The 44,629-nt window shown below is 69.0% G+C and carries 40 protein-coding genes; 23 read left to right on the forward strand and 17 right to left on the reverse strand.

The window, feature by feature from the left end; translation table 11 throughout:
* Positions 1-255: 255 nt before the first annotated feature.
* The 3 genes from gyrB to dnaA form a co-directional block, all read right to left on the reverse strand.
* A complete protein-coding gene (gyrB, locus tag AC1Q7O_RS26830; protein ID WP_492662295.1) occupies positions 256-2,769 on the reverse strand; it encodes a DNA topoisomerase (ATP-hydrolyzing) subunit B in 2,514 nt (837 codons plus the stop codon).
* A gap of 109 nt (positions 2,770-2,878) precedes the next feature.
* Entirely contained in the window at positions 2,879-3,991 is a 1,113-nt protein-coding gene (dnaN, locus tag AC1Q7O_RS26835; protein WP_492662294.1) for a DNA polymerase III subunit beta, read from the reverse strand.
* Between the two features lie 160 nt (positions 3,992-4,151).
* A complete protein-coding gene (gene dnaA / locus AC1Q7O_RS26840) occupies positions 4,152-5,609 on the reverse strand; it encodes a chromosomal replication initiator protein DnaA (RefSeq protein ID WP_492662293.1) in 1,458 nt (485 codons plus the stop codon).
* A gap of 333 nt (positions 5,610-5,942) precedes the next feature.
* On the opposite strand from dnaA, the gene rpmH reads away from it, so the two are divergent.
* The 6 genes from rpmH (at position 5,943) to AC1Q7O_RS26870 (ending at position 11,431) form a co-directional block, all read left to right on the forward strand.
* Positions 5,943-6,077 carry a 50S ribosomal protein L34 gene (gene rpmH / locus AC1Q7O_RS26845; RefSeq protein WP_054021782.1) on the forward strand — a complete coding sequence of 45 codons (135 nt, stop codon included), beginning with the start codon at positions 5,943-5,945 and terminating at the stop codon, positions 6,075-6,077.
* A 51-nt stretch (positions 6,078-6,128) separates the two neighbouring features.
* On the forward strand, positions 6,129-6,620 hold the full coding sequence (locus AC1Q7O_RS26850) for a ribonuclease P protein component (RefSeq protein ID WP_492662292.1): 492 nt from the start codon (positions 6,129-6,131) through the stop codon (positions 6,618-6,620).
* Entirely contained in the window at positions 6,617-6,937 is a 321-nt protein-coding gene (gene yidD / locus AC1Q7O_RS26855; RefSeq protein WP_492662291.1) for a membrane protein insertion efficiency factor YidD, read from the forward strand. Before AC1Q7O_RS26850 ends, yidD begins: the two co-directional genes overlap by 4 nt.
* On the forward strand, positions 6,930-8,648 hold the full coding sequence (yidC, locus tag AC1Q7O_RS26860) for a membrane protein insertase YidC (protein WP_492662290.1): 1,719 nt from the start codon (positions 6,930-6,932) through the stop codon (positions 8,646-8,648). The genes yidD and yidC overlap by 8 nt, the downstream gene beginning before the upstream one ends.
* A 201-nt stretch (positions 8,649-8,849) precedes the next feature.
* Positions 8,850-10,214: a tRNA uridine-5-carboxymethylaminomethyl(34) synthesis GTPase MnmE gene (mnmE, locus tag AC1Q7O_RS26865; protein WP_492662289.1), complete on the forward strand. Its 1,365-nt coding sequence runs from the start codon at positions 8,850-8,852 to the stop codon at positions 10,212-10,214.
* 131 nt (positions 10,215-10,345) lie between these two features.
* Positions 10,346-11,431 (forward strand): PD-(D/E)XK nuclease family protein, encoded by a 1,086-nt coding sequence (locus AC1Q7O_RS26870; protein WP_492662775.1) that lies wholly within the window; start codon positions 10,346-10,348, stop codon positions 11,429-11,431.
* Between the two features lie 485 nt (positions 11,432-11,916).
* Here the strand turns inward: AC1Q7O_RS26870 and pelA are convergent, their stop codons facing one another.
* Positions 11,917-13,179 (reverse strand): pectate lyase, encoded by a 1,263-nt coding sequence (gene pelA / locus AC1Q7O_RS26875; protein WP_492662288.1) that lies wholly within the window; start codon positions 13,177-13,179, stop codon positions 11,917-11,919.
* Positions 13,176-15,332: a hypothetical protein gene (locus AC1Q7O_RS26880; protein WP_492662287.1), complete on the reverse strand. Its 2,157-nt coding sequence runs from the start codon at positions 15,330-15,332 to the stop codon at positions 13,176-13,178. The genes pelA and AC1Q7O_RS26880 overlap by 4 nt, the downstream gene beginning before the upstream one ends.
* Before the next feature lie 141 nt (positions 15,333-15,473).
* On the opposite strand from AC1Q7O_RS26880, the gene AC1Q7O_RS26885 reads away from it, so the two are divergent.
* Positions 15,474-16,787, forward strand: a complete 1,314-nt coding sequence (locus tag AC1Q7O_RS26885; RefSeq protein ID WP_492662286.1) for an alkaline phosphatase family protein — start codon at positions 15,474-15,476, stop codon at positions 16,785-16,787.
* Here the strand turns inward: AC1Q7O_RS26885 and AC1Q7O_RS26890 are convergent.
* From AC1Q7O_RS26890 to AC1Q7O_RS26905, 4 genes are read right to left on the reverse strand one after another with little or no spacing between them, the layout of a single operon-like run.
* Positions 16,774-17,694 (reverse strand): SMP-30/gluconolactonase/LRE family protein, encoded by a 921-nt coding sequence (locus AC1Q7O_RS26890; protein WP_492662285.1) that lies wholly within the window; start codon positions 17,692-17,694, stop codon positions 16,774-16,776. The genes AC1Q7O_RS26885 and AC1Q7O_RS26890 overlap by 14 nt on opposite strands.
* On the reverse strand, positions 17,691-18,167 hold the full coding sequence (locus AC1Q7O_RS26895; protein ID WP_268167467.1) for an acyl-CoA thioesterase: 477 nt from the start codon (positions 18,165-18,167) through the stop codon (positions 17,691-17,693). The genes AC1Q7O_RS26890 and AC1Q7O_RS26895 overlap by 4 nt, the downstream gene beginning before the upstream one ends.
* 8 nt (positions 18,168-18,175) lie before the next feature.
* Complete coding sequence (locus tag AC1Q7O_RS26900) at positions 18,176-19,237, reverse strand: aldose epimerase family protein (protein ID WP_492662284.1); 1,062 nt, start codon at positions 19,235-19,237, stop codon at positions 18,176-18,178.
* A gap of 2 nt (positions 19,238-19,239) precedes the next feature.
* Complete coding sequence (locus tag AC1Q7O_RS26905) at positions 19,240-20,004, reverse strand: SDR family NAD(P)-dependent oxidoreductase (protein WP_492662283.1); 765 nt, start codon at positions 20,002-20,004, stop codon at positions 19,240-19,242.
* 224 nt (positions 20,005-20,228) lie between these two features.
* On the opposite strand from AC1Q7O_RS26905, the gene AC1Q7O_RS26910 reads away from it, so the two are divergent.
* Genes AC1Q7O_RS26910 through AC1Q7O_RS26960 form a run of 11 tightly spaced genes read left to right on the forward strand, consistent with a single transcriptional unit; the run spans position 20,229 to position 32,379 of the window.
* Positions 20,229-21,158, forward strand: coding sequence for a dihydrodipicolinate synthase family protein (locus AC1Q7O_RS26910; protein ID WP_492662282.1), 930 nt, complete (start codon positions 20,229-20,231; stop codon positions 21,156-21,158).
* Positions 21,158-22,084: an arabinan endo-1,5-alpha-L-arabinosidase gene (locus AC1Q7O_RS26915; protein WP_492662281.1), complete on the forward strand. Its 927-nt coding sequence runs from the start codon at positions 21,158-21,160 to the stop codon at positions 22,082-22,084. The genes AC1Q7O_RS26910 and AC1Q7O_RS26915 overlap by 1 nt, the downstream gene beginning before the upstream one ends.
* Positions 22,085-22,100: 16 nt before the next feature.
* Entirely contained in the window at positions 22,101-23,195 is a 1,095-nt protein-coding gene (locus AC1Q7O_RS26920; protein WP_492662280.1) for an ABC transporter ATP-binding protein, read from the forward strand.
* On the forward strand, positions 23,192-24,082 hold the full coding sequence (locus AC1Q7O_RS26925; RefSeq protein WP_492662279.1) for a carbohydrate ABC transporter permease: 891 nt from the start codon (positions 23,192-23,194) through the stop codon (positions 24,080-24,082). The genes AC1Q7O_RS26920 and AC1Q7O_RS26925 overlap by 4 nt, the downstream gene beginning before the upstream one ends.
* Entirely contained in the window at positions 24,079-24,915 is an 837-nt protein-coding gene (locus AC1Q7O_RS26930; protein ID WP_492662278.1) for a carbohydrate ABC transporter permease, read from the forward strand. Before AC1Q7O_RS26925 ends, AC1Q7O_RS26930 begins: the two co-directional genes overlap by 4 nt.
* Complete coding sequence (locus tag AC1Q7O_RS26935) at positions 24,912-26,243, forward strand: ABC transporter substrate-binding protein (RefSeq protein WP_492662277.1); 1,332 nt, start codon at positions 24,912-24,914, stop codon at positions 26,241-26,243. Before AC1Q7O_RS26930 ends, AC1Q7O_RS26935 begins: the two co-directional genes overlap by 4 nt.
* The gene (gene arfA / locus AC1Q7O_RS26940; RefSeq protein WP_492662276.1) at positions 26,240-27,766 is read left to right on the forward strand and encodes an arabinosylfuranosidase ArfA; all 1,527 of its coding nucleotides are present in this window, start codon (positions 26,240-26,242) and stop codon (positions 27,764-27,766) included. Before AC1Q7O_RS26935 ends, arfA begins: the two co-directional genes overlap by 4 nt.
* Positions 27,763-28,704 carry a glycoside hydrolase family 43 protein gene (locus tag AC1Q7O_RS26945; protein ID WP_492662275.1) on the forward strand — a complete coding sequence of 314 codons (942 nt, stop codon included), beginning with the start codon at positions 27,763-27,765 and terminating at the stop codon, positions 28,702-28,704. Before arfA ends, AC1Q7O_RS26945 begins: the two co-directional genes overlap by 4 nt.
* Positions 28,705-28,713: 9 nt before the next feature.
* The gene (locus tag AC1Q7O_RS26950; protein ID WP_492662274.1) at positions 28,714-30,612 is read left to right on the forward strand and encodes a glycoside hydrolase family 97 protein; all 1,899 of its coding nucleotides are present in this window, start codon (positions 28,714-28,716) and stop codon (positions 30,610-30,612) included.
* A 29-nt stretch (positions 30,613-30,641) separates the two neighbouring features.
* Positions 30,642-31,394: a FadR/GntR family transcriptional regulator gene (locus tag AC1Q7O_RS26955; RefSeq protein WP_492662273.1), complete on the forward strand. Its 753-nt coding sequence runs from the start codon at positions 30,642-30,644 to the stop codon at positions 31,392-31,394.
* Position 31,395: 1 nt separating this feature from the next.
* The gene (locus tag AC1Q7O_RS26960) at positions 31,396-32,379 is read left to right on the forward strand and encodes a LysR family transcriptional regulator (RefSeq protein ID WP_492662272.1); all 984 of its coding nucleotides are present in this window, start codon (positions 31,396-31,398) and stop codon (positions 32,377-32,379) included.
* A 9-nt stretch (positions 32,380-32,388) separates the two neighbouring features.
* Here AC1Q7O_RS26960 and AC1Q7O_RS26965 read toward each other — a convergent pair whose 3' ends face one another.
* From AC1Q7O_RS26965 to AC1Q7O_RS26985, 5 genes are all read right to left on the reverse strand, one after another.
* Positions 32,389-32,757, reverse strand: coding sequence for a glyoxalase superfamily protein (locus AC1Q7O_RS26965; RefSeq protein WP_492662271.1), 369 nt, complete (start codon positions 32,755-32,757; stop codon positions 32,389-32,391).
* A gap of 92 nt (positions 32,758-32,849) precedes the next feature.
* Positions 32,850-33,644: a hypothetical protein gene (locus tag AC1Q7O_RS26970; RefSeq protein WP_492662270.1), complete on the reverse strand. Its 795-nt coding sequence runs from the start codon at positions 33,642-33,644 to the stop codon at positions 32,850-32,852.
* Between the two features lie 124 nt (positions 33,645-33,768).
* Positions 33,769-34,710, reverse strand: a complete 942-nt coding sequence (locus AC1Q7O_RS26975) for a dienelactone hydrolase family protein (protein ID WP_492662269.1) — start codon at positions 34,708-34,710, stop codon at positions 33,769-33,771.
* A 230-nt stretch (positions 34,711-34,940) separates the two neighbouring features.
* Entirely contained in the window at positions 34,941-35,243 is a 303-nt protein-coding gene (locus AC1Q7O_RS26980; protein ID WP_492662268.1) for a hypothetical protein, read from the reverse strand.
* Positions 35,244-35,281: 38 nt separating this feature from the next.
* Entirely contained in the window at positions 35,282-36,520 is a 1,239-nt protein-coding gene (locus AC1Q7O_RS26985) for a glycosyltransferase family 4 protein (RefSeq protein WP_492662267.1), read from the reverse strand.
* Between the two features lie 118 nt (positions 36,521-36,638).
* On the opposite strand from AC1Q7O_RS26985, the gene AC1Q7O_RS26990 reads away from it, so the two are divergent.
* The 3 genes from AC1Q7O_RS26990 (at position 36,639) to asd (ending at position 40,131) form a co-directional block, all read left to right on the forward strand.
* Positions 36,639-37,265, forward strand: a complete 627-nt coding sequence (locus AC1Q7O_RS26990) for a hypothetical protein (RefSeq protein WP_492662266.1) — start codon at positions 36,639-36,641, stop codon at positions 37,263-37,265.
* Positions 37,266-37,400: 135 nt separating this feature from the next.
* Positions 37,401-39,047 (forward strand): aminotransferase class III-fold pyridoxal phosphate-dependent enzyme, encoded by a 1,647-nt coding sequence (locus tag AC1Q7O_RS26995; RefSeq protein ID WP_492662265.1) that lies wholly within the window; start codon positions 37,401-37,403, stop codon positions 39,045-39,047.
* Positions 39,048-39,210: 163 nt separating this feature from the next.
* The gene (gene asd, locus AC1Q7O_RS27000; RefSeq protein ID WP_492662264.1) at positions 39,211-40,131 is read left to right on the forward strand and encodes an archaetidylserine decarboxylase; all 921 of its coding nucleotides are present in this window, start codon (positions 39,211-39,213) and stop codon (positions 40,129-40,131) included.
* On the opposite strand, the gene AC1Q7O_RS27005 is transcribed toward asd, so the two are convergent.
* From AC1Q7O_RS27005 to AC1Q7O_RS27015, 3 genes are read right to left on the reverse strand one after another with little or no spacing between them, the layout of a single operon-like run.
* Positions 40,115-40,711, reverse strand: coding sequence for a metal-dependent hydrolase (locus AC1Q7O_RS27005; RefSeq protein ID WP_492662263.1), 597 nt, complete (start codon positions 40,709-40,711; stop codon positions 40,115-40,117). The two genes, asd and AC1Q7O_RS27005, sit on opposite strands and share 17 nt — an antisense overlap.
* A 34-nt stretch (positions 40,712-40,745) precedes the next feature.
* Positions 40,746-41,621, reverse strand: a complete 876-nt coding sequence (locus AC1Q7O_RS27010; RefSeq protein WP_492662262.1) for a UDP-2,3-diacylglucosamine diphosphatase — start codon at positions 41,619-41,621, stop codon at positions 40,746-40,748.
* 56 nt (positions 41,622-41,677) lie between these two features.
* Positions 41,678-42,709 (reverse strand): alpha/beta hydrolase family protein, encoded by a 1,032-nt coding sequence (locus AC1Q7O_RS27015; RefSeq protein WP_492662261.1) that lies wholly within the window; start codon positions 42,707-42,709, stop codon positions 41,678-41,680.
* A 102-nt stretch (positions 42,710-42,811) separates the two neighbouring features.
* Here AC1Q7O_RS27015 and AC1Q7O_RS27020 point away from each other — a divergent pair, with 102 nt between their 5' ends.
* Together AC1Q7O_RS27020 and AC1Q7O_RS27025 are read left to right on the forward strand one after the other, a co-directional pair.
* Positions 42,812-43,792, forward strand: a complete 981-nt coding sequence (locus AC1Q7O_RS27020) for a LysR family transcriptional regulator (RefSeq protein ID WP_492662260.1) — start codon at positions 42,812-42,814, stop codon at positions 43,790-43,792.
* Positions 43,793-43,804: 12 nt separating this feature from the next.
* Positions 43,805-44,383: a 2'-5' RNA ligase family protein gene (locus AC1Q7O_RS27025; protein ID WP_492662259.1), complete on the forward strand. Its 579-nt coding sequence runs from the start codon at positions 43,805-43,807 to the stop codon at positions 44,381-44,383.
* Positions 44,384-44,629: the final 246 nt, after the last annotated feature.

Raw genomic sequence — 44,629 nt, forward strand, 5'->3', positions numbered from 1 at the left:
GGCAGTGTGTTTGCGTGGGTCAGTTTTGCGCGAGCATCACCCCGGTTGGCGGGTCAGTTTTCGGCGAGCGTCAACAGAATCGACGGCGAACCCGCGCTTTCATCCTGGCGTTGCAGGCGTCGATCAGCTCCCGCCAATCGCGATCGCGACGGGGCCCAAGAAGGGCCTGTCGGATGTTGGTTTCACCCCGATTGCGTCGGAGCGGCAGGACTTTGCCGTCGATTCGGCAAAACTTTGCTCACGGCCACACACAGATCAAACGTCGATATTGCCCGCACGCAGCGCGTTAGTCTCGATGAAGTCGCGTCGCGGCTCGACCTCGTCGCCCATCAGCATCGTGAACACCTTGTCCGCCTCGATGGCGTCGTCGATCTGCACGCGCAGCAGGCGGCGCACCGTGGGGTCCATCGTCGTTTCCCACAGCTGCTCGGGGTTCATCTCGCCCAGGCCCTTGTAGCGCTGGCGGCCGACGCTGCCTTCGGCCTGGCTCATCAGCCAAGCCATGGCGGCGCGGAAGTCGTCGACCTTGTGTTCCTTGGCCTTCTCGCCCTCGCCCTTGCGCACAATGGCGCCGGGCTGGATCAGCCCCTGGAAGCTCAGGCCGGCGTCAGCCAGCACTTCGTAGTCGGCGCCGTGCACGAAGTCGGCGGAGATGACGCTGGCGCGCACGTTGCCGTGGTGGGTGCGGGCGATCTTCAGGAAGAACTTGTCGGTGCGCGGGTCGGTCTCGACCGTCACCTCGGCGTGGTGCAACCGGCTCTTCAGCGCTGCGGCGCTGGCTTCGGCGTCTTCGCGGGTGTCGACCTTCAGCGCCAGGCCATTGGCCAGCACGTGCAGGGCCTCGCCGTCCATCCAGTTGGACAGGCGCTCGATGACGCTCTGCGCGGTGACGTACTTGCGGGCCAGCGTGTCCAGCGCGTCGCCGGTCAGCGTGGCACCGGCACCGGTGTCCAGGTGCGCGTCCTGCAGCGCGACCTTGAGCAGGAAGGCGTCGAACTCGTGGCCGTCCTTGAGGTACTGCTCGTGCTTGCCGACCTTGACCTTGTACAGCGGCGGCTGCGCGATGTAGATGTGGCCGCGCTCCACGAGCTCGGGCATCTGGCGGTAGAAGAAAGTCAGCAGCAGCGTGCGGATGTGGGCGCCGTCCACGTCCGCGTCGGTCATGATGATGATGCGGTGGTAGCGGAGCTTGTCGGGGTTGAAGTCGTCGCTGCCGGCGCCGCGGCCGATGCCGGTGCCCAACGCTGTGATCAGCGTGATGATTTCATTGCTGGTCAGCAGCTTCTCGTAGCGGGCCTTCTCGACGTTCAGGATCTTGCCGCGCAGCGGCAGGATGGCCTGGAACTTTCGGTCTCGGCCCTGCTTGGCGGAGCCACCGGCGGAGTCACCCTCCACGATGTAGATTTCGCAGAGCGACGGGTCCTTTTCCTGGCAATCGGCCAGCTTGCCGGGCAGGCCCAGGCCGTCGAGCACGCCCTTGCGGCGCGTCATCTCGCGGGCCTTGCGGGCGGCCTCGCGGGCGCGGGCGGCGTCAAGGATCTTGCTGCAGATCATCTTGGCGTCGAGCGGGTTCTCCAGCAGGTAGTCGGTCAGCAGGCGGCTGACGATGTCCTCCACCGGGCCGCGCACTTCCGACGAGACCAGCTTGTCCTTGGTCTGCGAGCTGAACTTGGGCTCGGGCACCTTGACGGACACGACGCAGGCGAGGCCTTCGCGCATGTCGTCACCGGCAACTTCGACCTTGGCCTTCTTGGCCAGCTCGTTGTCGTCGATGTACTTGTTGATGACGCGGGTCATCGCGGCGCGCAGGCCGGTCAGGTGGGTGCCGCCGTCACGCTGCGGGATGTTGTTGGTGAAGCAGAGGACGTTCTCGTTGAAGCCGTCGTTCCACTGCATGGCCACTTCGACGCCGACGTTGGTGCCCTGGTCGCTGATCTTGTCGCCCTGCGCGTGGAAGATGTTCGGGTGCAGCGTCGTCTTGCCCTTGTTGATGAACTCGACGAAGCCCTTCACGCCGCCCGCGTAGGCGAAGTTGTCTTCCTTGTTGTTGCGCTCGTCGACGAGGCGGATCTTGACGCCGTTGTTCAGGAACGAGAGCTCGCGCAGGCGCTTGGCAAGGATGTCGTAGTGGTAGTCGTTGTTCTCTTTGAAGATCTCGGTGTCGGGCAGGAAGTGGACTTCCGTGCCGCGCTTGTCGGTCTCGCCGATGATCTTCATCGGGCGGGTCTCGAAGCCGTCGACCATGACGCTTTCGCCGTCCTGCGGGATGCCCTTGGCGAACTCCAGGAAGTGCACCTTGCCGTTCTGGCGCACGGTCAGGCGCAGGAACTTGGAGAGGCCGTTCACGCAGGACACGCCCACGCCGTGCAGGCCGCCGGAGACCTTGTACGAGTTCTGGTTGAACTTGCCGCCGGCGTGCAGTTCGGTCAGCGCGATCTCGGCGGCCGAGCGCTTGGGCTCGTGCTTGTCGTCCATCTTGACGCCGGTGGGGATGCCGCGGCCGTTGTCGATGACGGAGATGGAGTTGTCGGTGTGGATGGTGACGACGATGTCGTCGCAGTGGCCGGCCAGCGCCTCGTCGATGGAGTTGTCGACCACCTCGAACACGAGGTGGTGCAGGCCCGTGCCGTCCGACGTGTCGCCGATGTACATACCCGGGCGCTTGCGCACCGCTTCCAGGCCTTCCAGGATCTGGATGGAGCTGGCGTCGTAGGCCGCAGGTTGCGGAGCCGGTGCGGGAGTGTTCTCGGGGGTGACGCTATCGCTCATCGGGGACTTTCAGGGCCGCAACGCGGCCGGTACAACTCTCAAACCAGAACCCCCCGCTTGGCGGGGGGCAGGGGGTGCGGAACATTCGGCAGGATGCTGAAGCGGATCGCTAGATCCGCATCGGCATGACGACGTACTTGAACCCGGTCGTGTCGGGGATGGTCAGCAGCGCGCTGGAGGCGCTGTCGTTGAGGTCGATGCAGACCATGTCCTGGCTCATGTTGGACAGCGCGTCCATCAGGTAGGTCACGTTGAAGCCGGTCTCGATCTTGTCGCCGCCGTAGTCGATCTCGATCTCTTCCTTGGCCTCTTCCTGCTCGGCGTTGCTGGACGCGATGGACAGCAGGCCCGGCTCGAAGGTCAGGCGCACGGCCTTGAACTTCTCGCTGGTCAGGATGGCGGCGCGCTGCAGGCTGGCCAGCAGCGGCGCGCGGCCCAGCGTCAGGCGGAACTTATGGTTCTTGGGGATGACGCGGTTGTAGTCGGGGAACTTGCCCTCGACCAGTTTGGTCACGAACTCCATGCCCGAGAAGCTGAACTTGGCCTGGTTGCCGGCAAAGCGCATCTCGATGGCATCGTCGTCCTTGCCGTCCTTCAGCAGGCGCTGCAGCTCCAGCACCGTCTTGCGCGGCAGGATGACTTCCTGCTTGGGGATGTCGGTGTCCAGCTCGGCCTGGGCCAGCGCCAGGCGGTGGCCGTCGGTGGCCACGAGCGTCAGGTTCTTGCCTTCGGCGACGAACAGGATGCCGTTGAGGTAGTAGCGAATGTCATGCACCGCCATCGCGAAGTGCACCTGGTTGATCAGGCCCTTCAGTGCCTTCTGCGGCACGCTGAACGCGGGGCCGAAGTCGGCGGCTTCCTGCACCAGCGGGAAGTCGTCGGCCGGCAGCGTCTGCAGCGTGAAGCGGCTCTTGCCGCCCTGCAGCGTCATCTTGTTCTGGTTGCTCGTCAGGCTGACGGTCGCGTCACTGGGCAGCGCGCGCAGGATGTCGATCAGCTTGCGGGCGCCGACGGTGGTGTTCAGGTTGCCGGCGTCGCCGTCGAACTGCACCGTCGTGCGCACCTGGATCTCGAGGTCGCTCGTCGTCAGCTCCACCTGGTTGCCGGTCTTGCGGATCAGCACGTTGGCCAGGATGGGCAGCGTGTGGCGCCGCTCGACGATGCCGGACACCGCCTGCAGCGCGCCGAGCACCTGGTCCTGGGGAGCTTTCAAAACGATCATGAGGGCCTCTTTGGAGGATCTTTGGGAGGATTTCTTGCTGGGCGCAGACCCAGAAAACGCGCGCGCGCGTAAAGCTGCGATTGTCGCCCGGAAAGGGTGCGCCGCCGGCCAAGGCGGCAGTTCTGGAGGCTACGGGACAACCCGTAGCCCGCCACCACGCTCAGCCCTTGAGCGTCTGCTCCAGCACGTGCAGCTGCTGGTTCAGCTCGGTGTTCTTCTGGCGCTCGCCGCCGATCTTGCGCACCGCGTGCAGCACGGTCGTGTGGTCACGCCCGCCGAACAGCTCGCCGATCTCGGGCAGGCTCTTCTGCGTGAGCTCCTTGGCCAGGTACATCGCGATCTGGCGCGGCCGGGCGATGCTGGCCGGGCGCTTCTTGGAGTACATGTCGGCGACCTTGATCTTGTAGAAGTCGGCCACCGTCTTCTGGATGTTCTCCACACCGATCTGGCGGTTCTGGATGGACAGGAGGTCCTTCAGCGCCTCGCGGGCCAGCGTGATGCTGATCTCCTTGTGCGAGAACTTGGCGTAGGCCAGCACCTTGCGCAGCGCGCCCTCCAGCTCGCGCACGTTGGCGCGCACGTTCTTGGCGACGAAGAAGGCCACGTCCTCGGGCATGGGTGCGCCCTCGGCAATCGCCTTCTTGATCAGGATGGCGACACGCATCTCCAGCTCGGGCGGCTCGATGGCCACCGTCAGGCCGGCGTCGAAGCGGCTGGTCAGGCGCTCGTCGATGTCCACCAGCCCCTTGGGGTAGGTGTCCGACGTCATGATGATGTGCGCCTTCTTGGCCAGCAGCGCCTCGAAGGCGTTGAAGAACTCCTCCTGGGTGCGGTCCTTGCCGGCGAAGAACTGCACGTCGTCGATCAGCAGCAGGTCCAGCGAGTGGTACTTGGCCTTGAGCTCGTCAAAGGTCTTGCGCTGGTAGTTCTTGACGACGTCCGAGATGAACTGCTCGGCGTGCAGGTACAGCACGCGGGCGTCGGGGCGGTCCTTCAGCAGCGCGTTGCCGACGGCGTGGATCAGGTGGGTCTTGCCCAGGCCCACGCCGCCGTAGATGAACAGCGGGTTGTAGGTGACGCCAGGCGCGCCAGCCACATGCAGCGCGGCGGTGCGCGCCATCTGGTTGGCGCGGCCGGGCACCAGCGTGTCGAAGGTCAGCTGCGGATTGATGCGGTGCTTGGCCGAGGCCGGCGCCTGCGAAGGCAGCATGACGGGCGCTGCGGGCGGCTGCACGACGGGCCGCAGGGCCGCGCTGGGCTCGGGCGGCAGCAGGGATGGCTGCTGCGGCACCACGGCCGCGGGGGCCGGCACGGCAATCGCCGCCGCCGACGCATCGCGCGCGGCCAGCGCCAGCTCCAGCCGCGTCGGGCGGCCGGCCAGCTCGGTCAGGATGGCCTCGATGCGGGCCGCGTACTGGCGACGGATCCAGTCGCGCTTGAAATGGTTGGGCACCTTCAACGTGGCCACCAGCGCGCTGGCCGCATCGGCACCCTCGCCGGCCACGGTGGCGGGCGGCAGCGGGCGAATCCAGGTGTTGAATTGCTGCTCGGGCAGTTCGGTGGCCAGGCGCTCGCAACCGCGCCGCCAGAGGTCCGAAGCCCATTCCGCCGTGTTCATGCCCGCTGTCACCTGCATCCCATCCGCCCTGTTGTGTTCTTCTAGGCTCATTGTGGAAAACTTGTTTTCGAGCAGCCGGATTGTACGGAGTCGGCGCCCGCCAGACCGGGGGTTATCCACAGAATTTCGAAGGGGGTCAATCCCTGGCAAACCCGCCTTGAGACCGGCAACTTATTGACCGACGCCGCGTCATCTGCTGTAATGCCGGGTTTTCGCGCATTGGCGAGTCATTGCCGTGCGCCCGTCGGCCGGGGTCTCTCAGGGGGCGTCGGCGCCATTGCCGGGTGCCAACCGCTGCGCCCAGCCTGAACAAACCCTCCAAAGAGGTTCCCCATGAAGCGTACTTACCAAGCCTCCAAGACCCGCCGCGCCCGCACCCACGGCTTCCTCGTGCGCATGAAGACGCGTGGCGGCCGTGCCGTCATCGCCGCTCGCCGCGCCAAGGGCCGCAAGCGCCTGGCCGTCTAAGGTCTTGTCGCACAAGGCGGTGCTCCGCGCCGCCTGCCTGCCGGGCACCTGATGATCGGTCGCATCCAACGCCCGGTGGATTTCGAGCGGGTGCTCGCCCGCCCGAGCCGCTCCCGCAGCGCGCATTTCGCGTTGCACCACCTCTCGGCCGATCCGGCGCCCAGCGCCTGGCATGCGGCCAAGTTGCGCACAGCCCAAGCTGAGTTATCAACAGATGACTCACAGGATGCGCACACCCCTGTGGAGCAAGCGCCACCCATCGAGTCCCTGATTGCTGTCGAGGGCTGCTGGGTGGGCATGGTCGTGCCCAAGCGGCACGCCAAGCGCTCGGTGACGCGTCAGCTCTTGAAGCGCCAGATTCGCGCCGCATTTGCCGAACGCCCCGGCATGCCGCCGGGTTTGTGGGTCGTGCGCTTGCGTTCACCGTTTGACCGCCAGAAGTTCCCCAGCGCCGCGTCCGACGCGCTGCGCGCGGCTGCGCGCGCCGAGCTGGCCCAGCTGCTGGACCGTGTGCTCGCGCCCAAGGCGGGGAAGCCGGCATGACGCCCAGCTGGCCCGCCCGCGCGTTGATGGCCGTCGTTCGCGGCTACCGCCTCATGCTCAGCCCGTGGCTGGGCAACGCCTGCCGGTTCGAGCCGACCTGCTCGCGCTACTCGCTGGCCGCGCTGGAAAAACACGGCGCGCTGGCCGGCAGCTACCTGACCGTGCACCGCATCCTGCGCTGCGCGCCGTGGTGCGACGGCGGGCACGACCCCGTGCCTGACAATCCGCCGCGGTTGTTCAGCCGCCTCCTCTCCTCCACCTCCACGGTGCGCGCCTGCGCGTCGTCCTCTTCCTCGTCCGAGTCTCCCCATGACTGATATTCGCCGCACCGTGCTGTGGGTGGTGTTCACCATGTCCCTCGTCCTGCTGTGGGACGGCTGGCAAAAGCACAACGGGCATCCCTCGATGTTCAGCCCGGCCCCGAAGGCCGCCGCCACCGCGCCCACCGGCGCCGCCGCCAGCGGCGTGCCGGCCGCGACGTCGGCCACCGGCGGCGCCCAGGCTGCGGCCAACACCGCCGCCCCGGCTGCTGCGCCGTCCGAGAAGGTCACGATCCGCACCGACGTGCTGACGGTCACCGTCGACACGCTGGGCGGCGACATCGTCCGCGCCGAGCTGCCCAAGTACCTCACTTCACCCGACCCGACGGTGACGGACCAGCTGCTGCAGATGGTGCATCTGCAGAAGAAGCCCGAGTTCACGCCCGAGCCGGTCGTGCTGTTCAACGCGGCGCAGCACTACCGCGCCCAGACCGGCCTGGTGGGCGGCAGCGGCCCGCTGCCGACGCACAACACGCCGATGACGGCCGTCGAAGGTCCGCGCGAGCTGGAAGCCGGCAAGGACGAGGTCAAGTTGCGGCTGGAATCGGCCGAGGTCGGCGGCGTCAAGCTGGTCAAGACCTACACGTTCAAGCGCGGCGCCTACACGGTGGGCGTTTCGCACGAGGTCATCAATGCCGGCGCCGCACCGGTCACGCCGCAGGTCTACCTGCAGCTCGTGCGCGACGGCTCCACCGTCACCGGCGGCGCGGCCTTCACGCCCAGCTTCACCGGCCCGGCCGTCTACAACGACAAGGCCAAGTTCAAGACCATCAAGTTCGAGGACATCGACAAGAACAAGGTCGACATCGAGAAGCATGCCAACGACGGCTGGGTCTCGATGGTGCAGCACTACTTCGCCAGCGCCTGGCTGGTGAACGAGCCGGGCAACCGCGAGTTCTTCGTGCAGAAGCGTCCGGGCACCGTTGGCGTCTCGCCTGACACCTACGCCACCGGCATGGTGTTCACGCTGCCCACGCTGGCGCCCGGCGCCAGCACGACGCAGAACGCCACGCTGTTCGCCGGCCCGCAGGAGGAGAACAACCTCGCCAAGCTGGCCACCGGCCTGGAGCGCGTCAAGGACTACGGCATGCTGACCATCCTGGCCGAGCCGCTGTTCTGGCTGCTGGACAAGCTGCACGGCTTCATCGGCAACTGGGGCTGGACCATCGTCGCGCTGGTGCTGCTGCTGAAGATCGCGCTGTACGGCCTGAACGCCAGCGCCTACAAGTCCATGGCCCGCATGAAGGCCGTGGCGCCCCGCATCAACGACATGAAGGAGCGCCTGAAGGACAAGCCGCAGGAAATGCAGCAGGAGATGATGAAGATCTACCGCGAGGAGAAGATCAACCCCATCGGCGGCTGCCTGCCCATCTTCCTGCAGATGCCCATCTTCATGGCGCTGTACTGGGTGCTGCTGTCCACGGTCGAGATGCGCCAGGCGCCGTGGATGCTGTGGATCACCGACCTGTCGGTGCGCGACCCCTACTTCATCCTGCCGCTGCTGATGATGCTGTCCAGCCTGTTCCAGGTCTGGCTCAACCCGCCGGCAGCCGACCCGATGCAGCAAAAGATGATGTGGATCATGCCCGTCGCCTTCGGCATCATGTTCTTCGTCTTCCCGGCCGGCCTGGTGCTGTACTGGCTGACGAACAACATCCTGTCGATCGCGCAGCAGTGGATGATCAACAGACAATTGGGCGTGAACTGAATCACGTGAATCTGCACAGCCCCCGCGCCCGGGGGCTTTTTTGTGCCCGCGCGTAGCAGTTCAATGGCGACGCGGGGCAGAGAACACCGGCCCGGACGAGCCTCACGAGAGCGCTCGAACCTGGCCTCCCCCGCGCCAACACCTGAAACAGCCGCTCACCCGAGCGGCTGTTTCTTTTTCGGCGCCGCGACAATCGCGCTCATGCTCGCCCGACACGCCGACCCCATCGCCGCCATCGCCACCGCCCCCGGGCGCGGCGCCGTGGGCATCGTGCGGGTGTCGTCGCCGCAGGCCCTGACACCGCTGATCGAGGCCGTCTGCGGCCGCGCGCTGAAGGCCCGCGAGGCGACCTACCTGCCGTTCCGCGACGCGGCCGGCATGGCCATCGACCAGGGGCTGGCGCTGCACTTCCCGGCGCCGCATTCCTACACCGGCGAGCACGTGCTTGAGCTCCAGGCCCACGGCGGCGCGGTTGTCATGCAACTGCTGCTGGCGCGCGTCATCGAGGCTGGCCTGAATGTGCGGCTGGCCGAGCCGGGCGAGTTCACGCAGCGCGCCTTCATGAACGGCAAGCTGGACCTGGCGCAGGCCGAGGCCGTGGCCGACCTCATCGACGCCAGCACCGAAGCCGCAGCGCGCAGCGCCAGCCGCGCTTTAGGCGGGGCGCTCAGCCACGAGGTTGGCGTGCTGCGAGACCAGCTCATCCAGCTGCGCATGCTGGTGGAGGCAACGCTGGACTTCCCCGAGGAGGAGATCGACTTCCTGGAGAAGGCCGACGCGTTCGGGCGGCTGGACCGCCTGACGGCGCAACTGAGCGCCGTCCAGGCCCGCACGCGCCAGGGCGCGCTGCTGCGCGACGGCCTCAAAGTCGTGCTCGCCGGCCAGCCCAACGTGGGCAAGAGCTCGCTGCTGAACGCGCTGGCCGGCGCCGAGCTGGCCATCGTCACGCCCATCCCCGGCACGACACGCGACAAGGTCAGCCAGACCATCCAGATCGAAGGCGTGCCGCTGCACATCACCGACACGGCCGGCCTGCGCGACGAGACGGCCGACGAGGTCGAGCGCATCGGCGTGTCGCGCTCGTGGGATGCCATTGCGGACGCCGACGTCGTGCTGTTCCTGCACGACCTGGGCCGCGTGGGCCAGCCCGACTACGAGGCCGAGGACGAGCGCATCCGCGCGCGGCTGGCTGCTGTCGACTCAAGCCGCATCGTGCAGGTGTTCAACAAGGCCGACCTCGCGGCAGCACCCGAGGGCGAGATCGCACTGAGCCTGAAGACCGGCGACGGCCTGGAGGCGCTGCGCCAGCGCCTGCTGAAGACGGCCGGCTGGCAGGCCGTGCCGGAAGGCCTGTTCATCGCCCGCGAGCGCCATGTGCAGGCACTCGCGCGCACGGCGGAGCACCTCGAACTGGCCCGCGCCATCGCCGAGCAGCGCGACGCAGCGCTGGACCTGCTGGCCGAGGAGCTGCGCCTGGCCCACGACGCGCTGGGAGAGATCACCGGCGCGTTCTCGGCGGACGAACTGCTGGGGGTGATCTTCAGCAGCTTCTGCATTGGCAAATAGACGCTCTGCCGATGGCACAAGACACCGCCGCCACGCTCCGGACGCCCAGCGCCGCACAGGTCAGAGCCTTCTTGAACGACAAGGCTGTGCAGCAGTTTCAGGCTGGCTACACGGGCCGTTAGCTGCTGGAGATCGCCTATCCCACCGAAGTCCCGCAGGCGCGCATCCTGCAATGGCTGTTCGACCCGTCGAGCGAGCATGGGCTAGGCGACCAGGCGCTCAAGGCACTGCTCAAGGCGGCGCGAACCCGGGCCCCGCTCCTCGCCGATGTGGCGCGTCTGGCGCGCCTGAGTTGGAAGTCTGCGGTGGTGTGCCAGGAATTCAGCATCGGCATGCGGCGCTGCGATCTCGTGGTGGTGAACCCCAAGGCTAAGGCGATCATCGCCATCGAACTCAAGACGGGCGCCAAGCTCAGTGACCAGCAGTTGCCGGACTACAAGAACGGGCTCGACCGGGATTTCAAGGGTTGGGCGGTGGTCCACGTCCTGCTGGATTCGGAGTCACGCAACCACGCCCAGGCACGCAAGGACGGATGGATTCCGCTGGACTTCGAGTGGCTTCGCGGCTTCCTGACCGGGTTGCACCTGGACCGACGCCGCCAGAGTGCCGGCCTGCAGGCGCTCAGGTCCTACGCGAGCTACCTCGTTCGCCGCGATCACGAGGCCGGCGAGCAGGCGATACGCATTGCCCACGCCCACCCGGCCGTGCTGCGCTGGATGCGGCGGCTGGAGGACCAAAGCTGGGCCCACGCCTTCACGCATGTCGCCAACGACGGCCTGCTGCGCATCGACGCGATGTATCTGCGCGACTGGCAGCGCTGGAGCGAAGTGATAGGGTACCTCTGGTGTGCCCCGCTTTGCGCCGCGGCGCTGGACCGGGGGCTGCGCATCGAGTACGGCCGCAAGCACCTGTATTTCAACCATCCCCGATGGGACTCGCTCAGCAACACGCCCGGCTCAGGCTTGTGGCCCTTCTGCATCCAGGTGAGGCCCGGCGCGGACGCCGATGACATCGAAGTACTGAGCTACGCCCGACCCAGCCAATTCCAAACGAAGGCTGCACGGCGATTCGTCGAAGCGCTCCATCTCACCAAGCTGCCGGCGCAGTCCCGGCGCCTAGGCGGCGTGGTCAAGACGTCGCGCCAGCAATGGCCCAAGGCTCTGGACGCACAACTGGAAAAGCTGAACGACTGGCACGCTTCGCTGTCCGAGGGGTGACGCTGAACGGCGCGGCTACTTGTCGGCGCTGGTGAAGTTCATCTTGCCTCTGGCCTCGACGTCGTCGCGCAGGAAGGCATCGAAGAAGGAGTTCCTGACTATAGGCCTCGCGTTCGGCGGCGGGGCTCAGCTGAAGCTTCTCGCCGGGCAGCTCCACCGCCCACACAGGCCCGCCCAGGCGGCGCACGCTGTCGGCAGAGACGGCTGAGTCCTCGTCAGCATAGACCGCGAAGACCAGCGCCTTCACAGCGGCCAGGCCCTCGAACTCACGGCCCAGATGCCAGGCCGCGGTCTGGCAAGGCCAGACACCGAAGGTCTTGCCCATGAAGGGCACCAGGCCGAAGCCGGCCTTGATGCGCGGGTCGCGCGGGGTACCTCGGGCCCACGCCGCCCGGCAGGGCCAGCACGGTCAGGTCGCCGTCGATGGCGGAGCCGAAGACGAGGTCCTGCAGCACGTGGTCCAGCGCGGCGCGCACGCCCGGCTGCTAGGGGTTGGCCTGCTTCCAGGCCGGGTAGGCCTCCAGCGCCCGCTGCGGCCAAATTCCCCACCAGGCATAGCCGTTGCGGCGGCCCTTGGAGATCTCGTTGACGTCGTCGTGGATGGTCTTGCCCCAGTCGCCGAAGATGGGGCGGCCGGTGGAGATGTCGTACAGCCGCGCCCACAGCGGGCCGGCGCCGGGTTGCGGCACGAGCTGGCGGCCGTCGGGCGTCATCGTGAAGGCGTGGTCGCGCAGCGCGTGGGCCTGCAGCCAGGCGATGCCGGCCTCGACGGCCGCCTTGATCGCGGGCGTGGGGCGCGGCTGCTGCATCAGGAACAGCAGCACGCCGGCGCTCTCGGCGCTGGCCAGGCCGCGCGGCTCGTAGTTGCGGGCGGAGATGGGCGCCAGCGTCAGGGCGTCCACCTGCTGCGGCCACAGCGTCAAGCGGCCGTCCACCTTGACCTGCGCGACGAGCAGCACGTCGACTGCCCGCGCTGCCGCCGCGCGCGCCTGGCGGCGCAGCGGCTCGGGCACGAAGGCGAAGCCGGGCGCGCCGTCGGCCACGTCCTGCAGCAGCCGCGCGGCCTCGGCCACGGCGTCGTCGTTGAAGGTGATGCCGTCGTGGAAGCCGCCTTCCAGCGGGTAGTTCTGCGGCCAGCCGCCGTTGGGGTATTGGGCCATCAGCAGGTAGCCGATGCCCCGCAGGATGGCCGCACGGTAGGCGTCGCCGGGGCGCTGCTGGTTCACGCGGGCGAGGAAGCGGATCTCGCTGTGCGTGGCGTCGTTGTCCAGCGTGCCGACGAAGGTCCAGAAGCGGTCGCGCGGCTCGTCGAAGCTGCCGGTGCCGACGGTCATGGTCTCGGCATCGTTGGCGTAGCGCTGGCCCGGACGGCGCGGCGGGCCGCGGCGGTCCTGGTTCTTGCTCCAGCCGCCGCTGGGGGTCTGGAAGCTGAGGATGGTTGCGGCGATGCGGGCCGCGTCGTCGGCGGCGTACCAGGCCGGTTCGCGGTCCAGCGGCGCGTTCATCTTGCCGGCGGTGGGCGGGGGCGGCACGGCATCGCCGGCCTTCAGCTCGCGGGCCAACGTGGCGCGGTCAAGCGCCATCTGGCGGTCGGAGCGGTCGAGGTAGGCCTGCCAGGCCGGGCGCTGCGCGGCGGGCAGCTCGGCCAGGCGGGCGGCGCTCATCTCGGGCGCGGGCGTGTTGTGGCCGATGACGGCGGCGACCACGGCGCCGGGCAGCAGCGCGAGGAGGAGGACGAAACGCTTCATGGCAGGGGCAGTAGGCCTTCGGCGCGCAGGTCCCAGGCGCCGTCCTTGGGGAAGCCGGGGGCGGGTCCGGCCGGGGCGCCGTCCCAGCCGCCGGCCATCAGGCCCAGCGCCATCAGGTAGGCAGCGTTGGTGGGCAGGTAGGCCACGGCACCCTCGGGGTCGCGCGGGCGGCGGCTGTAGCCGCTGGGCATGAAGCGGGCCGACGGCGCGGTGTTGGCGAGGATGGCCACGGCACGCTCGGGCTCGCCAAGCCGCGCCGCCGTCAGCGCGCCCTGCCCCATCTGCCAGCTGACCCAGCCGCCGTCGGCGCCACGCTGCTCGTGCACGGCATGGAAAGTGCGGCGCGCGGTCTCGGTGTCGATGACCGGTGAGGCCGGCAGGTAACCCAGGGCCAGCAGCATGGACGACGGCGCGCCCTGCTTGCCGGGCCGGAAGATGTCGCGGATGCCAGCGATTTCCAGGTACTTGCCGTCTTGCTGAGGCGGCGGCGCGAGGTGCTGGAGCACGTCGTCCCAGTGCGGCTCGGGGGCCAGGCCCTGGCGCTGGCGCCACTGCTGCGCCACACGCAGGCCGTAGTGCCAGAAGGCCAGCTCGAAGGTCGGATCGCGCACCAGCTCGACGGAGGTGCTCTCGCTGACGTTCTTCAGCGGAGGCCCCAGGTGGTAGGTGCCGGTGGCCGGGTCGCGCTGCGCGAACGAGGCCAGGAACTTGGCGGACTGGGCCACCAGCTCGCCGTAGCGCTGCAGCGTGGCCTTGGTCGGCCTGGCGCGGTAGACCAGCTCGGCCAGGTAGATGGGGTTGGGCTGGTTCCAGATGATGTAGGGGTTGATGGCGCCCGGCGTGGGGCGGCCGTCCAGGCCCGACATCTTGGGCCAGCGCACGCCGTCAAAGCCTTCGCTCTTCGCCTGCGCGATGCCCTTGGGCAACTGCGCCAGGTACCAGGCCAGGCCCTTCTCCAGCAGGTCCACATGGCCCCATTGGTAGAACTGCGCGGCGTGGAAGACGTAGACCTCGGAGTTGTGCTTGCCGAACCAGCTCAGGTGCTGCAGCCCGGTCTCGGCGGGCGGGAAGCTGCCAGCGTAGTTGACCCGCATCAGGTACAGCGACTGGATGGCGCGGCGCTCGATCTCCCTGGCGCGCCGGTCGGCGGCGGTGCCGAGGTCCACCATGCCGCCCTTCGTCCAGTAGTCGTGCCAGGCCTGCCTCGACGACGCCAGCGTGCTGTCGACGGTCTCCTCGGGCGCCGGATGCTCGGCGTCGACAAACGCAGCCGTGAAGGCGAGCGTGTCGCCGCCTGTCGCACGCAGGCGGAAGTCGTGCGGCGCGGCCAGCTGCGGCGTGGAGGCGCTCACCAGCTCGGCCGGCGTGTGCCAGCGCAGTTCGGTGTCGTAGCGCGTGCCGTCGGCCTCGCGGGCGATGCGGGCGTGGCCGGGGCCGACCTGAGTCAGCGTGCTGCGGTGGCGCTCGGGCTGCTCCCAGATGAAGGGCGGCTTGTGCGCTATTGAACTGCGGTAGGCATACGGGAAGCGCACGCGCACCTGAAGGTCTCCGCTGGCGATCAGCGGGGAGCGCGCCTGCACGGCCAGCACGGCGGCCTGGCCGTGGGCGGCCGTCGTCACTTCCAGCGGTTGGCCGCGCACCAGCAGCCGGCTGATGACGATGCCGGTCCACAGGTCCAGCGTCTGGTGGATACCGGCGATGTCCTCGCTGCGCAGCACCTCGCCGAACAGCGTGAACTGGAACTGGCCCAGCGGCATGGGCTGGGGGTTCTCGCGGAAGTAGCGACCGGCGGGCGTGTTCTGCTGCGTGGGATAGAGGATCTGCCGGCCGTGGAAGGGCACCGGCGCCAATGTGTCCTCGAAGCGCAGGCCGTCGGGGTTGGGGAAGCTGTGCCAGCTCCACGTGTTGCGCGTCTCCAGCGGCAGGCCGTTGTCGTAGTAGAGGCGCTCCAGCGTCTGCAGGCCGGTCACGTCGACGGTGACGGCGAAGTCGCCGTTGCCGACGGTCAGCGCGGACTCGGGGTTAAGGCCGGTGTTGCGCACCGCATGGCGGGCGACGACGGCCGCGCGGTCGATCGCGCCAGCAAGCTCGGCGGCCTGCAGGGCCGAGGCTGAGACGGACAGCAGCAAGGGCAACAGCAGGCGGGCGAGCATGGGGCACTGTCGCCGAGATCGCCGGACCCATTCACGCAAGCGCTTGATCGGTTGGCGCGGCAGGGCGGGCGCCAGCGAGGAGAAGGGTGTGCCCGGCGACCGACGCTACAGTGAACGGTCATTCATTTTTCAGCGCCTCTCATGCCGACACCCCTCCGTGATGCCCGGCCCTGGCCCGGCGCGTCCGCCGCCGCTGCAGCCCTGCTGGCTGCGGCCGCGCTGACCCTGGCCGGCTGCGCCACCCAGGCCACGCCCGCCGCCGCTGCCGCCACGCCGGCCGCTGCCGAGCAGCGCGCCCCTGTGACCCTGCTCGTGTCCATCGACGGCTTCCGCGAGGACTACCTGCGCCGCGGCGTGACCCCCACGCTGTCGCAACTGGCTGCCGGTGGCGTCACGGCGGTCATGCACCCGTCGTTTCCGACAAAGACCTTCCCCAACCACTGGACGCTGGTGACCGGCCTGCGCCCGGACCGCCACGGCATCGTCGGCAACCGCATGGAGTCGCCCGAGCGCAAGGCACCCTTCACGATGGCCACGGACGACCCGTGGTGGTGGAACGGCGCCACGCCGATCTGGGTGGATGCCGAGAAGGCCGGGCTGCGCACGGCCGTCATGTTCTGGCCGGGCGCCAACGTCGCCATCGGCAGCATGGAAGACGCCGAAGGCCGCAAGCAGGTGCAGGGCACGCGGCCGTCGGACTGGATGCAGTACCACCAGGCCATCACCGACGTGCAGCGCGTGAACACGGTGCTGGACTGGCTGCGCCGGCCGGCGGAGATCCGCCCGAAGTTCCTGACGGTGTACTTCGAGCGGGTCGACGCCGCCGGCCACGACCACGGGCCGGACAGCGCGCAGACCACGCAGGCCGTGGCCGAGGTCGACGCGTCGGTGCGCGCGCTGCTGGCCGGCCTGAAGGAGCTGGGCCAGCCAGCCAATCTCGTCATCGTGGCAGACCACGGCATGGCCGCCACCAGCAGCGAGCGCACGATCGCGCTCGACAAGCTGGTCAACCCCAAGCTGTACCACCTCGTCGAGACCGGCACCTTCGCCAGCGTGGCGCCGCTGCCCGGCATGGAGAAGCAGGTCGAGGACGCGCTGCTGGTGCCGCACGAGCACATGCAGTGCTGGCGCAAGGCCGACATCCCGGCGCGCTTTCACTACGGCTCGAACCCGCGCATTCCGCCCATCCTGTGCCTGGCCGACCCTGGCTGGCTGGTGCTGGCCAGCGCGCCGCGCACGGCCGCCACCGGCGGCAACCATGGCTACGACCACATGGCGGTGGAGATGAACTCGCTGTTCATCGCCAACGGCCCCGCCTTCGCGACAGGCCGCGTGCTGCCGGACCTCGACAACGTCGAGGTCTACCCGCTGCTGCGCCAGCTGATCGGGCTGCCGGCGGCCACCGGCGTGGATGGCGACGGCGCGGTGTTCCGCAGCGCCTTCAGTCGTCGTTGAACAGCGTCTCCGCCAGGTACAGCCCCGCGGCGACGGGCATGCCGAACAAGCTGCCCGACTGGGGCATGGCCATCAGCTCGGCGCTGCTCAGGCCCACGCGCGCGGTCGTCACGGTGAGGTGGTCGCCGTTCGGGCCGCCGAGGGCGGGGCAGGTCACGTCGCGCACCGGCACGCTGTAGCGGGCCAGCAGGCGGCCGTCCGGCGCGTAGCGGGCCACGGCGCCATTGCCCCATTCGGCGTTCCACAGGCAGCCCTGGGCGTCGACGGTGGAGCCGTCGGGCTCGGCGGCGTCGACGTCCTTCTTCACGAACAGCCGCGGCTCGCTGACGCGGGCGCTGGCCGAGTCGTAGTCGCACACCATGATGCGGCGCGTCGGCGAGTCGCAGTAGTACAGGCGCCGGCCGTCGGGGCTGAAGCAGATGCTGTTGGCGATGGCCACGCCGTCCAGCGGCAGGCGGCGCAGGCCGCGCGCACGGCTGTACTGGTAGAAGCCGCCGATGGTGCGGCGCGGTTCGGCCTCGTCCAGCGTGCCCACTACCAGCGCGCCGTGGCGGTCGCAGCGGCCGTCGTTGGCACGCGTGGTGGCCAGCTGTGCCTCCAGCGGCGCGAGCTCCTCGGGCTGGGCGTCGATGACGCCGACGGCCTGCAGGTCGGGCAGCACCAACCGCGCGATGCGCTTGGCCATGGCCAGGATGAGCGCGCCGGAGCGGGCATGCACGAAGCAGCCTACGCGCTCGGGCAGGCGCACCTGCAGCGTGGTGGCGGCGCCGGGCGTCCACGCGTGGATGCACGAGCCCTGGATATCGGTCCACCACCAGCGGCCGCTGGCGGCGTGCCATTGCAGGCCTTCGCCGAGGCTGTTGGCCTGGGCCAGGGCGAGGGTGAAGGGGTGTTCGTGCTTGCTCATGCGGACGGGGTGTCGGTGCGGGATTCGAGGGCGGCGCGGGCCTGCTTGCGCGCGATGGCCGAGGCGTGGCGCTGGCGCTCCTCGGGCGTGAAGGGGCGCAGCGGCGGCACGGGCACGGGCTTGTTGTCGTCGCCCACGGCCACCATCGTGAAGTAGCAGCTGTTCACATGCCGCGACTCCTGCGTGCGGATGTTCTCGGCGACGACCTTGATGCCCACTTCCATCGACGAGGTGCCGGTGTGGTTGACGCTGGCCAGGAAGGTGACGAGCTCGCCCACATGGATGGGCTGGCGGAAGATGACGCGGTCCACCGACAGCGTGACGACGTAGCGCCCGGCATAGCGGCTGGCGCAGGCGTAGGCCACCTGGTCCAGCAGCTTGAGGATGTTGCCGCCGTGCACGTTGCCGGAGAAATTGGCGGTGTCCGGCGTCATCAGCACGGTCATCGTCAGCTGGTGGGCGGGCAGGTCCATCGTCGCTCCTAGGTGAAGCGGTGGATTGTGGTGCTGCGGAACACCTCGCCCGGCCGCAGCACGGTGCTGGGCCAGTCCGCGCCGGCTTCGTGGTGCGGCGAGTCGGGGTTGTGCTGGGTCTCCAGGCACAGGCCGTCGCCCTGGCGGTAGATGCGCCCGCCGGGGCCCGCCAGCGTGCCGTCCAGGAAGTTGCCGGAGTAGAACTGGATGGCGGGCTCGCTGGTCAGCACGTCCATGCGACGGCCGCTGGCGAGGTCTTCCAGCGTGGCGGCAGCGCGCAGGCCGTCGGCGTCGGGCGCGCCGTCCAGCAGCCAGTTGTGGTCGTAGCCCTTGGCCAGCAGCAGCTGCGGGTGGGCCTGACGGATGCGGGCGTCGATGGCCGTGGGCGTGCGGAAGTCGAACGGCGTGCCGTCGACGCGCGCGTGCCGCAGCGGGATCAGGTGCTTGTCGACCTCGCTGTAGCGCGACGCGGCCAGCGTGAGCCGGTGGCCCAGCACGCTGCCGGCACCGGCGAGGTTGAAGTAGTCGTGGTGCGTCAGGTTGACGACGGTGGCGCGGTCGGTCGTGGCCTCGTAGTCGATGCGCCAGCTGTTGTCCGTCGCACTCAGCGCGTAGCGCACGCTGACGCGCAGCTCGCCGGGGAAGCCCTGGTCGCCGTGCGGGCTGGTGAGGCTGAACCGCAGCGCCGCGGCTTCGCCCGGCCGGGGCGGGTCGGGTTCGGCCTGCCAGAGGCGGTGGCCAAAGCCCTCGGTGCCGCCGTGCAGGCAGTTGGGGCCGTCGTTGCGGGCCAGCGTGTGGGTCTCGCCGTCGAGCTCGAAGCTCGCGCCGGCGATGCGGTTGCCGTAGCGGCCGACGATGATGCCGAACGACGGGTTGCGGTGGACGTAGTCGTCCAGGTTGTCGAAGCCCAGCACCACGTTGCCGCTGCGGCCCTGCGCATCGGGCGTCCACAGGCCGGTGACGATGCCGCCCAGCGTGATGGCGGTGAGCTTCAGGCCGAGGCCGTTTTCCAGCGTGTATTCATGCACCTGCCGGCCGTCGGGCAGCAGGCCGTATTCGCGCACCTGCATGGTCAGACCCACCCGCCGTCGACGATGAAGTCCTGCGCCGTGCACATGGCGCTGTCGTCCGCGGCCAGGAACAGCGCCATCGCCGCGATGTGCTGCGGCATCAGCGGCGCGTTGATGCACTGGCCCTTGGCGATCTCCTGCTTGGTCTCTTCGGTGACCCACAGCTTGAGCTGCTTCTCGGTCATCACCCAGCCCGGCACCAGCGTGTTGACGCGGATCTTGTGCGGGCCGAAGTCGCGTGCCAGGCAGCGCGTCAGGCCTTGTGCGGCCGCCTTGCTGGCCGTGTACGCCGGCATGCCGCCCTGCTTGAGCATCCAGCTGATGCTGCCGAAGTTGACGATGGAGCCGCCGCCGGCAGCCTTCATGTCGGGCAGCACGGCCTGCGCGGTGAAGAACTGGTGCTTGAGGTTGACGGCGACGCTGGCGTCCCAGAACTCGGGCGTGGTGTCCTCGACCGCGTGGCGCTTGTCGTTGGCGGCGTTGTTCAGCAGCACCCGGAACGGGCCGGTGCGTTCGCGCAGTGCGGCGATCGCGGCGCGCAGCGCGTCGACGTTGGACAGGTCGGCGGCCGCGAACTGAGGCGCGTGGCGCGAGCCGGACAGGCGTGCGGCGAGAGCTTCACCTTCGGCCGCGGCCAGGTCGATGAAAGCCACCTTGGCCCCCTGCGCGGCAAAGGCTTCCACCAGCGTTTCGCCGATGCCGGTGGCCCCGCCGGTGATCAGGACGCCCCGGTCCTGCAGGCTGGGGTACTGGGCGTAGGAACTCATCGACATGTCTCCGGTCGGATGCTGCCCGGCTTCTCTGGCCAGGCGATGCCAAGATTATTAGTCATACTTTTTTGTTTGCAAAGTCGGCAAACAACGGGTTAACCCCAATGATCTTGCGCAAATAGTCATACTTTAATGACGGCCATGCCAGCGACAACAGCCGGCCGTGCGCCGTGCCACGCCGGCGCTTGATCCAACTTCCCCAGAGACAAGGGACCGCACCCATGAGCGCCTCCACCACCCGTCCGTACCGCGGCGTCTTCCCGGTCGTGCCGACCATCTTCCACGCCGACGGCACGCTGGACCTCCCCGGCCAGCTGCGCTGCGTGGACTTCATGATCGACGCCGGCTCCACGGGCCTGTGCATCCTGGCGAACTTCTCCGAGCAGTTCGTGCTGTCGGACGCCGAGCGCGAGACGCTCACGCGCGCCATCCTGGAACACGTCGCCGGCCGCGTGCCCGTCATCGTCACGACGACGCACTACTCGACGCAGATCTGCATCGAGCGCAGCCAGCTGGCGCAACAGCTCGGCGCGGCGATGGTCATGGTCATGCCGCCGTACCATGGCGCCACCTTCCGCGTGTCGGAAGGCCAGATCGAAGGCTTCTACCAGCGCCTGTCCGACGCGATCTCGATTCCCATCATGATCCAGGACGCCCCGGTGGCCGGCACGCCGCTGTCGGTGCCGCTGCTGGCGCGCATGGCGACGAACATCGCCAACGTGAAGTACTTCAAGCTGGAGATGCCGCAGGCTGCGGCCAAGATGCGCGAACTGATCCGCGTGGGCGGCGCGGCCATCGAAGGCCCGTGGGACGGCGAGGAAGCCATCACGCTGCTGGCCGACCTGGACGCCGGCGCCACCGGCGCGATGACCGGCGGCGGCTTCCCTGACGGCATCCGCAAGATCTTCGACGCCTTCCACGCCGGCGACCGCGAGACCGCCGTCGTCGAGTACGGCCGCTGGCTGCCGCTGATCAACTACGAGAACCGCCAGGGCGGCATCCTGACCGCCAAGGCGCTGATGAAGGAAGGTGGCGTCATCAAGAGCGATGCGCCGCGCCACCCCTTCCCCGAGATGTCGCCTGAAACGCGCGCCGGCCTGCTGGACGCAGCCAAGCGCCTCGACCCGCTGGTCCTGCGCTGGGGCAAGTAATGCGCGCGGTGCTCGCAGCGCTGCTGGCGCTGTGCCTGGCCGCTGCGGCGGCCGCCGCCGAACCGCAGCCCGAGCCCGGCGCGCACGACCCGACGCTGCTGATCCAGGGCGACCGCTGGTTCGTCTTCACGACCGGCCAGGGCCTGCAGCGGCTGGCGTCAAGCGACCAGGGCAAGACCTGGCAGCGGCTGGCGCCCGTCTTCACGCAGCCACCGGCCTGGTGGCTGGAGGCCGTGCCCGAGCACAAGGGCGTGGACGTGTGGGCGCCCAAGCTGTTCGAGCACCGCGGCCGCGTGTGGGCGCTGTACTCCATCTCCACCTTCGGCAAGAACCGCTCGGCCATCGGCCTCGTCAGCAGCGACAAGGCGGACGGCAGCGCGTGGCGCGATGACGGTCTCGTCGTGCAGAGCGTGGCGACGGACAACTTCAACGCCATCGACCCCGACCTCTTCGTCGACACCGACGGCAAGCTGTGGCTGAGCTACGGCTCGTTCTGGGACGGGCTGCGGCTGACCCAGCTGGACGCCGCGACGCTCAAGCCCATCGGCGAGACACGCTTCATCGCGCGCAACAAGCCCGGCATCGAGGCACCGACGATGGCGCGGCATGGCGAGTGGGTCTATCTGTTCGCTTCCTACGACCTGTGCTGCAAGGGCGCCGACAGCACCTACAACGTCCGCGTGGGCCGCGCGCGCAGCGTCGAGGGTCCGTACCTCGACCGCGACGGCAAGGCGTTGCTGGACGGCGGCGGCACCCCGCTGCTGACGGGCGGCACGCGCTGGAAGGGCCCGGGCCACCAGGACGTGGCCGGCGACTGGTTCGTGCACCACGCCTACGACACCCAACGCGGCGGCAAGCCGCATCTGCGCCTCAAGCGCCTGAGCTGGTCCACCGACGGCTGGCCCGTGATTGCCCAAGAAGAATGAACCGGAGACCCCCACCGTGGCTGGCTTGAAACTGGAGAACATCTGCAAGCGCTACGGCGCGGTGCAGGTCATCGCGGACCTGTCGCTGGACGTGGCGCCGGGCGAGTTCGTCGTCTTCCTCGGCCCCTCGGGCTGCGGCAAGACCAGCCTGCTGCGCATGATCGCGGGCTTGGAGGAAGTGACGGGCGGCCGCATCCTCATCGGCGACCGCGACGTGACCGTGGCCCCGCCGGGCCAGCGCAACCTGGCCATGGTGTTCCAGCACTACGCGCTGTATCCGCACATGAGCGTGCGCGAGAACCTCGCGTTCGGGTTGAAGAACATCGGCATCCCGGCCGATGAGATCGCCAAGCGCATCACCGAGTCGGCCCGCATGCTGGAGCTGGACACGCTGCTGGACCGCAAGCCGGGCCAGCTCTCCGGCGGCCAGCGCCAGCGCGTGGCCATCGGCCGGGCGGTGGTGAAGGAGCCGGGCATCTTCCTGTTCGACGAACCGCTGTCGAATCTGGACGCGGCCTTGCGGGGCCGCACCCGGCTGGAGCTGGCGCAGCTGCACCAGCGTCTGGGCGCGACGATGGTGTTCGTCACGCACGACCAGATCGAGGCGATGACGCTGGCCACCCGCATCGTCGTCATGAAAGGCGGCGCCATCGAGCAGGTGGCCACGCCAGCCGAGCTGTACCGCCGGCCGGCCACGCGCTTCGTCGCCAGCTTCATCGGCACGCCGGGCATGGGCTTCGTGCCGGTGCAGCGCGCGGCGGACGACCGCGGCCGCGCCGTGGTCACGGTGCCGGGCGGCGCCGCGGTGGCGACGCGCGTGTCGGCCGACGGCCTGGCGTCGCAAGGCCTGGTGCTGGGCGTGCGGCCGGAGAACCTGAAGGTCGCCGAGCAGGGCCCGCTGCGCGGCCGTGTCGAGCTGGTTGAGTTCCTGGGCGAGCGAACGCTGGCGCACCTGAAGCTGGAAGGCGACACGCCGCTCATCGTCACCGTGCCGGCCGGCGTCGCGTCGCCCAGGTTGGGCAGCCACGTCGCGGTCAGCGTCGACGTGGCCGAAGCCCATCTCTTCGACGAGAGCGGCCGCGCCCACCACGCACAGGAGTCCCTCGCATGAGCGCCGCCGTCGGGCTGCGCGCCTCGCGCCCGGCCCATGCCCTGTTCGTGCTGCCCTTCGTGGCCCTGTACGCGCTGATGCTGCTGTGGCCGCTCGCCAAAGGCGTCTGGATCAGCTTCCACGACCACGACCTGCTGTCCGACGACAGCTTCTGGGTGGGCCTGGCCAACTACAAGGAACTCTGGCAAGACGAGGTCTTCCAGCAGGTCGTCTGGAACACCATCCGCTTCGTCGCCATCAGCACGCCCATCTTCGTGGTGCTGTCGCTCACCCTCGCCCTCGCGCTCAACCGCCCCGGCAAGCTGGCGACCTTCCTGCGTGCCACCTTCTTCTGCGCGTCGGTGTTCTCGGTCACGCTGATCACGCTGGTCTGGAAACTCGCGCTGATGCCCGAGCGCGGCCTCATCGCACAGATGTTCACGGCTCTAGGCATCCCCGAGCTGCCACTGCTGACCAGCGACAACCTCGCGCTGCTGACCATCGCCCTCGTCACCGTCTGGTGGATCATCGGCCTGCCGATGATCATGTTCCTGTCGGCGCTGCAGCAGATCCCCGGCGACATCTACGAGGCCGCAGCCCTCGACAACACGCCCCGGTGGCGCGTCCTCACGCACATCACGCTCCCAAGCCTGAAGCGCGCCGTCATCCTCGTCACGCTGATCGAGGTGATCCGCCAGTTCCAGGTCTTCCCGCAGATCATGCTGATGACCAACGGCGGGCCCAACAACACCACGCGGTCCATCGTGCAGTTCACCTACGAGCAGGCCTTCATGCAGCTCTCGCTGGGCTACGCGACGGCGGCCTCCCAGATCCTGCTGGCCATCATGCTCATTGGCGTCTCGGCTCAGCTGTGGCTGGAACGTGACCGCAAGGGAGCCCAACGATGAACCCCTTGCTCAGACGCGGTTGGTTCGACCGCGCGGTCATGGTCAGCCTCACGCTGCTGGCGCTGGCGTGGATGGCCCCGCTGCTGTGGGTGCTGGCGCTGTCCTTCAAGCCCAACGAGTTCCTGCTGCGCCACACGGACGTGTTCCTCGCGCCGCCCTACACGCTGGCCAACTACCTGGACATCCTGCAGACCTCGCAGGTGTTCCGCTGGCTGGGCAACAGCGCGCTCGTCGCGCTGCTGCAGACGGTGGGCGTGCTGGTGCTGTCGTCGCTCGCGGGCTACGGCTTTGCGCGCTGCGAGTTCCCGGGCCGCCGCGTGTTGTTCGCCCTCGTCATGTTCGGCCTGGCCGTGCCGGCGCAGTCGGTGTTCATTCCGCTGCACCGGCTGTTCTCGGAGTGGAACCTGCAGAACACGATCGCCGGCCTGGCACTGCCGGGTCTGGCTGCGCCGTTCGGCGTGTACCTGATGACGCAGTACTTCAAGGCCATCCCCGCCGAGCTGGAAGAGGCCGCGATGCTGGACAACGCGTCGCGCTTCAAGACCTTCCTGACCATCATCCTGCCGCTGACGCTGCCCGCCCAAGCCACGCTCGGCATCTTCACCTTCCTGGCCTGCTGGAACGACTACCTGTGGCCGCTCGTCATCGCGACGCAGCCCGACATGTACACGCTGACCCGCGGCCTGGCGTCCACGCAGACCAACTTCGCGCAGTCGGAGGGGCTGGGCTTCCTGATGGCCCAGGCCGTGTTCGCCGGCGTGCCCGCGCTGATGCTCTATCTCTTCTTCCAACGCCACCTCGTCACAGCGGTCGCCGGGACGGGCAAGTCATGAAGCGCCTGTTGATTTGTCTCTCGGCCGCGCTGCTGGCGGCCTGCGGCGCCCGCACGCCCGAGGCCGGCAAGACCGAGATCACGCTGATGCGTTTCTTCGGCAGCTGCGAGTCGCAGTTCGGCCAGGTCGTGAAGGCCTCCGAGGGCGTCGGCGAGTGCGGCATCGTCACTGCGCTGGTCAACGAGTTCAACGCCACCAACAAGGACGGCATCGTCGTGCGCACGCAGATCGGTGAGTGGGGTCCGTACTACGACCAGCTCACCGCCCGCCTCGTGTCCAAGGACATCCCGACGGTGGCCGTCATGCACGAGTCCGCTCTCGGTGACTACGTGCGCCGCAAGCTGGTGCTGCCGCTGGACGCCGACTTCGCGCGTGTGGGCATCCCGGTGGACGACTTCACCGAGCACGCGCGCAAGGGCACCACGTTCAACGGCCAGACCTATGCGCTGCCCTTCGACACCTGGGCGTGGCTGTGGCACATCAACACGCGGCTGATGAAGCAGGCCGGCCTGACGACTGCCAGCGGCGAACCGGTGCTGCCGCGCTCGCCCGAGGAGCTGCTGGCACAGGCGCGGCAGTTCAAGCAGAAGACGGGCAAGCCCTTCTTCGCCTGGGCCGTGGCCAACGAGACCGCCGCCAACGACCGCACCTTCCAGACGCTCGTCGCGCAGCAGGGCGCCGCACTGTTCGCCGAGGACGGCAAGCGCATCCACATGCAGCAGCCCGCCGTCACGAAGGCGCTGACGCTGATGCAGACGCTCTACCGCGAAGGCCATGTGCGGCCCAACCTCGACTACGCCGCCGCCAACCAGGCCTTCCTGAACGGCGAGGCGGGTGTCGTCGTCGTCGGCACGTGGACCATCGACCAGTTCCTCCGGGAATCGAAGAAGCCCGACTCACCGCTGCAGGGCGGCTATGCGGTGCGGCCGTTCGCGCAGCTCTACGACAAGCCGGCCGTGTTCGCCGACGGCCATTCGTGGGCGCTGTTCAAGGGCGGCACGACGGACACCAAGGGCCACGAAGCGGCGCTGACCTTCCTGAAGTTCGTCTGGGACCGCACGGCCGAGTGGTCGCGCACCGGCCATCTGCCGGTCAGCAAGACCGTGGCGCAAAGCGAGGCCTTCCGCGCGCTGCCGCAGCGTGAGTCGCTGGCCGAGATCACGCACACCGGCGCGTCCATGCCGGGCAATGTGCCCACGCAACGCAACATCGAACTGCTGATCGGCGAGGACGTGGCCAACCTGTTGCTGTCGGGCAAGCCCGTGGCCGAGGTGCAGGCCAGCGTCGAGAAGCGCGTGAACAAGGCACTGCAGAAAGCCCGCCGATGACCTTTCAAGCCTCCCTCATCGTCGACCGCGACTTCGAGCTCGCGCCGCTGGACCGCCGCCTGTTCGGCGTCTTCGTCGAGCACCTGGGCCGCTGCGTCTACAACGGTATCCACGAGCCGACGCATCCCACGGCGGATGAACACGGTTTCCGCAACGACGTGGCCGAGCTGACGAAGGAGCTGGGTGCGACCATCGTTCGCTACCCCGGCGGCAACTTCATGTCGGGCTACAACTGGGAAGACGGCGTCGGCCCGAAAGACCAGCGCCCGCGGCGCCTGGACCTCGCCTGGTTCTCCACCGAGACCAACCAGGTCGGCACGCACGAATTTCTGCAATGGTGCCGCAAGGTCGGCATCGAGCCGATGTTCGGCGTCAACCTCGGCACGCGCGGGCCGGACGAAGCGCGCCACTACCTCGAGTACTGCAACCACCCGGGCGGCACAGCGCTGTCGGACCTGCGCCGCAGCCACGGCGCGGAAGAGCCGCTGGGCGTGAAGTTCTGGTGCCTGGGCAACGAGATGGACGGCCCCTGGCAGATCTGCCAGAAGACGCCCGACGAGTACGGCCGCATCGCCAAGGAGACCGCCAAGCTGATGCGCTGGGTGGACCCGACCATCGAGCTGGCCGCCTGCGGATCGTCGGCATACGACATGCCGAGCTACGGCGTCTGGGAAGACCGCGTGCTGGAGCACTGCTTCGAGTTCGTGGACTACCTGTCGCTGCACAGCTACTTCGTGAAGCCGCCGGCGGACACGTCCACCGAAAGCTACTTCGCGCAGATCGAGACGAACGCGCGCTACATCGAGGACACGGTGGCGATTGCCGATTCGGTGGCCACACGCAAGCGGTCCACCAAGCGGCTGATGCTGTCCTTCGACGAGTGGAACGTCTGGTACCGCGCCCGCCACGGCGAGCATCTGAAGCAAGCCGGCTGGCCCGAGGCCCCGCGGCTGCTGGAAGAGGTCTACACGGCAGAGGATGCGCTGCTGATCGGCGGCATGCTGACGATGTTCATGAACCATGCCGATCGGCTCAAGGTCGCCTGCATGGCGCAGCTGTGCAACGTCATCGCGCCCATCATGACCGAGCCCGGCGGCGCTGCGTGGCGGCAGACGATCTTCCACCCGTTTGCACAGGCCGCGCGCTGGGCGCATGGCGATGTGCTGCGCTCGGTCGTCCGCTCTCCCGGTTTTGCGAACGCGAAGCACGGCGAGCTGCCCTACCTGTGCGCCAGCGTCGTCGACGACGCAGCCACGGGCCAGACCGCGATCTTTCTGCTGAACCGCCACCTCACCGACGAAATGGACCTGTCCGTCACGCTGCGCGGCCTCGGCATCGAACGCCAGCTAGTCAGCGCCGAGCAGCTGCGCAGCGCCGACCTGAACGCCGCCAACACCGTCGACGCGCCCGATCGCGTCGCGCCCCAACCTCTCGACGGCATCGCCATCGACGGCGAGCAGCTCCGCGTGACGCTGAAGCCCGCGTCGTGGAACGTCATCGTCACGAAAGCCGTGCGCTCATGAGCGACTGGAACAACCCTCTCATCGAACAGCGCGCCGACCCGCAGATCTCGCTGCTGGACGGCCGCTACTGGTTCACCGCCTCGGTGCCCAGCTACGACGCCATCGAGATCCGCGCTTCCGACAGCATCGCCGGCCTCTCGACCGCGACGCCCAAGGCCATCTGGCACAAGCACGACAGCGGCCCGATGAGCTTTCACGTCTGGGCGCCGGAGCTGCACCGCATCGACGGCCGCTGGTTCGTCTACTTCGCAGCCTCGGAGCGCGGCGACATCTGGAAGTTGCGCATGTACGTCCTCGAATGCGAAGGCGACGACCCGCTGCGCGACAACTGGGTCGAACGCGGCCAGATCGCGACGCCGGAGGAAGGCTTCTCGCTGGACGCGACGCCCTTCGAGCACGGCGGCCGCCGCTTCCTGTGCTGGGCGCAGAAGAGCCCGCCGACGGAGAGCAATCTCTACATCGCGGAGATGGCCAACCCATGGACGCTGAAGACCGAGCCCGTCGTCATCACGCGGCCCGAGCTGGCCTGGGAGCGCATCGGCTTCCATGTCAACGAGGGCCCCGCACTGCTGAAGCGCAACGGCAAGGTCTTCATCGCCTACTCCGCCGCGGCGACCGACGCCAACTACTGCATGGGCCTGCTGTGGGCCGATGAGAACGCCGACCTGCTGAACCCGGCGAGCTGGCACAAGTCGCCCACACCGGTGTTCACGACGGACGAGTCAGTGAGCCAGTTCGGCCCCGGCCACAACAGCTTCACGACGACGCCGGACGGCCAGACGGACCTGCTGGTCTATCACGCGCGCAACTACCGCGACATCGTCGGCGACCCGCTGAACGACCCCAACCGCCACACCCGCGTGCAGGCCTTCGGCTGGCGCGCGGACGGCTTCCCCGAGTTCGGCACGCCCGTGGCCGACGGTCCCTATTCACTCTGAGAAACGACCATGCGCCTCACACTCGCTTCGCTGTTGTTCGCTGTTCCCGCCCTCGCCCAGGCCCTGAGCAGCCCCGACGGCCAGCTGCAGGTCGACGTGTCGGTCAACGACCAGCAGCAGCTGGTCTACACGGTGCAACGCGCCGGCCAGCCCGTGTTGCTGGCCTCGCGGCTGGGCCTGGTGCTGGCGCAGGGCGACTACGCCAACGGGCTGAAGCTCGTCGCCACGTCGCCCGCGAAAGCTCACCGTGAGCAATACACGCTCGCAGCCGGCAAGAAGAGTCAGGTGGACTATCACGCCAACGAGCAGCGCTTCACCGTCGCCAATGCGGCCGGTCAGAAGTTCACGGTCACGCTGCGTGCGTCCAACGACGGCCTGGCGCTGCGCTACACGGTGGACGGCAGGGGCCGCAAGACCTTCAAGGACGAGCTGACGAGCTTTGCCTTCCCGGACGACGCCCGCGCCTGGCTGCAGCCCATGTCGGTCGCCAAGACGGGCTATGCGCGCACCAACCCGTCCTATGAGGAGCACTACCAGGCCGACATCCCCGTCGGCACCAGGGCGCCATCGCATGCGGGCTGGGTCTTCCCCGCGCTGTTCCGCGTGGGCAGCAACTGGGTGGCGCTGACCGAGGCCGGCATGGACGGCCGCTTCCACGCGTCGCGGCTGGCGAGCGACTCGACGGGGGCTACCTACCGCATCGGCCTGCCCGAGGCGAGCGAGGTCAGCACCAACGGCCATCTGCTGGCCGAAGTGAACGGCCCGCTGACGACGCCCTGGCGCGTGCTGGCCATCGGTCCGCTGAAGACCGTCATGGAATCAACGCTCGGCACCGACCTTGCCGCGCCCGCCATCGCCTTCGACCGGAAAAAGCTCCAGCCCGGTCACGCCTCGTGGAGCTGGGCCATCCTGAAGGACAACGCCACCGTCTTCGACGTGCAAAAGCGCTTCATCGACTATGCGGCCGACATGGGCTGGAACTACACGCTGGTGGACGCCTACTGGGACAAGAAGATCGGCGACGCCAGGATGAAGGAACTGGCCGACTACGCGAAGACCAGAAACGTCGGCCTGCTCGCCTGGTACAACTCCTCGGGCGCCTGGAACGACACCGACATGAGCCCGAAGAGCGCGCTGCTCACCAAGGAAGCCCGCGCCAAGGAGTTCGCCCGCATGAAGGCCATCGGCGTGAAGGGCCTGAAGGTGGACTTCTTCGGTGGCGACGGCGCTTCCATGCAGGCCTACTACGTCGACCTGCTGAAGGAGACCGCGGCAGCCGGCCTGCTGCTGAATTTCCACGGCGCGACGCTGCCGCGCGGCTGGAGCCGCACCTACCCCAACCTGCTGACCGTGGAGGCCGTGAAGGGCTTCGAGTTCGCGACCTTCACGCAGGAAGACCAGGACAAGGTCGTGCGCCACGCGGCCATGCTGCCGTTCACGCGCAACCTGTTCGACCCGATGGACTTCACGCCCGTCGTGTTCCATGACATCCCCAACATCAAGCGCGCCACGCGCAACGGCTTCGAGCTGGCCGAGAGCGTGCTGTTCCTGTCCGGCATCCAGCACTACGCCGAGACCCCCGAGGGCATGGCCACCGTGCCGGCCTACGTGAAGACCTTCATGCGCGAGCTGCCGCGGCACTGGGACGAGGTGCGCTTCCTCGACGGCGAGCCGGGCAAGTACGTCGTGCTGGCCCGCCGCGCCGGCACGCAGTGGTTCGTGGCCGGCCTGAACGCCGACGACACGCCGCGCGAGGTGAAGCTCGACCTCGCCTGGCTGGGCGCCCGCGAAGGCCAGCTCATCACCGACGGCGCCGGCCCGCGTGAGTTCGCCGAAAGCAGGCTCGCCGCCCCCGCCGCAACGCTGACGCTGGCACCCAAAGGCGGCTTCGTCGCGCGCTTTCGATAATGCGGGCTTTGTTCGGTAGCCTGCCGCCGATGAAAACCAGAGCGGATCACTCCACTTACAGCGCCCAGCACGAGGGCAAGAGCCAGCACGGCCGCATCGTCAGCGAGCTGGGACTGGCCATCGTGGGCGGCGAACTGCAGCCCGGCGACAAGCTGCCGCCCGAGGCCCAGCTGCTGGAGCGCTACGAGATCAGCCGCCCCGTGCTGCGCGAGGCCGTGCGCGTGCTCGTCGCCAAGGGCCTCGTGGTGTCGCGCCAGCGCGCCGGCGCCATCGTGCGGCCGCGCAACGAGTGGCATCTGCTGGACCCTGACGTGCTGTACTGGCTCATCCAGGCCCAGCCGCAGCGCGACTTCGTACAGACGCTGCTGGAGGTGCGCCAGATCTTCGAACCCGCCGCCGCCGCGCTGGCCGCCAGAGCCGCGACCGACGAGCAGCTGGCCGGCATCGCCACCGCCTACGAGGGCATGGCCGCCGCGAAGACGACGGCCGAGCTGCTGGAGCCCGACCTGGCCTTCCACCGCCGCATCGCCGAGGCCACCGGCAACGACCTGCTGGCCTACATCGGCAACATGCTGTCGCTGGCGCTGCGCGAGTCCATCGTCCTTTCCAGCCAGCTGCCCAACACGCACGAGCTCTCGCTGCCGCGCCACAAGGCCATCCTGACCGCGCTGCAGGCCCGCGACCCGCTGGGCGCCCGCCAGGCCACGCTGGTACAGCTGGACGAGACCGGCGACGACATCAACAGCGTCCTGGCCAACGACGGTCGGGTCAACTTGGCTTGATATGGCACGCGAAGACGACGATGACGACCGCGGCACGCTGACCGACACCAGCCCCAACCCCAACTGGTTCCTGCGCGCGCGGTTGAAGACGCGCCAGCTGCTGCTGCTCATCGCGCTGGACGACGAGCGCAACATCCACCGCGCCGCCGAAGTCCTCTGCATGACGCAGCCGGCCGCGTCCAAGCAGCTCAAGGACCTGGAGGACATGCTGGACGTGAAGCTCTTCGAGCGCCACCCGCGCGGCATGGAGCCCACGCTGTACGGCGAGACCATGATCCGCCACGCGCGCATGGCGCTGACCAGCCTGTCCGCCGCGCACGACGACATCGTCGCGCTGAAGCACGGCCTGTCGGGCCAGGTGGAGGTGGGCGTCATCATGACGCCGGCCATGGGCCTGCTGCCACGGGCCATCTCGCGCATCAAGCTCCAGGCCCCGAAGCTGCGCATCGGCGTGCACATGGAGAGCAGCAAGCAGTTGCTGGACATGCTGCAACGCGGCTCGCTGGACTTCATGATCGGCCGCATCCTGGAAGACGAAGGCGCCACCGGCCTGCACTACGAGGAGCTGACGGTGGAGCCCGCCTGCGCCGTCGCGCGCGTGGGGCACCCGCTGCTGAAGTCCGACAACCTGAAGCTGGCCGACCTGGCGAACCAGCCCTGGATCCTGCCGCCACCGGGCAGCGTGCTGCGCCACCGCTGGGAGCTGATGTTCCGCCGCGCCGCGCTGGAGCCACCCACCAACTGCGTGGACACGACGGCGCTGCTGCTCATCACGGCGCTGCTGCAGCAGACGGATTCACTGCATGTGATGCCCGTGGAAGTGGCGCGTTATTACGCGTCGCTCAACGTGCTGGCCATCCTGCCCATCGAGCTGCCCTGCCACATGGATGCCTTCGGCATCATCACGCGCGAGGGGCACCTGATGTCGCCCGGCGCCCGGCAACTGCTGCACGAGGTGCGGCTGGCGGCGCGGGACCTTTATTGAGGCTGGGGCTCAGGTGCTGACGGCGTTCGTGAACGTCAGCCGGTTGCCGAACGGGTCGGTCACCGACACGTCGCGGGAGCCCCAGGGCGTGTCGTGGATGCCCGGGCGCGCATGGCCGTAGTGCCGGGCGCTGAGCTCGGCATGGAAGGCGTCGATGTCGCTGACGCGGATGCGCATGCCGGCGCCCGGGCAGCAGTCGCCGTGATGCTCGGTCAGGTGCAGCACGCAGTCACCACGCGACAGCTGCATGTACAGCGGCAGGCCCGGCTCGAAGCGGTGCTCCCAGTCGACGGTGAAGCCCAGGAAGTCCACATAGAACTCGCGCGCCTTGGCCTCGTCGAAGCTGCGCAGGATGGGGGTGGTCTGGTCGAAGTGCATGGGAACGCAGTGTGGCGGCCCGGGCGCGACACGGGCGCAAGACCCTGCCAATCACACGGCCAAGGCTGCGCGCGCAGACGAAGGCATGCGGGCTACGGCGAAGACGCCACCGCGGATCGCAGGCACACCGCACCGGCCTGCTGGCCCAACGCCTGCAGATCCATCGCCAGCAAGGCCTGCGCTTCCCACGCGGCGACGACCTCCTTGAGGTTGCCCAGCACGCGATCGACCTGCAGCTTCAGGGTCGCGAACTCGCGCGCCACCGCGGCCAGCTGCGCCTTCGACGCGGCGCTGCGCGCGGGCGGCAGCCGCAGTTCGGCGTCCCCGTCCGTCAAGCCCGCCAGCAGTCGGCGGAAAGACGCCGTGTCCTTGCCCAGCCGGTAGACCGCCTCCGCGCTGAGACTGCCCGAGGACACCATCTCCAACGCGCTTCGCGCCAACCGTTGCGACAGGATGCCCAGCTGGTTGGCCGCCGCCAGCCGCGGCGACGGCGCTGCGGCCACCACTTCGGCGGTGTACAGCGTGTCGATGGCCGCCAGCAAGGGATCCGCCTGTTGAGGCATCGCCGCGAGTGCCTGGGCCGCCTGCTGGACGATCGACTGGCGGGCCAGCAACTGGTCGACATGCTGCTGGACGCTGACCGACGCCGCCGGGCTGACAGCCAGCAGCTGGATGACCCGCGGCACGCCTTCCCTGAGGTCGGCAAATGCGCGTTCGTCGCCTTTCAGTGCGGCGGGCAGGCTCGCCCGCAGGCTGGCCGCCTGCAACGCCAGGCGACAGGCCTGGCGTTGCGGCTCGTCCGCCATGGGCTGCGAACAGCCGACCGAGGTGGCCAGCAGGAAGGGCAGGCCAACAAGGGCGTTCAGCAGCAGGCGATGGGGGTTCAAGCGAGGCTCACGGTGACAGGGGCGCCATCGTCGTCGATCTCGCCGAACCCGCCATGGCGGGTTGCGGCGAGCTGCGGCGACGCGCCGGGTGTCTGCGCGCCGGACCGCGCCGCTGCCGGCCGCCCTACAGCTTTCTCTCGAAGAAACGCACCACCCGGGCGCGCGACAGGTAGGCCTGGTCGACGTCGGGCGTGAACTGCACCTTGGGCAGCACGCCGGTGCTGAGGTAGCTGCCCTGGTTGGCGAAGGGGTCCGTCACCGTCATCGGCACCATCAGGCGGTTCCAGCCGTGCGTGGCGCCGGGGTAAGCGTTCACGCTGACGAGACCGGCGCCGTTGCCCGTGTTGGCCGACTGCGCCAGCGCCTCGCAGGGCGCGCTGCTGTTGTCGTAATCGTCCTTGGTGCCCACCTCGATCAGCACCGGCGCACCGGTCAGGTGGATCCACTGCACGCCGTAGGCCGCCGGGGTGCTCTGCACCTTCGCCAGCAGCGCGGCGTCGTTCCACGCGTAGCAGACGGGGTAGTGCGCCACATGCGCCTTGAACCTGAGGCCGCCGCCGAACTGGCCCGCGTACAGCCGCTCCGCCGCCCCCAGGCTGACGACACCGCCCCACGAGAAGCCCAGCACGCCGATGCGGGACGCATCGATGCCCGGCTGCCTGGCCAGGAAGGCCAGCGCGGAGAACGCGTCGGGGTAGGTCAGGATGGGTGCCGCGGGGCGCTGCGCCGCGCTGGTGACGCCGCGGGCCTGCCACATGTCGATCTGCAGCGTGGCAATGCCGGCGTCGTTCAGCGCGGCCTCGTAGAAATCGCCGCGCGAATCGATGCCGGCCGAGCCGTGCAGGATGAGCACGGCCGGCAGCTTGCGCCGGCCATGGCCCCATTCGCCGTCGCGCCGGGGAACGCTGAGCTTGCCCTGGATCGTCAACGGCGTGGCGGGCGCCAGCAGGTTGGGAGAGGAGAACTGAATGAACGACACCTCCGGCCGGCCACGCGGTCCACTCCCCTCGCCCCACGCCTGCGCGGGCAGCGCCGCCCACATCGCCACGGCGGCCCAAGCCGCCATCCCTGCCGTCTTCAACCCTTGCCAAGCCATGTGTGCCTCCGTCGCCATCGGGTGGGTTTGTTGCACCGGCGGATGGCGCCCCGGTGCGGCCGCCAACGTAGCACCGGGCCTTCAGTTGCAGAGCTAGGACTTGCCTGTCACGCGGGGTGGGTTCGTCGCCGCAGGGCGCGCCATGTCGCGGCCTCGCAGGCGCTGCCGCGAACCGGCCCCGGGGCGGCGGTTCGGTGGCGTCAGTCTTCGTCGCGTTCGCCGAACCTGGCCTGGAATGCCTCGGCGAACTCGGCCGCCGCGCTCAGCGTCAGCGTGACGGTGACCCAGCCGCCTTCCTCGTGCTGCACCAACAGCTCATGGTCCCAGGCGTTGCCGTCCTCTACCGGGCCATGCCGCCCGCCGAACTCGGCCCGCGCCCAGGCCAGCACCTCTTGCACCTCGGCCATCACCGCCGCATGCGCGGCCTCGCGCGTGGAGGCCATGGCTTCCAGCGTGAGGATGTCGTCGGAACCGTCGGAGAGGTCGAAGCTGAGGTGGCGCATGCACGAAGTGTCGGACCGATTGCGACCGGCCCGAGCCGTCACGCCGCCGGCTGCAACCCTGCCAGCCCGAAGCTCGGCTCCGCTCGCGCGATGGCGCCTTCCAGCACCGCCTCGAAGCGGGCCGTGATGTCGCCCCAGTCCAGCCGCCGCGCCGTGGCCCGCGCGCCATCGGCCACCGTGCGGCGCGCAGCCGCATCGCCGGCCGCCGCGCGCACCGCGGCAACGAACTCCGGCTCGCGCCCCGGCCCGGCCAGCCAGCCGTTCACGCCGCTGCGGATCAGCTCGCCCGCCGCCGCGCTCTCGAACGCAACGACCGCGCAGCCGCTGGCCATCGCCTCGGTCGTGACGTTGCCGAAGGTCTCGGTCAGGCTGGCGAACAGGAACAGGTCCAGCCCGGCGTAGTGCGCGGCCAGGTCGTCGCCGCTGCGGGCGCCGGCGAACACCGCGTCGGGCACGCGCGCGGCCAGCTCGGCACGCATGGGGCCGTCGCCGACGAACACGAGGCGGGCCCGCGGTTGCGCGATCTTCACGGCCTCGTAGGCGGCCATCACGACGCCCAGGTTCTTTTCCGGTGCGAGCCGGCCCACGTAGCCCATGACGAGGTCGTCCGGGCCGGCGCCCCAGCTGGCGCGCATCGCGTCGCTGCGGCGCACCGGGTCGAAGCGCTGCGCGTCCACGCCGCGCCCCACCACCGTCAGGCGCTCGAAGCCGCGCTCGGCCAGCAGCACGCGCATGGCTTCGGTGGGCACCATGGTGGCGTCGCAGCGGTTATGGAACTTGCGCAGATAGCCCATGATGGGCTTGCTCAGAAGGCCCAGCCGGTAGTGCTTGCCATAGGCGTGGAAGTTGGTGCGGTAGTCCGACGTGACCGGCAGCGCCAGGTGCTGCGCGGCCTGCAGTGCCGACCAGCCCAGCGGCCCCTCGGTGGCGATGTGCACGACGTCGGGCCGCTTCAGCGACCACAGCTTCACCAGCGCGCGCTTGCTCGGCACGCCCATGCGCAGGTTGGGGTACAGCGGCACGGGCAGGCCCTTGGTCAGCACCTCGTCGACGGCCGGCTTGCCGGAGGGTGGCATCGTCAGCTTGGCGGACTGGCGCGGCCGGATCAGCTGCACATCGTGGTTGCGGCGGTTCAGGCCGTCGACGACACGCGCCATCGACATGGCGACGCCGTTGACCTCGGGCGGATAGGTTTCGGTGACCACCGCCAGCCGGCGCGAATGGCGCGGCGCGGGCAGGTCATCGACCAGGATGTCATCGGCGTCGACGGTGTTCATGGTGCGCATGGTCAGCGCTGCATGCGACAGAACGATGAACGCAGCACCGTCACGCCGATTTCACGCAAGCCCCCCACCATCCGCCCCGCATTCCACCCCAACACGAGGACGGGACGACGTGAACGAGTTCTTCCAAACCCTGAAGACGCAGCGCTGGGACGACCACCGCTACTACCACCACAGCCGCATCAACCAGAGCCTGCACCTGATCAGCGCGCTGAGCTTCCTGGTGTCGTACGGCCTGGTGTTCGTGAACCCGGCCTGGGCGGCGTTGCTGGCCTGGTGCGTGTCGATGACGACACGCCAGGCGGGCCACTTCTTCTTCGAACCGCGCGGCTACGACCACGTGAACCAGGCCACCGACGAGCACAAGGAAGAGATCAAGGTGGGCTACAACATCCGCCGCAAGATCGTGCTGCTGGCGGTGTGGGTGGCGCTGCCCGCGGTGCTGTGGGTGTTCCCGTCGCTGGGCGGGCTGATCGAGCCGGCGGCAGACACGCGGGGCTTCATTGAGGACGTCGGCATGGCCTGGTTCTGCCTGGGCGTGACGGGCCTGGTGTTCCGCGTCGTGCAGCTGTGGATCACGCAGAACCTGATGCAGGGCCTGGCCTGGGGCTTCAAGATCATCACCGACCCCTTCCACGACGTGCTGCTGTACTGGAAGTCGCCGCTGTACCTGCTGCGCGGCCAGCTGATCGACCCGATGGAACATGTGCATGCCCCTCGCCCAGGCTTGCACGGCTGAACGCCGGCAACCCTGGTCGGTCCCCCGAGGGGACGGCGATGCATGCGGCATCGGGCCGCATGCACATCGCCCGCGGGCCGGCTTGGGAGCGGCCCGGCGCTCGGCCCCCGGTTGAAACTCAGCGAGCCCCCATCCATGGACGAAACACTCACCCTTTCAGCGCTGGCCCTGGGCGTGCTGGCGCTGCTGCCGGCCGCCAAGCGGCGCATCGAGCTGTCGCGCGCCAAGCACCGCTCGCTGGCCGGCCATTCGCTGATGGCCAAGCGGCTGGCGCGCTGGGTGCCGGGCTATGCCTATGACGAGGCGCAGTTCTTCGGCGTGGACGGCGCGCCCGTCGAGGTCGCGGCGCAACGCCGCGCCGCGCTGCAGCGGCTGGGCGCCGAGTTCGACACGCGCTTTGCGAAGACGCTGGCGGCCACCGAGCAGGCGCGCGACGCGATCTCCGACCTCAAGTTCACCGGCCGCTACCGCGTGCCCTTCCAGTTCAGCCCGGTGCTGCGTCAGCACTTGAAGGTGGGCGCCTTCCTGCAGACTAGCTCCGGCGTGCACGTCGAGGACCTGGACGGCAACCGGCTGATGGACCTGACCGGCTCCTACGGCGTCAACGTGCTGGGCTATGACGCGTACAAGGCCTGCATCGATGAAGCCGTGGCCACCGCGCGCGAGCTGGGCCCCGTGCTGGGCGCCTACCACCCCTGCGTGCTGGACGTGCTGGGCCGGCTGAAGGCCATCTCCGGCCAGGACGAGGTGAGCTTCCACATGAGCGGCACCGAGGCTGTCATGCAGGCCGTGCGGCTGGCGCGTTATCACACGAAGAAGAAGCGCCTGGTGCGCTTTGCCGGCGCGTACCACGGTTGGTGGGAGGACGTGCAGCCCGGCCCCGGCAACCCGCTGCCGCCGCGCGAGACCTTCACGCTGCAGGACATGGCCGAGCGCTCGCTAAAGGTGCTGGCCACGCGGCGCGACATCGCCTGCGTGCTGGTGAACCCGCTGCAGGCGCTGCACCCCAACGTCAACGCGCCGGGCGACTCCAGCCTCATCGACGGCAGCCGCCGCGCCAGCTACGACCGCGAGGCCTACACGGCCTGGCTGAAGCGCCTGCGCGAGGTGTGCACGGCGCACGGCATCGTGCTGATCTTCGACGAGGTGTTCGTCGGCTTCCGCCTGGCGCCCGGCGGCGCGCAGCAGTACTTCGGCGTGAAGGCCGACCTCGTCACCTACGGCAAGACGCTGGGCGGCGGCCTGCCGGTGGGCGTGGTGTGCGGCCCGCGCGCGCTGATGCAGCGCTACCGTGACGACCGCCCGGCCGACATCTGCTTTGCGCGCGGCACGTTCAACGCCCACCCCTACGTGGTGGCGGCGATGGCGGCCTTCCTGAAGCGCCTCGAGCGCCCCGAGGTGAAGGCGCTCTACGACGGCCTGGACGAGCGCTGGAACGCACGTTGCGCCCAGTTCAACGCACGGCTGCAGGCGGCCGGCGCGCCGGTGCGCCTGGCCAACCTGTCGACGATCTGGACGGTGACCTACACCCAGCCCGGGCGCTACCACTGGATGCTGCAGTTCTACCTGCGCAAGCACGGCCTCGCGCTGAGCTGGGTGGGCACGGGCCGGCTGATCTTCAGCCTGAACTACGGCGACGCCGAGTTCGCCGAGGTCATGGACCGCTTCGTCGCCGCCTGCGATGAGATGCGCGCCGACGGCTGGTGGTGGACGGCGCCCGAGCTGACGGGCAAGGCCATCCGCCGCGGCGTGTTCCGCGAAATGCTGGCACAGAAGTTTTGACCCCTCGCCCAGCCTCGCGTTGCTGAACGCAAGCGAAGCTGGTCGGTCCCCCGAGGGGACGGCGATGTCCGCGGCATCGAGCCGCAGACACATCGCCAGACGGGCCGGCTTGGGAGCGGCCCGGCGCTCGGCCCGCAACTCCCATGCGCGAAAGGCGATAAACATGAACTCACAAGAAGCAGCGCCCTCGCTTGACGACGGCGCCAAGGACACGCGCGGCTGGCTGGCCCGCCTGGGCGCGCAGGAAGACCTGAACTTCCTGCTCACCAACCGCATCCCGCGCATCGCCGCGACACGGCTGATGGGCCGCATCGCCAACATCCGCAGCCCGCTGTTCACGCGGCTGGCCATCCGGGTGTGGCAGCTGTTCACACCGCTGGACCTGCGCGAGGCCAAGCAGCAGCGCTTCACGTCGATCAAGGATTGCTTCACGCGTGAGCTGAAGGACGGCGCCCGCGTGTTCGACGCCCGGCCCGACGTCTTCGCCAGCCCCTGCGACGCCATCGTCGGCGCGATGGGCACGGTGCAGCAGGGCCAGGTCTACCAGGCCAAGGGCTTCCCGTACTCGACGGCCGAGCTGTTCGGCCCGACGCAGGACGTCAGCGCCTTCGAGGGTGGCCGCTTCATCACGCTGCGGCTCACGTCGGCGATGTACCACCGCTTCCACGCGCCCGCCGACGGCACCGTGGAGCACGTGACCTACCTCAGCGGCGACACCTGGAACGTGAACCCCGTGGCACTCAAGCGTGTGGAGAGGCTGTTCTGCCGCAACGAGCGCGCCGTGGTGCGCATGCGGCTGGCCGACGGGCAACCGATCGCGCTGGTGCCGGTGGCCGCCGTGCTGGTGGCCAGCATCCGCCTGCACTGGCTGAACGTGCTGCTGCACGTCGGCCATCCAGGGGCGCACGAGATGCCCTGCTCGGCGCCGCACGTGAAGGGCCAGGAGATGGGCTGGTTCGAGCACGGCTCCACCATCATCGTCTTCGTGCCCAAGGGTTTCGAGCTGGCCGAGGGCATTGCCACCGGCGCACAGATCCGCGCGGGGCAGGCGCTGCTGAGGCTGCCCGTCAGCGCGGCAGCGTGACCGACCAGGCCAGTGCGACGCCGGCCAGCATCACCAGGGCCAGCCATACCGACGGCGTCAATCGCGGCTCGGCGCGCCTGACGGCGCAGAGCCCCAGCATTGCCGGCCCCAGCACAGCCAGCTCGATGAGCAGGTTGCGCCACAGGTAGACGTTGCCGACATCCAGCCGCCCCGCGCTTGGCAGCAGGCCCAGCGGCGAGACGAAGACCTGGGCGCTGGCGGGCCACAACCAGGGCGACGCGTGCACACCGACGAGAAAGTCCAACAGTTCGTGCGATGCCGCCGCGGCCAACAGCGTGGTGGCCAGCGGCAGCGATGCCCTGGGTACCGCGCGCGGCCACCGCTTCAGCAGCAGCCACATCACGCTTGCGCCGAAAGCCGCAAAGCCCAGGCTGTGCGTGACGCGCGGCTCGGCCTGCCAACGCCAGCCCCACCACAACAGATAGTCCAGGTCGGGCAGCACAGCCAGCGCCACGCAGGCCGCCAACAGCGGCAGATCGCGCCGCCCGCCCGGCGTGCGCGCGCCGCGGCAGGCGTAGGCCGTAGCACCGGCAGCCAGGTGGGCGATCAGCGAGGACATGGGCCGGCATTGTCCGACCCCGGGGCGGCGGCGCTCAGCCCACCACTTCGGGCAACGGCACTGCCACCGGCTCGGGCCTGGCCGTGACCGGCCTGAGCGCCGGCTGCATGCCCGGCAGCGCCGCCTCGTCGCCGCGGTCGATGATCTCCAGCCGGCCGTCGAAGTGCTCGACCAGCGCCGTCAGGCTCTCCACCCAGTCACCATCGTTGCAGTACAGCACGCCGTCGATCTCGCGGATCTCTGCATGGTGGATGTGGCCGCAGACCACACCGTGCGCGCCGCGCTTCTTGGCCTCGCGGGCCACGGCGTTCTCGAACTCGTTGATGTAGCTGACCGCGCGCTTGACCTTGTGCTTCAGGTAGCGCGACAGGCTCCAGTACGGCAAGCCGCACTTGGCGCGGATGCGGTTGAACCAGCGGTTGACCTTGAGCGTGAACTCGTAGGCCAGGTCGCCCGCGATGGCCAGCCAGCGCGCGCACTGGATGACGCCGTCGTACAGGTCGCCATGCGTGATCCACAGCTTCTTGCCGTCGGCCGTCACGTGCATGGCCTCGTCCAGCACGTCGACGCCGCCGAAGTTGTGCGTCACGTACTTGCGCGCGAACTCGTCGTGGTTGCCGGGGATGAAGACCACCCGCGTGCCCTTGCGCGCCTTGCGCAGCAGCTTCTGCACGACGTCGTTGTGCGCCTGCGGCCAGTACCAGCTGCGGCGCAGCTGCCAGCCGTCGATGATGTCCCCGACGAGGTAGAGCGTCTCGCACTCCACGTCGCGCAGGAAGTCCAGCAGCGCCTTGGCCTGGCAGCCGGGCGTGCCCAGGTGCAGGTCCGAGATCCAGACGGTGCGCACCGACAGCGTGGGCCGGTCGGTGCCGGCGTCAGCGGCGTCGTGAGGGTCTTGCGGCGTCGGCATGGCTGGCATGCTGCCGGCCGGTCATGACGCCGCCGTGAACGTGTTGCGCCCGCGGCTCAGCCTGCCGCCGGCAGCCGCGCCGCCAGCCGCGGCGTGGCGGCCTCGATGGGCGCCAGCAGCCGGGGCCACAGCCGCGCGCCCAGGTCGCGCCGGAAGGGGCCGAAGTGCTCGATCTTGCTCACGCCCAGCTCGGCCGGCGCCACCACATGCCGCTGCACCCGCGCCGCGCAGAACTGCGCGGCCAGCGCGTCCACCGCCGCGGCCGGACCGAAGAGGTGGTCGTCCGTGATGCTCCACAGGTGCACGGTGCCGTGGAAGCGGTCGTAGGTGCGTTCGCGCGCCAGCGTTTCGTCACCGAACAGGAAGCCCGGCGTGCGGCCCCACGCGGCCCACTCCAGCGCGGCAGCAGCGGGCAGGTCCTGCGCGCGCGGGCCCAGCACGCGGCCCGGCGCATGGCCCAGCAGCCGCACCAGCACCGGCAGCATCCAGTGGAAGAACACCCAGGCCTGCACGCGTGCGAAGCCCGACCAGTGCCCCAGGTAGGCCACCTGCGCCGCCACGCCCAGCACCGCGTCCACCTTGTCGGCGAAGCCCGGCACCAGCCCGACGGCGTTGCCGCCCAGCGAATGCCCCACCCACAACAGGCCCACGTCGCACTGCTGGCGGTCGGCCTCCTCACGGCGACGCCGGTCCGCCGCATGCAGCGCCGCGGCCATGTCCAGCCGGGCCCAGTCGCGCAGCCGCACGTCCTCGCCCGGCTGCAGCGCCTCGCGCGAGGCGGCGATGCCCCGGTAGTCAAAGCTCAGCACCGCGTAGCCGCGGCGCGCCAGCCAGTCGGCGAAGTGCCGGTAGTAGCCGGCCGGCACCGCCGTTGCCGCACCGATGACGGCCACCGCCCTGACGCCCACGGTCGCCGGCGGCTCGAACCACTGCGCCGCCAGCAGTCGCCCGTCACTGCAGCGCAGCAGCGTGGGCGCCTGGCGAGCCGCCCATGGGTCGTCGGCTTGAGGATCGGCATCGTCGCGTGCGGCGGCGGCTGGGATGCGGGACGACAGGGCGTCGGCGGGCGACAACGGCAGGCTGGACATGGAAGCACCTCGTGGCGATGCCCTTGCGGCATCGGGGCGCCCAGTCTAGATTGGCAACTTTTCAGGCAGTAGACCGCCTTCAGTCGTCACATCGTCAACGGAATGTCAACAAAAGCCAGCCCACCACCCGGCGTCGGTCGGCGCCGCCAGACCGCCGCCGAGGAGGCGCTCGACGCCAACGCACTGGAACTGTTCGCCCGCATCGCCCAGGCCGGCAGCTTCGCGCAGGCCGCCCGCGACCTGGGGCTGACCCGCGCTGCCATCAGCCGCCGCATCGCCGCCATCGAGGCCGCGGTGGGGCTGACGCTGTTCGCCCGCAGCACACGCAGCCTGGGCCTGACCGAGGCGGGACGCCGGCTGCACACCCGTGCCCGCGCCGTCCGGGAGGCCGCCGAGAGCGCCCGCCTGGCGCTGCGGCACACGCGCGACCAGCTGGACGGTACGCTGCGCATCAGTGCCACCGCCGGTTTCGGCCGGCATGTGCTCGCGCCGCTGCTCGCGCGCTTCCAGTCACGGCATCCTGCCGTGCGCTACGAGCTCTTCTTCACGGATCGCCGCGTGGATCTGCTTCGCGAAGGTATCGATATCGCCTTTCGCATGACCAGCAAGCCGCCCGAGACCTGGGTGGCGCAGCCCGTCCTGCAGTTCGAGGTTCGCGCCTACGGCGCCGAAAGCCAGCCGCTGCTCCAGACGCCACAGGACCTGGCCAGTGCGCCCATGCTGCTGCTGGGCCAGGGCGAAGAGCCTTTCGCCAGCCAGTGGCAACACGGGGATGGCCGCCGGGAAGACGTGGCCCTGCAGGCATCGGCCTGGGGCAGTGACCTGGACGGGCTGATCGCGCTGGCCCGCCACGGCGCCGGCATCGTCGTCGCGCCGGATTTCTGCGTTGAGCCGGTTGCTGCACTTCAGCAAGACGTCCATGCACCGGTGCCCGATGCGCATCCGCTGCGGAATGTGCTGCCCGGCTGGCAATTGCAGGTCGGGCTGGACATGGTGCAGGCGCTGACGCTCCCGCTGCCTGCGGGGTCGGAAACCGCACGGGCGCTGGTGCGCTTTGTTCGTGACACGCTGCTGCCGCGCTAGGCTGCCAACCCCATGTCGTTCACCGCGCCGTCCCGCTGCCTTTTCATCGGCATTCCGGCCGCGGCGCCATGCCAACGGCTGGCCGGCGAACTCGAACGCCTGGGCCTCGCGGCGCGACTGGGCGCCGACCTGTTTCGGCCATCGAACTGGCATCAATCGCTGTCCGGGCGTTTTGAAGACGTGCCGCACGTCGTCGAGCAGCTGCGCGCGGCCGGCGACATGCTTTCGGCACGCGCCGTGCGCTTCAACATGGATCGCATCGAAAGCCAGCCCGGCCCGGACGGCATCCAGTGGGCTTTCCGCGCTGAGCGCAGCCCGGAGGACTTTGGGTTGCTGCTGCGCAGTCTGGGCGCAGCCATCACGGCCACTACGGGGCACAAGGCGGTCAAGCCCACGGCGCACATCACCATCAGCTACTGGGCAAGCGAGAAGCTGGCCCGTCTGGTGTGCATCGAGCCCGTGAGCTGGCTGCTGGACGAAGTGCTGCTGGTTCGCGGCGGCGGGCGCCCGTACCACTACGAAGTCATCGCACGCTGGCCGCTACAGCCGCCGCGCGATCAGGCTATCGGCGAGCAACAGGCATTGTTCTGAGCGTAGAGCGCGGCCGGCACAAATCCGAAACTGCATCCCCCGGGGCAACTAGTTCAGAAACCCACCAAGGCGGGTTTTTATGCCCGTGATGCTCTTCGGCCTTCGATAGTCGCATCCCGTGAGTTTTCAGAGGCCGCGATTCCGCCACCTATTTGAAACCCCAAAAGCAAAACCCCCACCAGCTTTGGGCTGATGGGGGTTGGCTTTGAATAATAGCCTGACGATGACCTACTTTCACACGGGAAT

The sequence above is a fragment of the Roseateles sp. GW823-FHT07B05 genome (assembly GCF_058794515.1).

What these genes read in the sequence shown, in the direction of transcription:
- gyrB (WP_492662295.1), bottom strand. Translation starts at nt 2,769, where the DNA reads ATGAGCGATAGCGTCACCCCCGAGAACACTCCCGCACCGGCTCCGCAA.
- dnaN (WP_492662294.1), bottom strand. Translation starts at nt 3,991, where the DNA reads ATGATCGTTTTGAAAGCTCCCCAGGACCAGGTGCTCGGCGCGCTGCAG.
- dnaA (WP_492662293.1), bottom strand. Translation starts at nt 5,609, where the DNA reads ATGAACACGGCGGAATGGGCTTCGGACCTCTGGCGGCGCGGTTGCGAG.
- rpmH (WP_054021782.1), top strand. Translation starts at nt 5,943, where the DNA reads ATGAAGCGTACTTACCAAGCCTCCAAGACCCGCCGCGCCCGCACCCAC.
- AC1Q7O_RS26850 (WP_492662292.1), top strand. Translation starts at nt 6,129, where the DNA reads ATGATCGGTCGCATCCAACGCCCGGTGGATTTCGAGCGGGTGCTCGCC.
- yidD (WP_492662291.1), top strand. Translation starts at nt 6,617, where the DNA reads ATGACGCCCAGCTGGCCCGCCCGCGCGTTGATGGCCGTCGTTCGCGGC.
- yidC (WP_492662290.1), top strand. Translation starts at nt 6,930, where the DNA reads ATGACTGATATTCGCCGCACCGTGCTGTGGGTGGTGTTCACCATGTCC.
- mnmE (WP_492662289.1), top strand. Translation starts at nt 8,850, where the DNA reads ATGCTCGCCCGACACGCCGACCCCATCGCCGCCATCGCCACCGCCCCC.
- pelA (WP_492662288.1), bottom strand. Translation starts at nt 13,179, where the DNA reads ATGAAGCGTTTCGTCCTCCTCCTCGCGCTGCTGCCCGGCGCCGTGGTC.
- AC1Q7O_RS26880 (WP_492662287.1), bottom strand. Translation starts at nt 15,332, where the DNA reads ATGCTCGCCCGCCTGCTGTTGCCCTTGCTGCTGTCCGTCTCAGCCTCG.
- AC1Q7O_RS26885 (WP_492662286.1), top strand. Translation starts at nt 15,474, where the DNA reads ATGCCGACACCCCTCCGTGATGCCCGGCCCTGGCCCGGCGCGTCCGCC.
- AC1Q7O_RS26890 (WP_492662285.1), bottom strand. Translation starts at nt 17,694, where the DNA reads ATGAGCAAGCACGAACACCCCTTCACCCTCGCCCTGGCCCAGGCCAAC.
- AC1Q7O_RS26895 (WP_268167467.1), bottom strand. Translation starts at nt 18,167, where the DNA reads ATGGACCTGCCCGCCCACCAGCTGACGATGACCGTGCTGATGACGCCG.
- AC1Q7O_RS26900 (WP_492662284.1), bottom strand. Translation starts at nt 19,237, where the DNA reads ATGCAGGTGCGCGAATACGGCCTGCTGCCCGACGGCCGGCAGGTGCAT.
- AC1Q7O_RS26905 (WP_492662283.1), bottom strand. Translation starts at nt 20,004, where the DNA reads ATGAGTTCCTACGCCCAGTACCCCAGCCTGCAGGACCGGGGCGTCCTG.
- AC1Q7O_RS26910 (WP_492662282.1), top strand. Translation starts at nt 20,229, where the DNA reads ATGAGCGCCTCCACCACCCGTCCGTACCGCGGCGTCTTCCCGGTCGTG.
- AC1Q7O_RS26915 (WP_492662281.1), top strand. Translation starts at nt 21,158, where the DNA reads ATGCGCGCGGTGCTCGCAGCGCTGCTGGCGCTGTGCCTGGCCGCTGCG.
- AC1Q7O_RS26925 (WP_492662279.1), top strand. Translation starts at nt 23,192, where the DNA reads ATGAGCGCCGCCGTCGGGCTGCGCGCCTCGCGCCCGGCCCATGCCCTG.
- AC1Q7O_RS26930 (WP_492662278.1), top strand. Translation starts at nt 24,079, where the DNA reads ATGAACCCCTTGCTCAGACGCGGTTGGTTCGACCGCGCGGTCATGGTC.
- AC1Q7O_RS26935 (WP_492662277.1), top strand. Translation starts at nt 24,912, where the DNA reads ATGAAGCGCCTGTTGATTTGTCTCTCGGCCGCGCTGCTGGCGGCCTGC.
- arfA (WP_492662276.1), top strand. Translation starts at nt 26,240, where the DNA reads ATGACCTTTCAAGCCTCCCTCATCGTCGACCGCGACTTCGAGCTCGCG.
- AC1Q7O_RS26945 (WP_492662275.1), top strand. Translation starts at nt 27,763, where the DNA reads ATGAGCGACTGGAACAACCCTCTCATCGAACAGCGCGCCGACCCGCAG.
- AC1Q7O_RS26950 (WP_492662274.1), top strand. Translation starts at nt 28,714, where the DNA reads ATGCGCCTCACACTCGCTTCGCTGTTGTTCGCTGTTCCCGCCCTCGCC.
- AC1Q7O_RS26955 (WP_492662273.1), top strand. Translation starts at nt 30,642, where the DNA reads ATGAAAACCAGAGCGGATCACTCCACTTACAGCGCCCAGCACGAGGGC.
- AC1Q7O_RS26960 (WP_492662272.1), top strand. Translation starts at nt 31,396, where the DNA reads ATGGCACGCGAAGACGACGATGACGACCGCGGCACGCTGACCGACACC.
- AC1Q7O_RS26965 (WP_492662271.1), bottom strand. Translation starts at nt 32,757, where the DNA reads ATGCACTTCGACCAGACCACCCCCATCCTGCGCAGCTTCGACGAGGCC.
- AC1Q7O_RS26975 (WP_492662269.1), bottom strand. Translation starts at nt 34,710, where the DNA reads ATGGCGGCTTGGGCCGCCGTGGCGATGTGGGCGGCGCTGCCCGCGCAG.
- AC1Q7O_RS26980 (WP_492662268.1), bottom strand. Translation starts at nt 35,243, where the DNA reads ATGCGCCACCTCAGCTTCGACCTCTCCGACGGTTCCGACGACATCCTC.
- AC1Q7O_RS26985 (WP_492662267.1), bottom strand. Translation starts at nt 36,520, where the DNA reads ATGAACACCGTCGACGCCGATGACATCCTGGTCGATGACCTGCCCGCG.
- AC1Q7O_RS26995 (WP_492662265.1), top strand. Translation starts at nt 37,401, where the DNA reads ATGGACGAAACACTCACCCTTTCAGCGCTGGCCCTGGGCGTGCTGGCG.
- asd (WP_492662264.1), top strand. Translation starts at nt 39,211, where the DNA reads ATGAACTCACAAGAAGCAGCGCCCTCGCTTGACGACGGCGCCAAGGAC.
- AC1Q7O_RS27005 (WP_492662263.1), bottom strand. Translation starts at nt 40,711, where the DNA reads ATGTCCTCGCTGATCGCCCACCTGGCTGCCGGTGCTACGGCCTACGCC.
- AC1Q7O_RS27010 (WP_492662262.1), bottom strand. Translation starts at nt 41,621, where the DNA reads ATGCCGACGCCGCAAGACCCTCACGACGCCGCTGACGCCGGCACCGAC.
- AC1Q7O_RS27015 (WP_492662261.1), bottom strand. Translation starts at nt 42,709, where the DNA reads ATGTCCAGCCTGCCGTTGTCGCCCGCCGACGCCCTGTCGTCCCGCATC.
- AC1Q7O_RS27020 (WP_492662260.1), top strand. Translation starts at nt 42,812, where the DNA reads ATGTCAACAAAAGCCAGCCCACCACCCGGCGTCGGTCGGCGCCGCCAG.
- AC1Q7O_RS27025 (WP_492662259.1), top strand. Translation starts at nt 43,805, where the DNA reads ATGTCGTTCACCGCGCCGTCCCGCTGCCTTTTCATCGGCATTCCGGCC.